This is a genomic window from Streptomyces rectiviolaceus, from assembly GCF_039533825.1.
Taxonomy (GTDB): Bacteria; Actinomycetota; Actinomycetes; order Streptomycetales; family Streptomycetaceae; genus Streptomyces; species Streptomyces rectiviolaceus.
In genome coordinates this window covers 1-57671 of record NZ_BAAAUG010000173.1, presented here as the reverse complement: position 1 = coordinate 57671, position 57671 = coordinate 1, and the positions used below count along the sequence as shown (strand labels likewise).

The window sequence follows — 57671 nt, the reverse complement described above, 5'->3', positions numbered from 1 at the left end:
ACGGTGGTGGAACTCCCAGTCGACGTCCGCTCCGGTGAGCCGGTCAAGGGTGGCGGCGAACTCTTCCTCGCCGCCCGGCAGAAAGCGGCCGTCCACGTAGGCGACGGCCTCCCCGGGGATCACGTTCACCTTGTAACCGGCCTGCAGCATCGTCGGGTTGGCGCTGTTGCGTACCGTCGGCGCGACGAGGTCGGCGGCCGGGCCGAGCTTCTCCAGGAGCGCGTCCACGTCGTAGCCGGGCGCCTCGAGGTCGGTCTGCTCCCCGTACAGCGCGGCCAGTTCGGTCAGGGCGGCCCGGACCGTCGGCGTGAGCCGCACCGGCCAGCGGTACTCCCCGATGCGCGAGATCGCGGCGGCGAGCTTGCCCACGGCGTTGTCGGGGTTCACCTTCGAGCCGTGGCCCGCCTTGCCGCGCGCGGTCAGCTTGAGCCAGCCGGTGCCGCGCTCCCCCGCCGCGATGGCGTAGAGCTGATTGCCGCGCCCGTCGTGGAAGGTGAAGGCGCCGGACTCGCTGATGCCCTCCGTGCATCCTTCGAAGAGGGACGCGTGCTGATCGGCGAGGAACCCGGAACCGTCCTCGGCGCTCGCCTCCTCGTCGGCGGTGAACGCGATCACGATGTCCCGCCGGGGCCGCACTCCCGCGCGCGCCCAGCCGCGCACCACGGACAGGATCATCGCGTCCATGTTCTTCATGTCGATGGCACCGCGCCCCCAGACGACACCGTCGCGGATCTCCCCGGAGAACGGGTCGACGCTCCAGTCCGCGGCCTCGGCCGGGACGACGTCCAGGTGGCCGTGCACGAGCAGCGCGTCCGCGGAGGGGTCCGTGCCCTCGATCCGCGCGACGACGTTCGTACGCCCCGGTGTGCGCTCCAGGAGCGTCGGTTCGAGCCCGGCTCCGGCGAGACGCTCGGCGGCGTACTCGGCGGCGGGCCGCTCCCGGCAGTCGCCGCCGCCCCGGTTGGTGGTGTCGATGCGGATGAGTTCGGAGGTGAACCGGACCACCTCGTCGAGCGCTTGCCCGTCGACGTGTCCGGTGCCCTGATGCCCCGGCTGCTCCTCAGCCATACTGCTCCTCCACCGCCGCCGATGCGATCGTCGTGACCGCCTTGAACGTACGAATGCCCTCGTACATGGTCTCGCTGGTGTACGCGATCTTCCGCTCGCCGGTGCGCCGCACGCCCGGCACCACGGTGGACGCCATGGACAGGTGCTCGGCGTCGAATTCGAGCTCCACGGTGAACGGGCCGCCCCGCACCGGTTCGTGCCGCACGGCGAGCGGCGTCGCCTCCTTCGCCGCGGCCCGGATGTCGGAGGCGGTCCGCCGCGGGGTGCGGCAGACCGCCGCGTACCGCGACACGTGGTCCTTGACGGCCACCTTCAGCGCGCCGGGTGCGTAGCCGAGCGCGTCGTCGCAGGCCAGATCGTCTCCGGTGACCAGGACGACGGGTACTCCGTACTCGGCGACGACATGGGAGTTGAGCAGTCCCTCGCTCGCCCGGACGCCGTTGACCCACACTCCGGTGATCGAGTTGGCGAGGTAGGTGTGCGCGAGCACGCCCTCCATGCCGGCGCCCGCGTGATAGCCGATGAACGCGATGCCGTCCACGTCGTCGTGCTGGACGCCCTCGATCATGGAGAGGGACTTGTGCCGCCCGGTGAGCATCTGGGCCCGCTCGTCGAGGTTCTCGAGAAGCAGGTTGCGCATGGTCCAGTGCGCTTCGTTGATGAGCACCTCGTCGGCGCCCCCGTCGAAGAAGCCGAGCACGGCGGCGTTGACGTCCGACGTGAACATCGAACGGCACCGCTCCCACTGCGGCGTACCGGGCAGCACGTCGGCCGGCCACGTAACACCCGTGGCGCCCTCCATGTCTGCGCTGATCAGGATCTTCATGCGGCCTCACGCTACGCGTTCGCCAACTCCTGGACCAGGTCCGTCGGTGACCGCGTCGCGCGCCACCCCCTTCCCCGTCGGCTGCCACAGGGTGCTGCGCAGGTCCGATCCGCGGACCAGCTGGATCCGCCATGGCTCGATGCGGATGACGTGGTACTCGGGATCCTCCGGGCCGCCGCGCCAGTAGTGGACGGGGTCGTAGCCCACGCCGGGCGGCCCGCCCCGGGTGTAGAGGTCCCAGGCGTGGCGCTTGGCGGCCTCGTCCTCGGCCCAGGCGGAGAGGGCGTCGACGTGGACGGTGTTCTGGCGGGGGTTCCAGTAGGAGTAGGTGGTGTGCGGGTTGCCGGCCAGGTGGGCCGTCTTGACGGGAGTCTTGTACGCGGCGAGCCAGCCGACCGGAAGGCCGTCGACGACCTCCCAGACGGGGAGCAGGACGCGGGCCCGGGGACGGTTCCCGCGGTCGACGGTGATCATCGTGGCGTACTTGATGTCGCGTACGTACGAGAAGAACGTGTCCCGCAGGTCGGAGAAGTCGCTGACTTTGGTGGTGGGCATGTCGGGTACTCCTTGCCGGGTGGGGTGGCGGATCAGCGCGTGGCGGGGATCTCGGGGGCGAGGTCGTCCACCGGTCCGCCGGACGCCGTCACCGTGCCCGGCCGCGAGCGGAGCCCGAAGGCGCTGACCAGCGCGGCGAGCAGGGCCGCCGCGAGCGGGACCCACAGGGCCGCGCGGTAGCCGTCGAGGAGCGCTGCGGGTGAACTCGACGTGGTGGCCCAGACGTTGACCGCGGTGACGGTGGAGAGGCCGAGCGCGGCACCGAACTGGAAGGCGGTGTAGAGCAGCCCGCCGGCCAGGCCCTGCTCCTCCTCCTTGACGCCCTCGGTGGCAACGATGGTGAGCGGTCCGTAGGTGAGGGCGAAGCCGAGGCTCAGGATGATCAGGCTCGGGAACATCGCCAGGTAGGTCCAGTCGGCGCCGACCGGCAGGAACAGGGCGTAGGAGAGTGCGGCGAGCAGCAGACCGCCGAAGATCACCCGGGCGTTGCCGAAGCGCTCGACGAGCTTGGGGGTGACGGTGGGCGAAAGCACCGCGTCGGCGCCGATGACGATCATCGCGAGGCTGGTCTGGAGCGTGGACCAGTCCCGCAGCTCCTGGAGGTAGAGGACGACAAGGAACTGGAACCCGAAGAAGCCGCCCGCGAAGAAGAGCCCCGAGAGGTTGGCGCGGACCAGGGCGCCGCTGCGGAAGATCCCCAGGCGGACGAGCGGGGATGCCGAGCGTCGCTCGACGGCTACGAAGACGGCGAGGAGGGCGAGGCCAGCGGCGAGGGTGCCTGCCGTGGCGGCGGCGCTCGCGTGAGAGGCGCGCTCCACGCCCAGGACGAGCAGCACGATCGCGGCGGTGACCATGACGGCCCCCACCAGGTCGACGCTCTGCCCGGTGCGGTCGGGGCGCGGCGACTTGGGGACGAAGGCGAGCGCGGCGGCCAGGATCAGGGCGGAGAGCACCACGGGCACGAAGAAGACCCAGCGCCAGCCGATCGCGGTGAGCAGACCGCCGACGACCAGGCCGATCGAGAAGCCGCCCGCGGCGGTGCCGGAGTAGAAGAGCAGCGCCTTGTTGCGCCGCGGGCCCTCGTCGAAGCCCGTGGTGATGATGGAGAGGCCCGCGGGGGTCATGAAGGCCGCGGCCACGCCGGTGACGAAGCGGGCGACGATCAGCATCCAGCCCTCGGTGGCGAAGCCGCCGAGCCCGGAGAAGACCAGGAAGACGGAGAGCCAGAGGACGAACATCTGGCGGCGCCCGAAGAGGTCGGCCGCCCGGCCGCCGAGCAGCATGAAGCCGCCGTAGCCGAGGACGTAGGCGCTCATGACCCACTGCAGCGATCCGGTGGACAGGCCCAGGTCGGCTCGGATGGACGGCAGGGCCACGTTCAGCATGGCCACGTCGATGCCTTCGAGGAAGATCGCGCCGCACAGGACGAGCAGGACACCCCACTCGCGCCGCTTGAAGGTGACCGGAGAAGCGCTCGGCGCCCCGGCTGATGACTCTCTGTGCGTACTCATGTCAGATCTCCGCCAACTCATGGATGATGCGGGGGATTTCCCGGCTCGCTCACCATCGGCCGGGGGCGGGGGCGGAACAACGGCGAAGATCGCAACGTTCGTTCAACCAGGCTTACCGATCCGATCTGCCTGGGGGGACGTCGATGGAACGCGATGAACTGGAGTGCTTTCTGCTCCTGGCCGAGGAGCTGCACTTCGGCAGGACGGCCGAGCGCATGCGGCTGTCACGCGCCCGGGTGAGCCAGCTGATCCAGCGCACCGAACGCCGCGTCGGCGCCCCGCTGTTCGTCCGCACGAGCCGCCGCGTCGGGCTCACCGCGCTCGGCCGTCAGCTCCGCGCCGACCTGGAACCGCACCACCGGGCCATCGACGCCGCCGTCGAACGGGCGGCGGCCACCGCGCGCGGCATCGACAGCGTGCTGCACGTCGGCTTCGCCAATCCGCTGGCCGGAGAGATCGTGATGCGGGCGACGGAGGCGCTGCGCGTGAGCCATCCGGGGCTCGCCGTGGAGATCTGCGAGGTGCCGCTCGGCGATCCGTACGGGCAGCTGCGCAAGGGCGAGTTCGACGTGCAGCTCACGGAGTTCCCGGTGCGCGAGGAGGACCTGGGCGGCGGTCCCGCGCTGCTCGCCGAGGAGCGCGTCCTGGCGGTCGCATCGGCGCATCCGCTGTCCGCGCGGGACTCGGTGTCGCTCGAGGACCTGGCCGACGTACCGCTCCTGACGATCGAGGGCGAGGTGCCCGACTACTGGCTGGAGCACCACGTCCCCTCGCGCACCCCGTCCGGCAGGCCGATCGGCCGCGGTCCTGGTGTGACCAACATGCAGGAGGCGCTGATGATGGTCGCGGGCGGCAAGGGCGCGTTCCTCGCCCCCGCGCACACCGGGACGTACTTCACCCGGCCCGGTGTCGCCTACGTCCCCTTCGCCGACGCCGAGCCGGTCGGGTACGGCCTGGTGTGGCGGGCCGGGCACGGCACGGGGGCGATCGAGACGTTCGCGCGGACCGCCCGCGAGGTGGCCCGTGAGGTGGCGCAGGGAGATCCGCGGAGTGTGGTGCCGGGAGCCGTCACCGCTGCGGGGTGAGGCCGGCGGAGGCCTGGGCCCCCGTGCGGTCGCGCGCCGCGCGGAAGGCGCCGGCCGCGACCACGGCCCAGACCGCGAGCGCGGGCCAGATCAGCACCTTCCCGCAGGTCCAGAGCGCCGGTACGGCCGCGGCCGTGGAGGTGGAGAGCGCGGCGACGGCGGTCATGGCGAGGGGGAAGACGGTGGCCCAGCGGCGCACGTCGTAGTGCAGGCGCGGCCACCGCAGTTCACAGACGACGAGCACGGCGTACCAGGCGAAGGCGAGGCCGAGCGCGACGAGGGTGACGATCCGCAGGACGTCGTGCGCGGGGGTCGCCCACCGCAGCGTCCCCTGCGGCACGGCGGCGGCGACCAGCTTCGATCCGGCGAGTGCGGAGATGGCCATGGCACCGGCGATGATCCAGTGGTCGCCCCGGCCGGTGGCGAGTTGGCGGAAGTCGAAGCGGATCAGGACCACGGCGTACAGGACGAGGCCGATGACGAAGAGGACCAGAGCGGGCCACATCAGCCACGCCTGCCGGTCGGCGGTGGCCACGGTGGCGGCGAGGACCACGATGGCCTGGGTGGCCACGCACACCAGATAGGCGGCGCCCGGGACCCTGCTCTGCCAGTGGCGGATGACGTGGGACATCAGCAACGGCCAGAGCAGCACGCTGAGGCAGAGCAGCGCCACGGACACGGCCTGGTGTCCGAGCAGCGAGAGGCGGGTGCCGAGGACCGCCGTCGCGGCGACGGCGGTCAGTGCGGGCGGGGTGTCGATCTCGCGGTGCCAGCGCTCCCGTTCGGTCAGCAGATGCCGGGCGAAGACAGTGGCGAGGAACAGCCAGACCACCAGTGCCACCACGAGCAGTGCCACCGACGCCCACTCCACGCCGAGCAGGTGCAGTCCGACGGAGAGCACGGCGGTGGCCATGACGACGGCGCCCGAGGCGGGCGGCAGACCGTCGGCCCAGTCCGTCCAGCGCGGGCCGCGGCTGCTGGCTGCGTCGCTCGGCACAGGGCGGCTCCCTAGGCGTACGAAGGCACACGAAGGCGTACTAGCCCTACTAGCCCCCCGCCCGCGATCCTGACACGGCCGAGCGGCCCCGGCACGTCAGTCGGCGTGGCGCCGCTGGTAGTGCCCGCGCCAGCGCGGCGTCGCCGCGCCGCCCATCACCGTCATGACGACGTCATGGGCGAGGGAGTCGGTCACGGGGGCGTGGCCGAAGAGCACCCGGTGGTAGGTGGTGGCGGCGAGCACGTCCAGGAGCAGGTCGATGTCCGCGTCGGGGCGGATGTCACCGCGTTCGATGCCGCGGCGCAGGGCCGCCTCGGTGGTGGCCCTTCTGGGGTGGAAGATCGTCTCGGCGAAGGTGCGGTCGAGCTCCGGGTCGTCCGCCAGGTCGGCCACCAGTGCGGGCAGGGTGCGGCGGCCGAGGTTGCCGCCGAAGGCACGGCTGATGGTCTCGATGCCCTCGATCAGGTCACAGTGCGTGCAGCCGGTGTCCGGGGTGGGGGCGGTGCCCATGGTCTCGGCGAGGGCCGCGACGACGAGGCGCTGCCGGGAGGTCCAGCGGCGGCGAATGGCCGGTTTGGTCGTGCCCGCGCGTCGCGCCACCGCCTCCATCGTCAGATGCGCGTAGCCGGACTCCTCCAGGAGCTCCGTCGTCGCGGTGAGGATGGCCCCGTCGAGCCGGGTGTCGCGGGGCCGTCCCGCTGGACGTTCGGTGTGGCCGACGGAATCGAGGGTTGCCATGGGAGGCAGTATAGGTAGCATGTGGTTTCGTTCCGTTCCGGATCGAAATATAAGGGAGGGGGCGACCTTGCCTGAGCAGGAATCGACCACCGACCAGCCGCTCACCACGCCCGAGCCCGTGTACGCCGCCAGGGGCGAGAGCGTGCTCAGCGCGCCCTACACGGCGCTGACCTGGGGCATCGTCCTCTCCGTCGGCCTGGTGGCCTTCGAGTCGATGGGCGTGGCCACCGTGCTGCCTGAGATCGCCGGGAGACTCGGCGGCCTGGGCGCCTACGGCTGGGGCCTTTCCGCCCTGATGCTGGCCAACCTGATCGGCACGGTCGCCGCCGGGCGGGCCGCCGATCTCCGGGGCCCCGCGCGGCCGTTGGCCGCGGGCCTCGCCGTCTTCGCCGTCGGCTGCGCGGTGGCCGGGTCCGCGCCGAACTGGACCGCCTTCCTGGCCGGGCGCTTCCTCCAGGGCCTCGGCGTCGGCGCCGTCATGGCGCTGGCGTACATGGTCATCTCCCTGGCGTATCCACAGCAGTTGAGGGCGCGGATGTTCGCGCTCGTCTCGGGCGCCTGGACCGTGCCCTCCCTCGTCGGGCCGACCGTCGCCGCCGTGATCGCCGAACAGATCTCCTGGCGCGGTGTGTTCGTGCTCCTCCTGCCACTGATCGCCGCTGCCGCCGCACTGGTCCTGCCACGACTGCGCCACCTGGGCAGCGGTGGCGTGGCCCGCCCCAAGGACGGCCGGTGGTGGGCGACTCCGGTGGCGCGCAGCGTCCTGCTCGCCGCGGGCACCGGTGTGCTCCTCGCCGGACTCCAGCTGCACGAACCGGCGTTGCTCGTCCCCCTGGCCCTGCTCGGCGCCGCCGCGGGGATCTTCGCGCTGAGCTCGGTGACCCCGCCCGGCACGCTCACCGTGCGGCCCGGGGTGCCGACCGGCGTGGTGCTGCGCTTCCTGCTCTGCGGTGCGTACTTCGGCAGCGAGGCGTTCCTGCCGCTCGGCCTGGTCCAACTGCGCGACCTCAGCGCCACGGAGGCCGGGCTCGGGCTCTCGGCGGGCGCGATCACCTGGGTGCTCGGGGCGGCCTGGCAGGGCAGGGCCGACGCGCGCTGGGGCGGGCGCTCCCGTGCCGTGCCGATCGCGGCGGGCTTCGCGGTGCTCCTCGTGGGGATCGCGGTGATGGCGCTCGGCATCCTCGTCGACGCGGTGCCCGCGCTGACCGCCGTGGCCGGGTGGGCGATCGGCGGCGCGGGCATGGGCGTGGCCTTCAACGCCGCGACCACGGACGCCATGGAGCAGGCACCGGCCGACCGGCAGGGCGAGGCGAGCGGCGCGATGCAGCTCGCCCAGACCCTGGCGGTCGCGGTGCTCAGCGGCCTGGGCGGCGCCGCGGTCTCCCTGGCCGATGTTCACGGGGCGTCCACGTCCGCCGCCCTGACGGCCACGTTCGCGCTGACGGGCGCGTTGGCGGCCATGGGGGTCGTCGCGGCGCGGCGGATCAGGCCGCGGGTGTCCTGAGGCACGTCCTGACCCTCGCCCGCACCCCGCGGGTCGCGGGACCTTCAGCGGGCCCCGCGTCCAGCCCGCCGCTCACAGCTTGAACACCACTCCCCGCCACACCCACCCCGCGTCGAGCACCGCGTCCCGCAGGGGGTCCTTCATCTCGGCGGGGTCGAAGGTGAACGTCTCCGTCTTGTGCAGCTTGCCGTCGTCCCCGCGCTCGAACGTCCACTGCCGACTCTTCATGGTCACCTGCCCACGGGAGTACTCGCGCGACTGGGCCAGCCTGGGCGTGTCCCCGACCCACTGGACCTTCCACTGCTCGTCGACCGTGCGCACCTCGTGGCTGTCCGGCATCAGACGCATCAGAGTCCTGACGGTCCGGTCCAGCTGGGTCCGGACGAAGAAGGTGCGCCAGGCGGGCTCCAGGATCCGCCACTCCGCCACCAGGTCGGCGCTCTCGGACGGGGTGCCGTTGCGCACGAGGTACGGCACGTCCGGCCCGTTGAGTCCGAGCAGCGCGGCCCGGACTTCCTCGGCGGTACGCGGGGCGACACCACTGCCGGGGTGCCTGGTGCCGGTGAGTTTGTCGAAGAGACCCATCGGACCAACCTAGGGACGGTTGACGCGAACCTGCAAATGCCCGCTGAAGTCACCCCGCCCGCCCCACCACCAGCCACTTCGACGGCAGCTCGATCCGCGTCCCGTCCGGCGTGAACTCGGTCGTGGTGAGCGGAAGTTCACCGTGCGCCAGGACCGTGAGGCCCGCCGCTGCCACGTACTCCGGCACCGCGGCGTCCGCGACCTCGCCCGGCGCGATGCCGTGCGCGAACACCGGCGCCAGCTTCGGTGGCGGGCCGTCGGGGCTCTGGGCAAGGCCCCTCAGGACCGTCCCCGCGGCCTCGGCGAGCTCGACGACGAACGCTCTGCCGCGCTCGCCGAGCAGCGCCGCGATGCCGTCGACCAGCGGCTGGCGGTCGGCAGGGTCGCACTGGTGGAGCACCCCGCGCATATAGACGTTCACATCGCCGAGCTCCGCGTGCAGTTGCTCGGCCTCGGCCTTCTCCGCGGCGTCGACCTGCCGGAACTCGACCTGTTCCGCCGGGTCGGCGCGCCGTGCGTGCCCCAGCGCGGCGGCCGACAGGTCGACGCCCAGGACGCGCGGGTAGCGGTCGGCGAGGAAGCGGGTCTGGGTGCCGTTGCCGCAGCCGAGGTCCACGACGGGGAGGCCGGCTGCCGCCAAGTGCGGTTCGAAGAGAGCGAGATGGATGCCGACGGTGAGCGCGGGTTCGGCGTCCCAGAGGACGGCCCCCTCTTCGTCGGGGGCATCCCGCCAGAACCCCTCCCACGCCTCCCTGTACCGACTCGTGACGCTCATGCCCAGCTCCCCAGGGTGCGACGACGACCGCCGAAGCCGACGGCAAGATCGGTCTACCGCGCCCGGGGTGCGCGGACAAGTCACCGGCGCAATCATTCACGGCGTCTTCGACACTTCCCGCCGAGCGCACGCCTCCGGGCGGCGCTCGGGGCCTCACCTACGGGGCGGCGCCAGCTCGAACCACACGGTCTTGCCGGAGGCCGTACGGCTGGTCCCCCACTCCTTGGCGAGCACGCTGACGATCCGCAGTCCGCGCCCGAACTCGTCGCCGGGGCCCGCGCTCAGCAAGGTGGGCAGGGTGTGGTCGTCGTCCTCGACCTCGCAGATCAGCGTGGCCCCTGAGCGGACCAGGCGGAGTTCGACGTGAGGGCTGCGCGAGTACCGTACGGCGTTGGTGACGAGCTCGCTGACCAGGAGCTCGGCGGTCTCCGACAGGCCGGCGCGGGACCAGGCGCGCAGCTGGTCGCGGACCAGGTCGCGCGCCCTGCTCACCTCGCTCGGGTCGAGCGCGAGCCGCCAGCTCGCGACGTCCTCGTCCGCGACGCCGTTCAGACGCGCCATCAGGAGTGCCACGTCGTCCTTGCGTCCGCCGCGGGTGTTGAGCGCCCTGATGATGGTGTCGCAGGCGTCGTCCATGGAGGCCGCCGGGTGGGCCGCGGACTCGGTGAGCGTGGCGAGGCCGACGCCGATGTCCTCGCCGCGCACCTCGACGAGACCGTCGGTGCACATCAGGAGCCGGTCGCCGGGCGCCACGCGCACGGTGACCGCCTCGAAGGGCACGCCTCCGACACCGATGGGCGCCCCTGTCGGCAGTTCGAGGAGTTCGCTGCGGCCGTCGTCGGCGCGGACCAGGACGGGCGGGATGTGTCCCGCGTTGGCGAGGTGCAGCCGGCCCGCGAGGGGGTCGTAGACCGCGTACAGGCACGTCGCGAGATAGTGCTCGCCGAGCCGCTGCGCCAGGTCGTCGAGGTTGCGCAGGAGCTGTGCGGGCGGCAGGTCGAGGGCGGCCATGGTCTGCACGGCCGTGCGCAACTGGCCCATCATCGCGGCCGAGTTGAGGCCGTGCCCCATGACGTCGCCGACGACGAGCGCGGTACGCGAGCCGGGCAGTTTCACGGAGTCGAACCAGTCGCCGCCGACCCGGCCGAGGAGCGTGCCCGGCAGATAGCGCGTGGCGATGTCGCAGCCCGTCATGCGCGGCTCGATGTGCGGCAGCATGCTGTCCTGGAGGGTGTCGGCGACGCTCTCCTGGTAGGTGTACATGCGGGCGTTGTCGAGCACGAGGCCCGCGCGGGCGGCGAGTTCGGCGCCGGTGACGCGGTCCATGTCGTTGAAGACGGGCCGCTCCCGGTGGCGCAGCAGGATCATGAATCCGAGCACCACATTGCGGGCTTTCAGCGGTACGACGAGCATCGAGCGGTGGTTGATGAGCGGGCGGATGTCGCGCTTCTCGAACTGCGAGGCGATGGCGTTGCCCATCTCCTCGGTGATGCGCGGCACGAGGACCGGATCGCCGGAGGTCATGCACTGGAAGAACGGCGTGTGCGACGGGAACGGCATGGATTCGCCGACAGGCACGACGTCGTCCCAGCGGCCCGGCTCGTCCGTGTGCTCCACGGCCACCCGGTGCCACAGCGTGGTCTCGTCCGGCGGCCCCTCCGGGAAGCCCTCGCCCGCGACGACCTGTTCGCGCAGGTAGGTGCCCGCGACGTCCGTGAACCGTGGCACGACGGCGCGGCTCACCTCGATGATCGTCCGCGAGAGGTCCAGCGAGGAGCCGATGCGCCCGCTGACCTCGTTCAGGAACTCCAGGCGCTCGCGCACCGCCGCGTACTCGAGATCCTCGGCGTCGTCCGGTGTGCCGGGCTCCGGCGCGAGGCCCGCCGCGGCGGCGCGTTGGGTGCGCAGCCTGCGCGCCTTGCGCTCGGCGCGCCGCGGCACGCCCCAGTCAGGGGTGACGGGCACGCGGTCCTGCTTGCTGAACTCCAGGACGGGATAGCCGAGTTCGAGGATCTGCGCCACGATGCGCGAGCTCTCGCCCACGCTCATGCTGGGCAGGATCTCGGGCAGCCGGCGCGCCAGTTCGTCCGCTCCGGGGAAGTCCGTGTGCAGGGCGAACCCCGGCGCTATCCGCTCGACCTGACCCGGCTCACGGCCTTCGTCGTCGGCAAGACGGTCGGCGTCCGCCGCGAGCACGAGCAGCCGCTCGGGTCCGGGGCCGATGAGCGGGTACGCCCACCACAGGACGTCCACGCGGTCCTGTTCACCGCCGGGCACGGAGAGCCGGGCGCGGCCGGCGGCGGGGTACGAGATACGTCCGTCGAGGGAGGTCTCCAGGTCGGGGCCCAGGCCGTCGTACACACCGAAGTTCGCGTGTTCCTCGGGGATCGCGCCGGACACCGGAAGCAGGTCGCCCGCCGGGCTCCCGACGGCGTCCTCCCTGGAGTACCCGAACAGCTTCCGTGCGCCGGTGCTCCAGTGCGAGACGAGACCCCCGCCGTCGATGACGACCACGGCGAGCGGGATCCGGCCGGCCACGGCGTGCTGCGCCACCGGCCCGTCCGGGGTGCCGTATTCCATGGCCAACGCTCCTTCCGGCGCACCGCGAAGGCCTGCGCCGCCCCAACCACCGTACGACCGGCACCGCTTGCCGTGCGGTGCAATGCGGGAATTGGGCCGCGCGGGGGCGCCTCCGGCGGGTATTGGCCCTCTGCCCCCGCTGTTCAGGGCTGGTTCAGGGCTAGGCGGGGCTGGTTCAGGGCTAGGCAGGGCCAGTCAGCGCTAGTCTTCGTGGCCCAGCTGGAGATCCCGCTCCGTACGCCCGCCGCCCGCGACCTGGAGCACGGTGGCCACCGGCGGGTAGCCCGCGGCGATGACCGTGTACTCGCCGGACGACAGATCGATGAACCGGAAGGTGCCGTCCTCCCTGGTCGTCAGGGTGTCCACGACGTTGCCCGCCGCGTCGAGCAGGGTCACACGCGCGTCCTCGACGGGGCGCCCGCCTCCGGCCCGCACGGTCCCGCGCAGGACGGCGCCGCCCGCGAGCTCGACGTCCTGGCGGGTCTCGCGGGATGCCTGCACGGTGACGGGCAGGGCGGCCGGGCGGAAGGCGGGCGCACTGGCCGCGAGGGTGTACTCACCGGCCACCAACTCCGTGATCACATAGCCGCCTTCGCGTCCGCTGCGAGTACTGGCGACGACCTCTCCGCGTACGTCGGTGAGGGTCACCGCGGCGTCCCTGACCGGGGACCCGTCGGCGGTGACGACACTGCCTGCCAGGCGCCCGGCGCCGCCGAGCACCACGTCGAGCTCCACGGGGCGCTCGCCGACGGTGACGGTGACCGCCTGCGGCTGGTGGCCGCCCGCGGCCGCGATCAGGACGAACGATCCCGAGCCCGGCGTGGAGAGCGCGTACCGCCCGTCCTCGCCGCTGGCGCCGCGGCCGATCTGCCGGCCGCCGACATCGATGAGGGTCAGGGCGGCGCGGGGCACCACGGTGCCGTCAGGGTGCTGCACGGTGCCGCAGACGGGCACTCCGGCGGCGTGCGCGGCACGGGCGTGGGGAATGGGCGTGGGCTCGGCCGTGGTGGCGTCCTGGGACGCTGCGCTGGACAACAGGGGTGTCTCCTTGAGGAAGAAGGTGATCAGCATGCCGAGGGCGAGCACCGGCACCAGGTAGAGGAAGATGCGCGGCATCGCGTCGGCGTACGCCTGGATGTAGTCCTCGCGCAGCGGGGCGGGCATCGCGTGGACGAGCTGCGGGGTGATGGCCTCGGGGTCCGGAAGTCCGGCTCCCGCCGGGACGCGGTCGGCGAGCGAGTCCGCGAGCCGGTCGGCGAAGAGCGTGCCGAAGATCGCGGCGCCGACGCTGCCGCCGATCTGCCGGAAGTAGTTGTTGGCGCTGGTGGCCGTGCCGAGGTCGGCGGGGCGTACCGCGTTCTGCACGGCGAGGATGAGCACCGGCATGACGAGGCCGACGCCCGTGCCGAGCACGGCCATCCAGATGCTGTAGTGCAGCCGGGGCGTGTCGACCTCGAGCCGGGAGAGCAGCCACATGCCGATGACGGACAGGACACCGCCGACGACCGGATAGATCTTGTAGCGCCCGGTGTGGCTGATGAGCTGTCCGGAGAGGATCGAGGCGCCGACGATGCCGCCCATCATCGGCAGCATGAGCAGCCCGGACTCGGTGGCGCTCGCGCCGTCGACCATCTGCAGGAAGGTCGGCAGGTAACTGGCCGCTCCGAAGAGGGCGATGCCGACGACCACGCCCACGAGCCCGGTGACGTTGAAGACCGAGTCGCGGAACAGGCGCAGCGGGATGATCGGTTCTGCGGCGAAGTGTTCGACGACGACGAAGAGCACGATCGAGGCGACGGCCCCGGCCGCGAGACCCAGGATGACGCGCGAGCCCCACTCGTACTCGGTGCCGCCCCAACTGGTCAGGAGCACAAGGCAGGTGGAGGCCGAGGCGAGCAACAGCGCGCCGAGCACGTCGAGTCGGGCCTTCGCCGTGCGTTTGGGCAGTTTCAGCCCGAGGCTGACGACGAGGAGGGTGACGAGCCCGAAGGGCACGTTGAAGTAGAAGCACCAGCGCCAGTCGACGTGATCGGTGAAGAACCCTCCGAGCAGCGGCCCCGCGACCGACGCGAGGCCGAACGCGGCGCCGATCAGGCCCATGTAGCGGCCGCGCTCCCGGGGCGGCACGATATCCGCGATGATCGCCTGTACGCCGATCATGAGGCCGCCCGCGCCGATGCCCTGGATGGCGCGGAAGGCGATGAGCTGGTCCATCGTGCGCGACCAACCGGCAAGCGCGGAGCCGATGATGAAGACGAAGATCGCGAACTGGAAGACGCCCTTGCGCCCGAAGAGATCCCCGAGCTTGCCGTAGATGGGCAGCCCGATCGTGGACGTGAGCAGGTAGGCGGTGATCGCCCAGGACATCTTGTCCAGGCCGTGCAGCTCACCGACGATCTTCGGGAGCGCGGTGGCGACGATCATCTGCTCGAGCGCGGCGAGCAGCAGGGCGAGCATGAGGCCGACGAAGACCATCCGGACGCGTCCGGGGCTGAGCGCTTCCGGCGCCGATACGTACTCCTGGGGTGGCGGCGCCTCTCCGCTTCCCGGAGGCACCGCGGCCCCCGCAGCCCCCGCAGCCCCCTCGGTGTGCCCCTGTTCGGCGCCCTTCACCAGCGTCGTGCCGCCCACGTCCTGCTCCCCTCGTCGCGCCTGCGCCGCACATTTCTCGCATTACGCGACAACTGCGAGCAAGCGCGACGAGTCGCCCTGCGTGGGGTCCGGCACACGTATGCGCCGGTGGGAGCCGTACGTCGTACAACTGCCCCGAACAGAAAACCACTCGAAACGGTGAGCGTGACAACAACCCTGAGGGGCTACCGGAGTTGAGGACCGGTCAGGCGCCTGCCTGCCCTCGACCTACTTCTCGACCTCGCCGGCGAGCTTGCCGAGCACCTCGTCGTAGATCCGCCCGAGCCCCTTGGGAGCGAAGGTCTTCTCGAAGAAGCCGCCGATGCCGCCCGCGCCGTTCCACACGGTGGAGACGACCACGCGCGCCTTGCCCTCCCCCGCCGGGGTCACGGTCCAGGTGGTGACCATGGAGGAGTTGCGGTCCTTCTCGACCAGCTCACCGTCGGTCGGCTCGGTGACCTCCAGGAGGCAGTCCCTGATCCGCTTGCTGGTGGCCTGCAGCTTCCAGTGGACGAGCGTCCCCTCACCGTCGCCGCCCTCACGCACCTCGAACTCGCTGAAGTGCTCCGACAGGATCTTCGGACGCGTGCCTTCGTAATCGGCGAGCGCGTCGAAGACGTCCTCCGGCTGCGCCGCGATGATCCGCTCCGTGGTCGCCTCGACCTGCGCCATGGCACTTCCTCCAGCACTCGGTTGTCACTCGGGGGGTTCGCGGAAAGCCAACCACCCTGCGTACCGGCCTCCCAAATCGGGGTCACCTAGGCACGGGGTCGCTGTCGAGTCGCCGGCGAGTCGCTCCCGGGTCGCACGATCAAGGGAACATGTGTTCTATTCTGTGGTCAGTGCTACCGAGGAGGCGTCATGCGCTGGGAGAACCTCGCCGACGGGCCGTCACGGGGTGTCGCGGATGCCGCGCTGTTCGGCGCGGACGCGGTCACCACGAGGACCTTCGACACACCTGAGTTCCGTGGGATCACCTTTCACGAGATCCGGGCCAGAACGATCGTGAACCGGGTGCCGGGGGCGTCGCGCATGCCCTTCGAGTGGACGGTCAATCCGTACCGGGGCTGTTCACACGCGTGCGTCTACTGCTTTGCCCGCAAGACGCACAGCTACTTGGACCTGGACACCGGGCTCGGCTTCGACAGCCAGATCGTGGTCAAGGTCAACGCCCCCGATCTGCTGCGCCGCCGGCTCGCCTCGCCCAGCTGGCACGGCGAGCACATCGCCATGGGCACGAACGTCGACTGCTATCAGCGGGCCGAGGGGCGGTACGGACTCATGCCCGGGATCATCGCCGCCCTGCGCGATCACGCGAACCCCTTCTCCATCCTCACGAAGGGCACGCTGATCCTGCGCGACCTCGATCTGCTGCGGCAGGCCGCCGCCGTCACCGACGTCGGGATCTCCGTGTCCGTCGGCTTCGTCGACCAGGAGCTCTGGCGCACCGTCGAGCCGGGCACGCCCGCTCCGGAGCGACGGCTCGATGCCGTACGGACGCTGACCGAGCACGGCATCGGGTGCGGAGTGCTGATGGCGCCCGTGATCCCCTTCCTCGGGGACCGGCCCGAGCAGCTGCGGGCGACCGTGCGGGCCGTCGCCGCGTCGGGGGCCACCTCCGTGACACCGCTCGTGCTGCATCTGCGGCCCGGAGCGCGCGAGTGGTTCATGGCCTGGCTCGAGCGGCACCATCCGTATCTCGTGCGGCGCTACGAACGGCTGTACGCGGAAGGCGCCTACGCGCCCAAGTGGTACCAGCGCCGGATCACCCGGCAAGTGCACGAGCTGGCCGAGGAATTCGGCATCGGGCCCGCGCGTGCGGGCGCCACGCGCCGGATCCGCGTACCGGAGGAGCCCGCGCCCGAGCCAGAACCCCACGGCACGCAGCTCACGCTCCTCTGATCCGCACACTGCGCCTTTAAGGTCATTCACTCCGCGGCTGAGCAGCAACGCAGCCCTTCCGTGGCCGAGCAACGACCAAGCCCGTCGGGGGCGTTGTCGGACCCATGGGCCAGGATGGGCCCATGAGCCGACTGACCCGCATCGACGCCCCCGACGGCGTCTTCCCCGCCACCGCGTACACGCACGTCGTCATGGGCACCGGCCGCTTCGTCGCGATATCCGGGCAGCTCCCCCTGGACGAGGACGGAGAGCTGGTCGGTGAGGGCGATCCGGCCGCCCAGGCGCGGCAGGTCTTCGACAATCTGCGGCGCTGTCTGCTGGCCGCGGGCGGCGGCTTCGACGACGTCGTGAAGTTGACGTATTTCGTCACGGACATGGCGCACATGCCCGCGATCCGGGCCGCGCGGGACGCCCACATGGACCCGGCGCGGCTCCCGGCGTCCTCCGCCGTGCAGGTGGCCGGTCTTGTCTCTCCGCGGTTCCTGATGGAGATCGAGGCGTACGCCGTCCTTTAGCCCCGATGGCGCGATGGCCCCGATGGCCCCGACCGGCGAAGAATCTAGCCCGGCAGGCGGGCCAGGGCCGCGGACGCGGCGGCAGCGAGCCGCGGATAACCGCATGCCTGCGTCAGGACGGGCCTGGCCCGCGGATCGCCGAGCGCCCCCAGGCCCTCCACGCACGCCAGCGCGATCTTCCCGTACGGATCGTGGGGAGCGAGCCTGCGTCCCAGCGTGGTGATCAGGGCGGGCGCCGACTCGGGCGCGCGCAGTTCGGTGAGCAGACGCACCGGGTGCAGGGCGTAGGCGACGCGCAGCTCATTGGTGGCCAGGGCGGCTGCCGCCCGTGCCGTACGCGGATCACCCAGTCTGGCCAGGGCGTACGCGGCGGCCGCGCACCGCGATGGATCCCGGTGGTTGAGGAGCAGCACCAGGGACTCGAAGGCCCGGCTGTCCCCGGCGGTGCCGAGCCGGACCGCCGCCAGCTCCCGCGCCCACAGTGGCTGACCCGCCGCGGCGAGCACCTCCGCGAGTTCCTCCACGTCGCCGGTCGCGACCAGCCTCTCGTAGGCCTTCGAGACTCCCGCCTCGCGGCGTAAGCGTTCCGTCACCGTCCGCAACTCCACGTCCATGACGGGGAGCCTATCCGCGATGCAGATCACAAACCCTGGGGACTGGCGCGCTCGTTACTCGCCGGTTAATCTCATGTGAGCGGGGCACACTCCCCGTCAGTAGTTCCTTTCCTCGCGGCGGCCTGGTGACGCAGCCGTTGCGAGAGCTTGTCGGTTCGGTGCTTCGAGCACCTCAGCTCCACTCAGTACGACGTGGCTCCGGGACAGAGCCGGTCGACTCCTCACGGGCGTGCGCCCCTCGCCGCCCGATCACGACACGCAGCAGCTCATCTTCCGCACGCCGCGCCGCCGTTGCCGCGCACCGCGTGCGCCCCTCAGTCGTCACTCACTTCCTGGAGTCCACGCATGGACACTCCCTTGAACACTGTCGCCGTGATCGGTCTCGGCACCATGGGCACCGGCATCGCCGAGGTCCTGGCCCGCGCGGGACGCGAGGTCATCGGCATCGACATCAGCGAGGCCGCGGGCGCACAGGCCGTCGCCGCCATCGAGTCGTCGACCGCGCGTGCCGTGCGCCGTGAGCACCTCACCGAGGACGAGCGGCGTGACGCGCTCGCCCGCGTCCGCACCTTCACCGATCTGCAGGCGGCGGCCGACGCCGACCTGGTGATCGAGGTCGCCCCGGAGTCGTACGAGATCAAGCAGCAGATCATCCGTGAGCTCGACGGCGTCGTGCGCCCCGAGACGATCATCGCGACCGGCACGAACGCGCTGTCCGTGACCCGTCTCGCCGCCGAGTCGGCGCGCCCCGAGCGGGTGCTCGGCCTGCACTTCTTCAACCCGGCCCCGGCGATGAAGCTGGTCGAGGTGGTCTCCTCCGTGCTGACCGCCCCCGCGGCCGTCGCCTCCGTCACCGACCTCGCGTACGCACTCGGCAAGGAGCCCGTCGCGGTCGGCGACCGGCCCGGATTCGTCGCCGACGGCCTGCTCTTCGGCTACCTCAACCAGGCAGCGGCGATGTACGAGGCGAAGTACGCGTCCCGCGAGGACATCGACGCCGCCATGAGGCTGGGCTGCGGCCTGCCGATGGGCCCCCTCGCCCTGCTCGACCTGATCGGCGTCGACACGGCCCGCACGGTCCTGGACGCGATGTACTCCGAGTCGCACGACCGGCTGCACGCGCCCGCCCCGATCCTCAAGCAGCTCAGCGAGGCGGGCCTGACCGGCCGTAAGACGGGGCGCGGCTTCTACTCGTACGAGCAGCCGGGCAGTTCGGTCGTCGTGCGGGACGCGCTGACCCCGCCGGAGGACGGCCGGCAGGGCGGTGGGCGCACCATCCGGTCGGTCGGTGTCGCCGGGTCCGGGACTATGGCGTCCGGCATCGCCGAGGTCTTCGCCAAGGCCGGGTACGACGTGGTGCTCGCGGCGCGCAGCGAGGAGAAGGCCGAGAAGGCCAAGTCCCGTATCGGCAAGTCGCTTTCGCGCTCCGTCGACAAGGGACGGATGACGGCGGAGACCGCCGCCAAGACGCTGGACAGGATCACTCCGGCCGGTACGTACGACGCGTTCGCCGATGTCGATCTCGCCCTGGAGGCGGTCGCCGAGGACCTGGAGATCAAGCAGCAGCTGTTCGCGGCGTTCGACAAGGTCTGCAAGCCGGGCGCGATCCTGGCGACCACCACCTCGTCCCTGCCGGTCGTCGCCTGCGCCCGCGCCACCTCGCGTCCCGGCGACGTGATCGGCATGCACTTCTTCAACCCGGCACCGGCGATGAAGCTGGTCGAGGTGGTCCGCACGGTCCTCACGGAGGACGACGTGCACGCGACGGTCCGCCAGGTCTGCTCGACCATCAAGAAGCACCCGGTGGACTGCGGCGACCGCGCGGGCTTCATCGTGAACGCGCTCCTGTTCCCCTACCTCAACAACGCGATCAAGATGGTCCAGGAGCACTACGCGACGCTCGACGACATCGACGCCGCGATGAAGCTCGGCGGCGGCTACCCCATGGGCCCCTTCGAGCTCCTGGACGTCGTCGGCCTGGATGTCTCGCTCGCCATCGAGAAGGTCCTGCACCGCGAGTTCCGCGACCCGGGCCTCGCCCCCGCCCCCCTGCTCGAACACCTGGTGGCCGCGGGCTGCCTCGGCCGCAAGACCGGCCGCGGCTTCCGCGAATATGCCCGACGGTAAGCCGGAAGCGGACGGGAGCGCGCCTGACGGCGATGCGCGCACGGACTGGGGCGGGCTGCTCGAACCGTCGGGCGGCCCCGTCCCGCCGTCGCGCGGCCCCGTCCCGCGGGAGCACTCGGCTGCGCATATGCAGTACGTTCGGGTCATGCCCAAGGCCGCCAAGTCCTCACGTACGCCCGCTACGCCCGACGCTCCGGAGAGCGCGGCCGGCAGCCGCGCCGCCGCCCAACGGCTCAAGATGCGCCGGGAGCTCGCGGCGGCGGCGATGGAGCTCTTCGCGTCCAAGGGGTACGAGGCGACGACGGTCGACGAGATCGCCGCGCAGGCAGGGGTCGCACGCCGGACCTTCTTCCGGCACTTCCGCTCCAAGGAAGAGGCGATCTTCCCGGACCACGACGACACGTTGATCCGGGCGGAGGCGGTCCTGAACGCGGCGCCTCCGCACGAGCACCCGCTGGACACGGTGTGCCGGGGCATCAAGGAAGTCATGAAGATGTACGCGGCGTCGCCCGCCGTGTCCGTCGAGCGGTACCGCCTGACGCGCGAGGTACCCACGCTGCGCGAGCGGGAGATCGCCTCGGTGGCCCGCTACGAACGGCTCTTCACGCGCTACCTCCTGGGCCACTTCGACGAGCAGGCCCACCACGACGGCAACGACGACCCGCTGCTCGCGGAGGTCGCGGCGTCGGCGGTGGTGACCGCGCACAACCACGTGCTTCGCCGGTGGCTGCGTGCGGGCGGCCAGGGCGACGTGGAGACCCAGCTGGACCACGCCTTCGCCATCGTCCGCAGGACCTTCGGTTCGGGCATCGGGGCGGGGCGTGACACCACCACGGCTCCGGCGGCCTCGGTGAGCACCGGCGGCGATGTCCTGGTCACCGTGGCACGGACGGACGCACCGCTCGACGAGATCATGCGGACGATCGAGAAGGCGCTGCGGGAGTCATAGATCCCGTTCTCCACCTTTTTGTCCTGGGCTTTTCAGGGGGCGCTACCCACCGGTAGTGCCCCCTCTGCCGTGCCGCCCACCCCTCTGACCTGCACTGATCGATCATCTATCAAAAATTGATGGCACTCAGTGTCTTGCCGACTGGCACGCGGTGTCATACGTTGATGTTGTCCGGGCGGCCGGCGTGCAGAGAACTTCCGTACGCCGGCTGTCCCCACAAGCCAAGGCTTGTGCGCCCGGACGCCTGCGTCACAGGCAACCTCCCGCGCCACACCAAGCGCTGCCGAGCTACACCCTTCGCCGAACCGACGGCACACCTCCACCACCTGCACCAGCAGCACCCGACGTAACCCTCAAGAGCGTGCTCCCCTCAGAGGGGGACACGAACTTCGCCGGAGGCATCACCGTGAAGGAAATCCTGGACGCGATCCAGTCGCCGGACACGACGTCCGCCGACTTCGCCGCTCTCCCCCTGCCCGACTCGTACCGCGCGATCACCGTGCACAAGGACGAGGCGGAGATGTTCGCCGGGCTCGAGACCCGCGACAAGGACCCCCGCAAGTCGCTGCACCTGGACGACGTGCCGGTGCCCGAACTCGGCCCGGGCGAGGCCCTGGTGGCCGTGATGGCCTCCTCGGTCAACTACAACTCCGTGTGGACCTCGATCTTCGAGCCGGTGTCCACCTTCAGCTTCCTGGAGCGCTACGGCCGCCTGAGCGAGCTCACCAAGCGCCACGACCTGCCGTACCACGTCATCGGCTCCGACCTCGCGGGCGTCGTCCTGCGCACCGGACCCGGCGTGAACTCCTGGAACCCGGGCGACGAGGTCGTCGCGCACTGTCTGAGCGTCGAGCTGGAGTCCTCGGACGGCCACAACGACACGATGCTCGACCCCGAGCAGCGCATCTGGGGCTTCGAGACCAACTTCGGCGGCCTCGCCGAGATCGCCCTGGTCAAGTCCAACCAGCTCATGCCCAAGCCGGACCACCTGAGCTGGGAAGAGGCGGCGGCTCCCGGCCTGGTGAACTCCACCGCGTACCGCCAGCTCGTCTCGCGCAACGGCGCCGGCATGAAGCAGGGCGACAACGTCCTGATCTGGGGCGCCAGCGGCGGCCTCGGCTCCTACGCCACCCAGTTCGCCCTGGCCGGCGGCGCCAACCCCATCTGTGTCGTCTCCAGCGAGCAGAAGGCGGACATCTGCCGCGCGATGGGCGCCGAGGCGATCATCGACCGCAGCGCCGAGGGCTACAAGTTCTGGAAGGACGAGCACACCCAGGACCCCAAGGAGTGGAAGCGCTTCGGCAAGCGCATCCGTGAGCTGACCGGCGGCGAGGACGTGGACATCGTCTTCGAACACCCCGGCCGCGAGACCTTCGGCGCCTCGGTCTACGTCACACGCAAGGGCGGCACGATCGTCACCTGCGCCTCGACCTCGGGCTACACCCACGAGTACGACAACCGCTACCTGTGGATGTCCCTCAAGAAGATCGTGGGCTCGCACTTCGCCAACTACCGCGAGTCCTGGGAGGCCAACCGCCTCATCGCCAAGGGCAAGATCCACCCCACCCTCTCCCGCGTCTACTCCCTGGAGGAGACCGGCCAGGCCGCCTACGACGTGCACCGCAACCTCCACCAGGGCAAGGTCGGCGTCCTCGCCCTCGCCCCCCAGGAGGGTCTGGGCGTGCGCGACCCGGAGATGCGGGCCAAGCACATCGACGCGATCAACCGCTTCCGGAACGTCTGAGGGCTGAGGGTTCGCACATGACAGAGCGTCAGAAGGACCGGCCGTGGCTCATGCGGACCTATGCCGGTCACTCCACGGCCGAGGCGTCCAACGAGCTGTACCGGCGCAACCTCGCCAAGGGTCAGACGGGCCTCTCGGTCGCGTTCGACCTGCCCACGCAGACCGGCTACGACCCGGACCACATCCTCGCCCGAGGTGAGGTCGGCCGGGTCGGGGTTCCCGTCTCGCACGTCGGCGACATGCGGCGCCTGTTCCAGGACATCCCCCTGGACCAGATGAACACCTCGATGACGATCAACGCCACGGCCATGTGGCTCCTGGCGCTCTATCAGGTGGTGGCGGAGGAGCAGGGCGTGGACATCACGCAGCTCCAGGGGACGACGCAGAACGACATCGTCAAGGAGTACCTCTCGCGCGGGACGCACGTCTTCCCGCCGGTGCCCTCCCTCCGCCTCACCACCGACATGATCACGTACACGGTGGCGCACATCCCCAAGTGGAACCCGATCAACATCTGCAGCTACCACCTGCAGGAGGCCGGGGCCACTCCGGTGCAGGAGATCGCGTACGCGATGTCCACCGCCGTCGCCGTCCTGGACGCCGTGCGCGACTCCGGGCAGGTGCCGGAAGAGAAGTTCGGTGACGTCGTCGCCCGCATCTCCTTCTTCGTGAACGCGGGCGTCCGCTTCGTCGAGGAGATGTGCAAGATGCGGGCGTTCGGCCGCATCTGGGACCGGATAACGCGCGAGCGGTACGGCATCACCGACCCCAAGCAGCGCCGGTTCCGCTACGGCGTGCAGGTCAACTCGCTCGGCCTGACCGAGGCGCAGCCGGAGAACAACGTCCAGCGCATCGTCCTGGAGATGCTGGCCGTCACGCTCTCCAAGGACGCACGCGCGCGTGCCGTGCAGCTTCCCGCCTGGAACGAGGCGCTCGGCCTGCCCCGGCCGTGGGACCAGCAGTGGTCGCTGCGCATCCAGCAGGTGCTCGCCCTGGAGAGCGATCTCCTGGAGTACGAGGACATCTTCGAGGGCTCGCACGTCATCGAGGCCAAGGTGGAGTCCCTCGTCGAGGAGTCGCTCGCCGAGATGGACCGCATCGAGCAGATGGGCGGCGCGATGGCCGCCGTCGAGTCCGGTTACCTGAAGTCGCAGCTGGTCTCCTCGCACGCCGAGCGAAGGGCGCGCATCGAGTCGGGCGAGGAGAAGATAGTCGGCGTCAACGCCTACGAGTCGACCGAGCCGAACCCGCTCACCGCGGACCTGGACACCGCGATCATGACGGTCGACCCGGCGGTCGAGAACCGCGTCGTGAACGCCCTGAAGCACTGGCGCGACACCCGCTACCAGCCGCCGTTCAACCACCCGCGCCCCTGCAAGGCCCTGGAGAAGCTCAAGGAGGTCGCCGCAGGCACCGGCAACCTCATGGAGGCCACTCTGGAGTGCGCACGCGCCGGTGTGACGACCGGGGAGTGGTCAGGCGCCCTGCGGGAGGTCTTCGGCGAGTTCCGGGCGCCCACGGGCGTCTCCAGCGCTCCGGTGACCGTCACCGCGGAGGCGGGCACGCCGCTCGCCCTCGTCCGCGACAAGGTCGCCAAGACCGCCGCCGACCTCGGCACCGGCAAGCTCCGCTTCCTGGTCGGCAAGCCGGGCCTCGACGGGCACTCCAACGGGGCCGAGCAGATCGCGGTGCGTGCGCGTGACGCCGGCTTCGAGGTGGTCTACCAGGGCATCAGGCTCACGCCCGAGGAGATCGTCGCCGCCGCGCTCGCCGAGGACGTACATGCCGTGGGCCTTTCGATCCTCTCCGGCTCGCACGCGCAGCTCGTGCCGGACGTGCTCGTGCGCCTGCGCGATGCGGGCGCGCCCGACATCCCCGTCATCGCGGGCGGCATCATCCCCAACAGCGACGCCGAGGACCTGAAGGCGGCCGGTGTGGCCGCCGTCTTCACCCCCAAGGACTTCGGCATCACCGAGATCATCGGCCGTATCGTCGACGAGATCCGGAAAGCGAACAAGCTCGACCCTCTGGAGGTCCCCGCATGACCGCGCCCATCAACCGTCTCCGCCCCCGCCGTTCATGTCTGGCGGTCCCCGGTTCGAACCCGCGCTTCCTGGAGAAGGCCCAGGGCCTCCCCGCCGACCAGGTCTTCCTCGACCTGGAGGACGCCTGCGCGCCGCTCGCCAAGCCGGAGGCCCGGCACACCATCGTCAAGTTCCTCAACGAGGGCGACTGGACGGGCAAGACGCGGGTCGTGCGCGTCAACGACTGGACGACCGAGTGGACGTACCGCGACGTCGTCACGGTCGTCGAGGGCGCGGGCCAGAACCTCGACTGCATCATGCTGCCGAAGGTGCAGACGGCGGACCAGGTCGTCGCGCTCGACTTCCTGCTCACGCAGATCGAGAAGACGATGGGCTTCGAGGTCGGCAAGATCGGCATCGAGGCGCAGATCGAGAACGCGCAGGGCCTCAACAACGTCAACGCGATCGCGCAGGCATCGCCGCGCGTCGAGACGATCATCTTCGGCCCGGCCGACTTCATGGCGTCGATCAACATGAAGTCCCTGGTCGTCGGCGAGCAGCCGCCCGGCTACCCGGCGGACGCCTACCACTTCATCCTGATGAAGATCCTGATGGCCGCCCGCGCCAACAACCTCCAGGCGATCGACGGTCCTTACCTCCAGATCAAGAACGTCGACGGCTACCGCGAGGTCGCGAACCGCGCCGCCGCGCTCGGCTTCGACGGCAAGTGGGTCCTGCACCCCGGCCAGGTCGACGCCGCCAACGAGGTCTTCTCGCCCTCCCAGGAGGACTACGACCACGCCGAGCTGATCCTGGACGCCTACGACTACTGCACCTCCGAGGCAGGCGGCAAGAAGGGCTCGGCGATGCTCGGCGACGAGATGATCGACGAGGCCAGCCGCAAGATGGCCCTCGTCATCTCCGGCAAGGGGCGCGCCGCGGGCATGACGCGCACCTCCAAGTTCGAGATCCCGGAGGCCTGACATGCAGTTCGGCCGCACCTACGAAGAGTTCACCGTCGGGGACGTCTACAAGCACTGGCCCGGAAAGACGGTCACGGAGTACGACGACCACCTCTTCTGCCTCCTGACGATGAACCACCACCCCCTCCACATGGACAGCAACTATGCGGAGAAGACGACGGACTTCGGGAAGAACGTCGTCGTGGGCAACTACATCTACTCGCTGCTTCTGGGCATGTCCGTGCCGGACGTCTCGGGCAAGGCGATCGCCAACCTGGAGGTCGAGTCGCTCAAGCACGTGGCGCCGACCTTCCACGGCGACACGATCTACGGCGAGACCACGGTCCTGGACAAGACCCCGTCGAAGTCCAAGTCGGACCGCGGGATCGTCTACGTGGAGACCAAGGGCTACAAGCAGGACGGCACGGTGGTCTGCGTGTTCCGCCGCAAGGTGATGGTCCCCACCGAGACGTACATCAAGGAGCGCGGCGGCGAGCAGCCCGGCCGCCCGGAGCCGCGGGACACCGCGAAGAAGACGCAGGAGAAGTAGCCATGAGCCGACTCGCGCAGACCGCAGGTCTCACCGACATCCAGCGGGAGATCCTGTCCACCGTCCGGGACTTCGTCGACAAGGAGATCATTCCGGTCGCCACGGAGCTCGAGCACCGTGACGAGTACCCGCAGCAGATCGTGGACGGTCTCAAGGAGTTGGGCCTCTTCGGGCTCATGATCCCGGAGGAGTACGGCGGTCTGGGCGAGTCGCTGCTCACGTACGCACTGTGCGTCGAGGAGATAGCGCGTGGCTGGATGTCGGTCTCCGGCATCATCAACACCCACTTCATCGTCGCCTACATGCTCAAGCAGCACGGGACGCAGGAGCAGAAGGACACCTTCCTGCCGCGCATGGCGGCCGGCGAGGTGCGCGGGGCGTTCTCCATGTCGGAGCCCGCGCTCGGCTCCGACGTGTCGGCGATCACGTCCAAGGGCGTCAAGGACGGCGACGAGTACGTCCTCAACGGTCAGAAGATGTGGCTGACCAACGGCGGTACGTCCACGCTGGTGGCCGTTCTGTGCCGAAGTGACGAAGGACACCCCGAGGGCACGGCGCCCCACAAGTCGATGACGACCTTCCTCGTCGAGAAGGAGCCCGGCTTCGGAGAGGTCCGCCCCGGCCTCACCATCCCCGGCAAGATCGACAAGATGGGTTACAAGGGCGTCGACACGACTGAACTCATCATGGACGGACTGCGAATTCCGGCCAATCGCGTGCTCGGCGGGACCACCGGCCGCGGTTTTTACCAAATGATGGACGGCGTCGAAGTCGGGCGCGTGAATGTCGCCGCCCGTGGCTGCGGGGTCGCTCAGCGTGCATTTGAGCTCGGTGTCTCGTATGCCCAGCAGCGTCACACTTTCGGCAAGGCCATCGCTCAGCACCAGGCCATCCAGTTCAAGCTGGCCGAGATGGCTACCAAGGTCGAGGCCGCTCATGCGATGATGGTGAATGCAGCACGCAAAAAGGACTCCGGGGAGCGAAACGACCTCGAAGCAGGGATGGCGAAGTACCTCGCATCCGAATACTGCAAAGAAGTCGTAGAGGACGCGTTCCGGATTCATGGCGGTTACGGCTTCTCGAAGGAGTACGAGATCGAGCGCCTGTACCGTGAGGCCCCGATGCTGCTGATCGGCGAAGGTACCGCCGAGATCCAGAAAATGATCATTGGGCGCCGACTGCTCGAAGAGTATCGACTCCAGGGCTAGATGCCCGCTTTGGGGTGTTTTCATCGAGAAGAAGGTCACACCCTGTCAACACTCTTCGGCCGTCGACTCCGCTTCCTGGCTTGCCCAGTTGTGGCTCGCAACCGATACCATCCGGAAAAAGCCGCCGTCCCCCGTTAACCGCGCGGCATCATCCGCTACGAAGGTCATCCATGCCCCACAGCCAAACCTCTGCACCACGCGACAGCCTCGCTGGCGTACGCCTTGCGCGCGGAGCATCGCCGTGGCTCCTGCCGACCGTCGCCACCGCGGCGCTCAGCCTCGTGCGTGCGCGTCGTTCCAAGGGCGCCGCGGCCATCGCCGTGCCTGCCACCGCCCTGGCGGCGGGCATGCTGTGGTTCTTCCGCGACCCCGAGCGCGACATCGCCCAGGGCCGGGTCATCTCCCCGGCCGACGGCGTGGTGCAGAGCATCATGCCGTGGAAGGACGGGCGTACCCGCGTCGCGATCTTCATGAGCCCGTTGAACGTCCACGTCAACCGCGCGCCCCTGGCGGGCACGGTGACGTCCGTGGAGCACATCCCCGGCGGGTTCGTCCCGGCGTTCAACAAGGAGAGCGAGAACAACGAACGCGTTGTCTGGCACTTCGACACCGAGCTCGGTGACATCGAGATGATCCAGATCGCGGGCGCGGTCGCGCGGCGCATCGTTCCTTACGTGCCGCAGGGCACGAAGGTGGAGCAAGGCGAACGGATCGGCCTGATCCGCTTCGGCTCCCGTGTCGACATCTACCTCCCCGAGGGTGTCGACGTGGACGTCGAGGTCGGTCAGAAGACCGTGGCTGGGGTGACTCGCATTGACCGTGGTTGATCCTGAGACACAAGCGGGCTGGGTTCCCGAGGCGGCCGAGGACGAGGCGGACGAGGAGATGCCTCTCTCACTCCGCCTCTCAATAGCGGACACCCTCACGCTCGGTAACGCCACGTGCGGGTTCATGGCGGTGTACTTCACCACCACCGGCATCCTCATCCCGCACCTGCAGGGCAGCAATGAGAGCGGCATGGCGCGGCACTCCGCCGCGACCGCCGTGATCCTGATGCTCTGCGCGGCCGTCTTCGACCTCTTCGACGGGCTCGTGGCGCGCAAGCTGCGGTCCTCTCCGATGGGCGCGGAGCTCGACAACCTGTCGGACCTGATCAGCTTCGGTCTGGCCCCCGCGTACTTCGTGCTCGTCTACGGCATGGTCGCCGACGACGCGCACCAGAGAGTCGCCGCGGTCGGGGCGATCGTCGTGCTGCTGGCGGTGGTGCTGCGGCTTGCGCGGTTCAGTTGCGTGACCGTGAAGGACGGCACCTTCCAGGGCATGCCATCGCCCTTCGGCGCCCTCACGGTCGTCTCGATCGTGCTCCTGGAGCTGCCCTTCTGGGCGACGCTCATGGCGATCATCGGTACGGCGTGGCTCATGGTGAGCCGGGTCGAGTACCCCAAGCCGCGGGGTCCGCTCGCGGTGGCGATGCTCGCGTGGATCGTCGCGGCCATGGGGCTGCTCGCGGCCTGGGCGTTCGACGCTCCGGGCGGCCTGCTGCTCCTGCAGACCGGCTGCGCGCTCCAGGTGGTCCTCGGCGCGGTGATCCCGCTGTTCGCCACGGCCCGCCGGGTGAACAACTTCCGGGACAACCGGCGTGAGGCACGGGCGGCTCAGCTGCCGTAGCGGCGCTTGAACTCCGAAGGGGGGCCTGAACCGAATGGTTCAGGCCCCCCTTCGCGTGCCCCGTCGCCCTTCGGGCTCGTCCTCAAACGCCGGACGGGCTGAAAACCTCAGCCTCCCGTCGTGTAACTCTGTGCCGCCTCTGCCGCCTCCGGCTCCCTGGCGACCTTCATGCCGCCCGTCACGCTCTTGTCGGGGCGCAGGATCACGCTCTCCTTCGATGAGGGCGCCTTGGGGTCGCTGAAGTCCTGGGTGACGCCGAAGCCCGTGTCGTAGGAGTTGATCGTCAGGAGGGCCTTGTCGAGGCCCTCGCGGGTGAGGTCCTTGCTCTTGCAGGCCTTCTTCAGGGCCTCGCCGAAGACGGACGCCGCGGTCCAGCCGGCCTGCACGCCGTTGTCCAGGGCGTCCTTGGGGTACGCCGCCTTGTAGTCGGCGACCAGCTTCTTCGCCACGGGGGTGTCCGCGCCGATCGGGAGGGTCGGTGAGGCCACGTAGTAGTTCTTCGCGAGGGCCGGGCCCGCCTGCGTGCCCAGGAGCTGGGGCGCGAACGCGGAGTTGTTGCCGATGATCGGGACGTCGAACTTGCCCGCCGCCGCGACACCCACCAGCGAGGCCGCCTGCCGCGGGCCCGCGCTGATCACCACGCCCTTCACCCCGGCCTTCTTCAGGGCCGCGACCTGCGCCGTCATGTCGTTGTCGGTCGCCTTGATCTTCTGCTCGACGACGGTGAGGCCCGACTTCTTCGCCATGTACTTCGAGCCCTTCAGCGCGTTCTCGCCGTAGTCGCCCTCGAAGTAGACATGGCCGAGATTGTCGCCCTTCTTGAGGCCCTTCTCCTTCATCAGGTAGTCGATCGCGTTGATCGTCTCCAGGTCGTACGTCGAGCCGACGACCCGGACGTACGGGCTGCCGAGGAGATTCGCCGACCAGGCCTGCGGCAGCACGAGCCCCTTGTTGGAGTCGACCCGCTGCTTGACGGCTGCGACGAACGGGGAGCCGATGAACTGGGCGAAGCCGAGGACGTCCGGCTCCAGCTCGGTGTACCCGGCGACCGCCTTCTGGGGGTCGTAGCCGTGGTCGCGGACGGTCAGCTTCAGCTTGCGGCCGCAGATGCCGCCGTCGGCGTTGGTCTGCTTGACGTAGAGCTGCTGGGCCTGGGTGACGCTCTTGCCGAGCGTCGCGTAGACCCCGGTCATGTCGGTGAGCACGCCGAGCGTGATCGTGTCGGCGGAGACGCCGACACCGGTCTTGACCCCGCCCTTGCCCTCCTTGTCGCCCTTGTCGTCCTCTGCCTTGGAGCTGCAACCCGCCACCGCGAGAAGCGCGGCGAGCGCCGTCGCCGTCGCGGTGGCCCTCTTCAATGTGCGTGAACTCATCGTTCCTCCCCTGATTCCCCTGAAGTTGGGCCGGACGTCGGCCTGGAGCGCCGGGCGGCGATGCTGGCAAGGCCGCCGGGCAGGAACAGCACCACCGCCACGACGGCGGCGCCGTACAGATACCGGGACGCCTCGCCCGGTGTGATCCCGCCGGTACCGGGGGCCGAGACCAGGGGCAGCGCGTCGCTGTACCGGGTCAGGAGCTGCGGCAGCAAGGACACGACGGCGGCCCCGGCCACCGCGCCCGCCACCGAGCCGAGGCCGCCGATGACGATCATGGCGAGGTATTCGAGGGACAGCGTCATGCCGAAGTAGTCAGGCACGGTGCGCTGGAAGACGAGGGCGAGCAGGACGCCTGCGAGGCCCGCGTACATCGACGACAGGACGAAGACGCCCGCGCGGTAGCGGGCGACGGGCACCCCGATGACGCCGGCTGCGATGCGGTGGTCACGGATGGCGTTCATGGCGCGGCCAGGGCGCCCGCGCAGCACACCGCGGGCGAAGAGCCCGCAGCCGAGGAGGAGGACGAGGCCCGCGTACCAGAGCTTCTCCGACGCCCCGAACGGCACGGCGGCGACGACGAGCTCACTGTCGTCGAAGGTGATGCCGAAGACGCTCAGGGGTGGCACGTCGCGTCCGTTGGAGCCGCCGGTCAGGTCATGGGCGTTGAAGAGCACGTGCTGCCCGATGAAGATGAGGGCGAGGGTCGCGATGCCGAGGTACGCGCCGCGCAGGCGTCCCGCGATGGGGCTGAAGAGCCCGCCCGCGATGCCCGCGACGCCGACGGCCAGGGCGGCGGCGATCCAGGTGGGCAGGCCGAGGCCGGTCAGACCGTCGTCGCCCCCCTCCCCCGCGAAGACGCAGTATCCGTACGCGCCGATCGCGAGGAAGAAGGCGTGCCCCATCGAGAGCTGACCGGTCGCGCCGGTGAGGAGGTTGATGCCGATCGCGCCGATGGCCGCCGCCATGGCGAAGAGGCCCGCCTGGAGCCAGAACCGGTCGAGGTAGAAGGGCAGGGCGAGCAGGAGCACGGCCCCCGCGATCCAGACGTACGTCCGGGGGCGCGTCATCCGCGTGCGGCCTCGGGAGCGCAGCTCCCTGCCACGGGCCAGGACTTCAGACACGGGCGAGCTCCTTCGTGCCGAAGAGTCCGGCGGGCCTGATGAGGAGGATGACGGTCATCACGAGGTAGGGCGCGAGGTCGCCCAACCCCCGGCCCAGGAACGTGAGTTCGCTCTGGTATCCGGTGGCGAGCGACTCGGTGACCCCGACCACGAGCCCTCCGACGAGCGCACCCGTGGTGGAGTCGAGGCCGCCGAGGATCGCGGCGGGGAAGGCCTTCAACGCGGCCAGGGAAGTGGCCCGTTCGAGCCCCGGGGTCGGGAAGACGGTGAGGAAGAGCGCGGCCACGGCGGCCAGGCCCCCCGCCACCGCCCACGCGCCGAGCGAGACCCGGCCGAGGCGTACGCCCATCAGGGCGGCGGTCTCCGGGCTCTCGGCCGCGGCGCGCATCGCCACGCCCCAGGAGGTGTAGCGGAAGGCGAGCAGGAAGACGGTGATCAGGAGCGCGGCGGCGACGAAAGCGGCGATCCTCGTGTGCGCGATGGAGACCGACCCGATGGTGAGCACGGAGTCGCCCCAGGGGTCGCCCAGGGAGAGCACGTCGGTGCCCAGGCGGCGGGTGAGTTCGGTGGTGAGCAGGATGTCGACGCCGATGGTGACGATGGCGAGGACGCTGTGGTCCGAGCCACGGTAGCGCCGCATGACCAGGAACTCGATGGCGGCGCCGACGACGGCGGCGCCCGCGATGCCGACGAGCAGCGCCGCCCAGAAGCCGATGTCGTCGTGGAGGGACGCGGTGACGTAGCCGCCGGCCAGGAGCAGCGAGGCGTGCGCGAAGTTCACGACCTCGGTGGCCCGGAAGATGACGACGAAGCCGAGTGCGATGAGGGCGTAGACGGAGCCCATCGAGAGCCCGTTGAGAAGAAGCTCGACGAAGGTGTTCACGAGGTGGCCCCCTCTCCCAGGTAGGCCCGCACGACCGCCGGGTCGTTCTGCACGGCCGACGGGACGCCGTCCGCTATGCGCCGGCCGAAGTCCAGTACGGTCACCGCGTCCGCGAGCCGCATCACCACCCCCATGTCGTGTTCCACCAGGACGATCGAGATTCCGAGGCTGTCGCGCACGCCCGCGATGACGGCGGCCGTGCGTTGCCGTTCGTCCGCGGTCATGCCCGCGACGGGCTCGTCGAGCAGGAGCAGCCGGGGCTCCATGCACAAGGCGCGGGCGAGTTCCGCGAGTTTCTGCTGCCCGTACGGCAAAGAGCCCGCCGGGGCCTGGAGTTGGTGCTCTATGCCGACGAACGCCGCTATCTCCCGCACCCGTTCGCGATGGCTGCGCTCCTCGCGCGCCGCCGAAGGGAGACGGAGTCCCGCGGCGAGGAATCCCGTGCGGGTCAGCCGGTGGCGGCCGAGCATCAGGCTGTCGGCGACCGTCGCGCGCGGCGGCAGGGCGAGGTTCTGGAAGATCCGCGCGACGCCGAGTCCTGCGATGCGGTGCGGAGGCATCGCCGTCAGCTCGTGCTCGCCGAAGCGGACACTGCCTGCGGTGGCGCGGTACACGCCGGACAGGACGTTGAAGCAGGTGGACTTCCCCGCGCCGTTGGGCCCGATGACGGCGTGCACGGTGCCGGGCCTGACGGTGAAACTGACGGCGTCGAGCGCGGTGAGGCCCGCGAAGCGCACGGTCAACTCCCGTACCTCCAGGGCGGGTACGTCATCTTCTCGTGCCGGTGCGTCGGCCCTCGGGTGCTCCTCGGTCATCGTCGGCCCGCCCATCGCCGCAGCACCGGCAGCGCGCTGACGCCGCGCGAGGCGTCGGCCGCGGCGGTCTCGTCGACCACGCCGAGGTAGCGGCGGCGTACCTCGTCGGAGGCGGACAGCTCGTCCGCCGGCCCCGCGAGTGCCACTTCGCCCACGTCAAGGACGTACGCACGCGATGCGAGGCGCAGCGCGAGGGCAGCGTTCTGTTCGACGAGGAGGACCGATGTGCCCTGAGTGTTGATCTCCTGGATGGTGTCGGCGATGCGTGCCGCCATCAACGGGGCAAGCCCCAGGGAGGGTTCGTCCAGGAGCAGCAGCTTCGGTGAGGCCATCAGCGCCCTGGCGACCGCCAGCATCTGCTGCTCGCCGCCGGAGAGGAGCCCGGCCCGCTGGCCGGCGCGCTCGGCGAGCACGGGGAAGAGTTCATGGACGCGGTCCAGGGCCCTGGCCTTCGCGGACCGGCTTCCCGCGGAGCCGAGCGCGCCCGCCCGCAGGTTGTCGGCGACGGTCATTCGAGCGAACACCCTTCTTCCTTCCGGCACTTGGGAGACTCCGGCGGCGACCACCCGGTCCGCGTGCAGTCCGTCGATGCGCCGCCCGCCGAAGTGGATGGAGCCGGTGGTGAGCGCCCCCCGGTGAAAGGCGAGGGTGCGTGAAATGGCGCGCAGGAGCGTCGACTTGCCCGCGCCGTTGCCGCCGAGCACGGCGACGACGGCGCCGTCCGGCACTTCGAGCGACACCTGGCGCAGTGCGCGCACCGGCCCGTATCCGACCGACGCGTCCTGTACGACCAGTCCGGAACCACCCACCTGGGACCCCCTGTCCTCCGCCTGCCCTGCCCGTGGCGCTCGGCCGCCGGTGTGCGGCACGCCCCGCCGCGTGGCGCTCAGCCCAGCACCGCCGCGCCCGCTCGTCCACGGCCTGTGTCCGAATCGCTGCGGGTGACCAGCGGGACCGGCCACCGGTTGTGCACGGGCACAACACCCCGTGTCAGGGGCCTGCCAGGGGTGGCCGAGCGGTGGCATCCTCCGCAGCACAGAGCACGGCGGGCGGCGGCGACGGGGGGATCCATGAGCGGGCGCAGGCCACGGACGGGCCACGACTGGAAGGTGCTCGAGGAGGCGTGCTTGGCCCTCAAGCCTCGCATTCCCGAGCTGGTGGACGAACATCTGCGGCAGCTCTTCGAACACTCGCCGGTGTACGCGCGGGTCCTGCCGTACGACCAGCAGTGGCAGGAGGCGCAGGACGCGATGCGGATCGGCATCGAGACCATCTCCGCGCCACGCGCGTCGCCGCGCCGCGATCTGGAGTACGCGGAGGAGGCGGGGCGGCGCCGGGCCCAGCAGGGCCTTCCGCTCGACCTGGTGGTGCACTCGTACCGCAACGCGGGCTATCTCGTCTGGGACTCGCTGCTCGAAGGGACCGTGGGGCAGGACCCGGAGAAGCTGGTGGTCCTGATGCGGTCGGCGACGAGGGTGTGGTCGGCGGTCGACGCGCAGGCGGCGGCCGCGTCCGACGCGTACCGGGCGACGGAGATGGAGCTGCGGCGCCGCACCGACGAGCAGCTGCAGGCGCTGCTCGACGCGCTCCTGGAGGGCCAGTCGGCTCCCGGGCTCGCCTCGCAGGTGGCCGCGGGGCTCGATCTGCCGGAGCGCGGGCCGTACGCGGTGGTGGTGCTGCGCGCCGAGCGGCGGGACGGGCGCGCCGCGTTCCACCGGCAGATCCAGCGGGCCGGGTTCCGCTTCGTCTGGCGGATGCGGACGGACCGCGAGGTGGGGGTGGTGGCGCTCGGCGAGGAGGAAGGCCTCGACGAGCTGGCCGCCGCGCTGGAGGGGCGGTGCCCCGGGCCCGGCGGCATCAGCCCCGTGGTGGCGGGACTCTCCGAACTGGGCCACGCGCGGCGCCTCGCCGAACTGGCGCTGCGTACATGCCCGCCGGACGCGACCGGCATCGTACGGCTCGACCAGCGGATGCCGACGGCTCTGGTGGTGAGCCAGCCGGAGCTGGCGGGGCGCCTGGTATCGGACGTCTTCGGAGAGCTGCTCGCCCTTGAACCGGCAGACCGGGCGGTGCTCCTGGAAACGCTGGACGCCTGGCTGCTGTGCGAGGGCTCGGCGGGGCGGGCCGCCGGGCGCCTGTACTGCCACCGGAACACGGTGTTCAACCGCCTCCGACGCCTGGAACAACTGACGTCACGATCACTGGCGCGCCCACGGGACCTGATGGAGATGACGCTGGCCCTGGACGCGTACCGGCTGGCGCCGGGCTAGAGCGGCGTGCCTCGCCCCGCGGCCGGGGGCACCGTGAATCACCGCCTCCGCCGAGTTCGTCCTCAAACGCCGGACGGGCTGAAATTCCAGCCCGTCCGGCGCTAAGCAGGGGGGCGCGCCCCGTAAGGGGCGCGGGGAACGGCGCGACCAACCCCCACCGGCCCAAAGTGATACCAACCCAGCCCGACCAGCATCCGGCCCCGTAGGGGGCGCGGGGAACTGCGCGCCAAGCCCCCACCGGCGCCAGGTGTAGACCGCACGCCCAGCCCAGCACAACCCAGCCCGCCCAGCCCAGCGCAGCGCCTAGCTCAGGAAGTCCCTCGCGATGCCCTCCGCCACCGTCTCCAGGATCGGCCCCGCCTCGGCGATGCAACGCGCCACGTCCGGCTCCACCTCAGTGAGTGCGTACGCGCGCCTGATGCCCGCCTTGCCCAGGGCCTCCGCCGGAAGGGCCAGGCGTCCGCAGACCGCCACCACCTCGACGCCCGCCGCGCGGCCCGCCGCCGCGACGCCCGCGGGAGCCTTGCCGTGAAGGGTCTGCTCGTCGAGCGAGCCCTCCCCCGTGATCACAAGCGACGCCCGCGCGAGCGCGGGGGCGAAGCCGAGGACGTCCAGCATGACCTCGATCCCGGGACGGAAACTCGCGCCGAGCCCGACGAGGGCTCCGTAGCCGATGCCGCCCGCCGCTCCGGCTCCCGGTGACTCCGCGTACTCCAGGGCGGCGGAGCCCACCGACTCGGAGAGCACCTGCGCGAAGTGCGCGAGGGCCGCGTCAAGCTCGGCGACGTCCTCGGGGGTCGCCCCCTTCTGCGGCCCGTACACCGCCGGAGCGCCCTTCGGCCCTGTCAGCGGGTTGTCCACGTCGCTGGCCAGGACCAGGTCCACCGAGGCGAAACGCTCGTCGAGCCCGGACAGGTCCGCCGTGGCCAGCGAGGCCAGCGGACCGCCTCCGGGCGCCACCGGCGCCCCTGCCGCGTCCAGGAACACCGCTCCAAGCGCGGCCAGCATGCCGGCCCCGCCGTCCGTCGTCGCACTGCCGCCGACGCCGAAGACGATCGTCCGCGCGCCCGCGTCGAGCGCGGCGCGCAGGAGTTCCCCGGAGCCGTACGTCGTGGACGTGAGCGGGGCGAAGACACCCTCGGGCAGCAGCTGGAGGCCGGACGCCTCCGCCATCTCGACCACCGCGGTCCCGTCCCGCAGCGCGTACGCCGCGGTGACCTGGTCGCCGAGGGGTCCCGTCACCCGCACCTCACGGCGCTCGAAGCCGGCCGCGACCGCCGCGGCGACCGTGCCGTCGCCGCCGTCGGCCACCGGCAGGGCCTCGACCTCCACGTGCGGGGCGACACGGCGAAGCCCGGCCGTCACCCGCTCCGCGACCTGCACGGCCGTGAGTGAGCCCTTGAACTTGTCCGCGGCGATGAGCACATGCCCCGCCGTCCCAGCAGCGTCCGCCACCTTGCATCCCCTTGCTTTCCGGGCCTTGCTCGCGTCAAGGCAGTCGCGCCGCTGCGACCATAACCGCAGGAGGGGCCGCCTGCCCATGGCTGCCCGCATTTCGGAGCCTCGATCCCCTCCCTTAAATCGCTCTAAATAGGGCTATAGAGGCGCGCTGAGATCTCGAAAATGATCGATCAGTGGCCGCCAAGGCGCGCGGGAGAATGCAGGAGGACCGCAGGAGGACCACTGGAGGACCGCTGGAGGACCGCAGTCCGATCGAAAACCAGACAAACGTCCCATGCTCCGCGCCGAACCAGTCACGTTGACCGCGCACAAGCGCCCCGAATTCGGTAAACCGGACGCATGACCCCAGTGCATACGGAACTCGCCGACCGCGTCCTCGGCGGCTGGATCGGGCGGATCTCGGGGAACATGCTCGGCAAACCCATCGAGCGGGGCGACTACTGGACGCGGGAGCGCATCGAGCGCTATCTGCGCCAGGCCGACGCGCTGCCGCTCACCGACTATCTGCCCGACCCTCCTTCCTGGGTCGAGGAGTTCCAGCTGCGGCCGGAGTGGCAGCAGTGCGTGCGCGGCGGGGTGCACGGCAGCTGCCGTGACGACGACATCGACTACGCGATCCTGGGACTGCATCTCCTGGAGACGCACGGTTTCGAGTTCAGCACCGACCAGGTCGGCGAACTGTGGCTGCTGCGCCTGCCCTATCTGCAGACCTTCACCGCGGAGCGCGCCGCGTACCGGAATCTCGTCAACGGCCTCAAGCCGCCGCTCACCGCCACGTACGAGAACTCCTGCCAGGAGTGGATCGGCGCCCTCATCCGCGCCGACATCTTCGGCTGGACGAACCCCGGCGCCCCGCGCCGCGCCGCCGCCCTCGCCCGCCGCGACGCCGTGCTCTCGCACACCGGAAACGGCGTCTACGGGGCGATGTGGGCGGCGGCGCTCGTCGCGGCGGCGTTCACCGCGGGCACACCGCGCGCCGCGCTGGACACGGCGTTCGGCGTGATCCCGTCGAGCTGCCGGCTCGCCCGTACGGTGCGCCGGGTCGTCACGCTCCACGAGGCCGGACTCGGCTGGGAGGAGACGCTGGCCACCGCCGAGGCGGAGACCGCCGGGCTCGGCTGGATCCATACGGTGCCCAATTCGGCCGTCCTGACCGCCGGACTCCTGTACGGCGAAGGCGACTTCACCCGCACCATCGCCCTGACGGTGCGCGGCGGCCTCGACACCGACTCGAACGGCGCGACCGCGGGGTCCGTCGCGGGCGTGCTGTGCGGGGCCAAGGCGATCCCCTCGCAGTGGCGGGACCCGCTCGAAGACCGGGTGCGCAGTGCGGTGTTCGGTTTCGACGGGGCACGGATCAGCGAACTCGCGGCTCGGACCCTGGAGTTGTCTACCCTTTCCAAATGACCTTCCAGGACTACGCCACGTACATCGCAGGCCTCCCCCGCGTCATCGCAGGAGCCGCCGCGCTCTTCCGCGACTCCGAGGGGCGGGTGCTGCTCGTCGAGCCCAACTACCGCGAGGGGTGGGCCCTGCCCGGCGGCACCGTCGAGTCGGACGAAGGGGAGACACCGCGGCAGGGGGCGCGCCGCGAGACCGCCGAGGAGATCGGTCTGGACGTCGAGCTGGGGGCGCTGCTCGCGGTGGACTGGGTGCCGGGTGCCGCGCGGCCGCCGCTGGTCGCCTATCTGTACGACGGCGGGGTGCTCGGCGACGACCAGCTGAAGTCGGTCAAGCTCCAGGAGGACGAGCTGCTCTCCTGGCGCCTGGTGGCCCGCGAGGACCTTCCGGAGTTTCTGCCGGGTGAGCTGGGGCGGCGGGTGCGGGCCGGGCTCGATGCGCTTGATGCGGGGACGGGGGCGGTGGAGCTGGAGAACGGGGTGCGGGTCGGCTGAGCGTGCTGAGCGTTCAGGGTCGGCTGAACGTGCTGAGCGTTCAGAAGAGGGCGTTCTCGCTCATCGGGGTCGCGCCCTCGAAGGCCAGCAGCCGCTGCTTGCGGTCGAGTCCGCCGCCGTAGCCGGTCAGGGAACCGCCCGCGCCGATCACCCGGTGGCACGGCACGATGACCCCGATCGGGTTCTTGCCGTTGGCCAGGCCGACGGCGCGCGAGGCGTTGGGCTTGCCCAGTGCGTCCGCGAGTTGGCCGTACGTACGGGTCTCGCCGTACGGGATCAGCTGGAGCTGCTGCCAGACGGTGCGCTGGAACGGCGTGCCGTCGAGGCGCATCGGCAGGTCGAACTCCGTCAACTCGCCCGCGAAGTACGCCTCCAGCTGGCTGATCGTCTCGCCGAACGGCCCCGCGTCACGGTCGCCGAAGGTCTCCTCGGGCGGGCGGTGGCGCTGCTCCGTCATGTAGAGGCCGCTGAGGGTGCCGTCGGTGGCTACGAGGGTCAGGGGGCCGTAGGGGCTGTCGATGAGGGTGTGTTGGCGGTGCGTGGTGTGCTGACGGTGCGTGGTGTGTTGGCGGTGCATGGTGGCTGTCCCTCTTTTTCGCTTGTCGGACTATGCCGGGATGCTGTTGATGGGGTGGACGTCGGTCGCCCACAGGTACTGGACCGCGTACGCCCGCCAGGGGCGCCAGTCGGCTGACCGCGCGGTCAGCGCGGCGGGGGTGTGCGGGAGGCCTAGTTCCTGTGCCGCGCGCCGGATCCCGAGGTCAGTGGGGAGGAAGGCGTCGGGGTCGCCGAGCGCCCGCATCGCGATGACCTCGACCGTCCAGGGGCCGAAGCCGGGGAGTTCGGTGAGCCGGGCGCGGGCCTCCTCCCAGCCGCTCTCCACGCCGAGCCGGAGTGATCCGTCGGCGAGGTGGCGTACGAGCGTGGTCAGGGTGGTGCGGCGGCTGCGCGGCAGGGCGAGCGCCTCCGGGTCGAGCGCGGCGAGGGCTTCCGGTGCGGGGAAGAGGTGGGTGAGGCCGCCCTCGGGGTCGTCGATCGGCTCACCGTGCGCGCCGACCAGGCGTGCGGCGTGGGTGCGGGCGGCGGCCGTGGACACCTGCTGGCCGAGCACCGCGCGTACGGCGAACTCCGCCTCGTCGACCGTGCGCGGCACGCGACGGCCCGGCGCCTTGGCCACGAGGGGCGCGAGCAGCGGGTCGGCGCTCAGCTGGGCGTCCACCGCGACCGGGTCCGCGTCCAGGTCGAGCATGCGGCGGCAGCGGCTGATGGCGATCGTGAGGTCGCGCATGTCGGTGAGGCTGAGGCGGCAGGCGATGTGGTCCGGGGTGGGGGTGAGGGCGACGACTCCGTGGCCGTAGGGGAGGCGGAGCGTGCGGCGGTACGCGCCGTCGCGCCACTCCTCGACGCCGGGTACGGCGGTGGCGATGAGGTGGCCGAAGAGGTTGTCGGGGTTGAGGGGGGCTCGGAAGGGGAGGCGGAGCGAGAGTGCGCCGGGGGCGGGCACCTTCTGGGCTGCCTTCGGAGCGCGGTCCCGTAGTTCGCCGGGGGCCAGGGCGAAGACTTCGCGGACGGTGTCGTTGAAGGTGCGGATCGAGGAGAAGCCCGCGGCGAAGGCGATCTCCGCCATGGGCAGGGGGGTCGTCTCGATGAGCAGGCGGGCGGTCTGGGCGCGCTGGGCCCTGGCCAGGGCGAGGGGGCCCGCGCCGAGTTCCGCCAGGAGCTGGCGTTCCACCTGGCGGGTGCTGTAGCCGAGGCGGGTGGCGAGGCCGGGGACTCCGTCGCGGTCCACGACTCCGTCCGCGATGAGGCGCATGGCTCGGGCCACGAGGTCGGCGCGCTGGTTCCACTCGGGCGAGCCCGGGCTGCTGTCGGGCCGGCATCGCTTGCAGGCCCGGAACCCTGCCTGCTGGCAGGCTGCCGCGCTCGGGTAGAAGCTCATGTTCTCGGGCTTCGGGGGGACCACGGGGCAGCTGGGGCGGCAGTAGATCCGGGTGGTCAGAACGGCGGTGTAGAACCAGCCGTCGAACCGGGCGTCCTTCGACTGCACGGCACGTACGCAGCGCTCGGCGTCGGTGTGCATTGGCCTGGGCGGCGGGGCGGTGATGGTGGTGGCGGTGACCGCGGCGTGCGGGGCGGTGGGCATGGCTCAAGGATCGGGCATGGCGGGTGGGTGTGGCTGGCGAGAATCCGACATGGACCTTGGGGCGGGACGTGCGGTCCGTCTTGGGGGCGGGGCGCGGCGGTGCGGGGCGGTGCGATGCGGGGCGGGGCGATGCGGGACTGCTGAGTCCGGCGAACCGTCGCTGCCGACTGCGGGGCCGCGTCGTGCAGCGGCGCGGCCCGCCTGTGGATACGGTGCCGCGCCGGTATGTCCGTCCTCGCTATCGTCCGGTGACCGCCTGGGTACTTCGGCACCGGAGCGCCGCGAACCGTGCTCCGGGCAGACATACCGGCACGTCCCCTCGCGTCTCGATGCCGACTGCGGGTGCGGGAGTCCCAGGCATCCGTCTGCGGTACGTCGCACCTGCCGACGCCCCACTAACCCCAACCCGCACGCCCCACCCCGGCCTGCACGCCCCGCCCCACCCCGGCCTGCATGTTTCCCGCCCCACCCGGGCCCGTACTTGCCCGCCCACCCGGGCCTGTCCGTTTCCCGCCCACTCCGGGCCCGTACATTTCCCGCCCAACCCCACCCCGGCGGGTTCCTTCCCCGTCCACCCCGGCCTGTACGTTCCCCACCCCACCTGGGCCCGTACTTGCCCGCCCACCCGGGCCTGTCCGTTTCCCGCCCACTCCGGGCCCGTACGTTTCCCGCCCAACCCCACCTCGGCGGGTCCCTTCCCCACCCCACCCCAGCCGGTTCCATCCCCACCCACCCCACACCTGTACGTCGCCCGCCCACCCCAGCCGGTACCTTCCCCACCCACCCCACACCTGTACGGTTCCCCACCCACCCCCAGCAGTTCCCACCCCACCCCCACCCGCGCGGACAACCCACCCACCCCCTGGCACCGCGGGGCAATCGGGCGGGTGGGCGGGAAAGGTCTGTTCGGGCAGGACGGGATGCGGGGTGAACGGGTAGGTGGGCGGGAAAGGCTTGTTCGGCCAGGGTTGGATGCGGGGTGAACGGGCGGGTGGGTGGGGAGGGCATGTTCGTGCAGGGGGGCTGTGGGGGGCCGGTGTGATCCGCCCCCCGCAGCCGCCCCAGGCCCCTTACGCCACGCGAAGCCTGCGCCAGACCGCCTTGGCGGCGTTGTGGCCCGACATGCCGTGCACGCCGGGGCCCGGCGGCGTCGCGGACGAGCAGATGAACACCGCCGGGTGCGCGGTGCCGTACGGGAAGAGGGAGAGCTTGGGGCGGAGCAGGAGTTGGAGGCCGCTCGCGGCGCCGCAGGCGATGTCACCGCCCACGTAATTGGCGTTGCGCGCGGCCATCGCGGGCGGACCTGCGGTGGCGCGGGCGAGGACGCGGTCACGGAAGCCGGGCGCGAAGCGCTCGAGCTGGCGCTCGATCGCGTCGGTGAGATCGCCGTCCCAGCCGTTCGGCACATGGCCGTACGCCCAGAAGACCTGCTTGCCCGCGGGCGCGCGGGACGGGTCGACGAGACTGGGCTGCACAGTGATCAGGAACGGCGGATCAGGCGCGCGGTTCTCGCGCGACGCCGCGTTCAGCGCGGCGCCGATCTCGGCACTGCTGCCCCCGACCTGCACGGTGCCCGCCTCGCGGGCCTCTTTGGCCGTCCACGGAACGGGCCCGTCGAGGGCGTAGTCGATCTTGAAGACGCTCGCGCCGTAGCGATAGCCCTCATAGCTCCGTCCCAGGCCCGCGATCCGGGCGAGCGCGGTGGGCGACGTGTCGAAGATGTACGCGCGCGCCGGCGGGAGATCGTCGAGCCGCTTGACCTCGTAATCCGTGTGGACCGCGCCGCCGAGGTCCTTCAGGTACGCGGTGAGCGCGTCCGAGATCGACTGTGAGCCGCCCCGGGCCACCGGCCAGCCACGCGCGTGCGCGGCCAGCGCGAAGACCATGCCGACGGCTCCGGTGGCGAGTCCGCCGAGCGGCGCGATGACGTGGGCGACGAGCCCGGAAAACAGGGCACGGGCACGGTCGTCGCGGAAGCGCCGCATCAGCCATGTGGAGGGCACTAGCCCCGCGAGGCCGAAGCGGGCGAGGGTCACGGGGGCGCGCGGCAGGGCGGTCGACGGCAGCGCCATGAAGTCCTGCAAGAGGGTGTCCCACTTGCTGACGAAGGGCTCGATGAGGCGTCGGTACGCCCCCGCGTCGCGCGGCCCGAACGAGGCGGCGGTCTCGGCCACGGACCGGGACAGCACGGCGGCGCTTCCGTCCGCGAAGGGGTGCGCCATGGGCAGCTGCGGCTGGAGCCACTCGAGGCCGTACCGATCGAGGGGCATGGTCCGGAACACCGGTGAGTTGATGCCCAGCGGGTGTGCGGCGGAACAGGGGTCGTGCCGGAACCCGGGGAGGGTCAGTTCCTCGGTCCTCGCCCCACCACCGACGGTGTCCTTGGCCTCGAACACGGCCACCGAGAAGCCGCGGCGGGCCAGCTCGACGGCAGCGGTCAGACCGTTCGGTCCCGCCCCCACGATGACGGCATCAAGCATCGACGGCACCTTCGGACTCCTTTGTCAGCCGATGGCCTCTGCCGCCCAGGATAGGCCGGGCCACCGACAGCGCCGTGGGCGCGGGTAGCCTCTGACGGGTGACGTACTGGTTCCGCCGCGCTGACGCGGGCTCCGAGGAGTGGTTCGAGGCGGGGGACGACGCGATCGCCGTACGGCAGGCGTCATTTCACAGCCCGGAAGGACCGGCTTCCGTGGCGGCATCGCGTGCCGAACTGAGCTGGGTCCTCGACGAGTTCGAGATCCTGGGGGCGCAGCTCTACGAAGCCAGGTACGGCACGCTCCTGAACGGTCCCGCGGACGGCGGGGAACCGGTGTCCGAGGCGGAGTTCGATGCCGCGTGGCAGCGCGCCCGCCACAGCCGGAACAACACGGCGCCGGAAACGGTGGGCCCGCTCCCCCAAGGGACCCGCCTCAGCGGCACGGTCAGCGTCCTGCCGTGGGGCCCGGGGCGGACCGGGCTCTTCGTCGACCTGGGGCTGCCGATCGTCGGCTTCGTGGATCTGGGACATCTCCCGCTCGCCCCTGAGGACTGGCCGGACGTCGGGGTCGTGACGGAGTTCGAGGTCACCACCGTGCGGTTCCACTTCGAGCCGCGCGGTGACCCGCAGATCAGACTGCGGCCGACAGCAACTCCACCACCCGGTCGACCGTGGCGGCATCCCGTCCTGCCGTGAACGGCAGTGCGTTGCCGCCCTCTATCCGGAAGGGCTCCCCGGCGAGGGTCAGGTTGTGGCCCCCGGCCTCGGCGACGAGCAGCAGCCCCGCCGCGTGGTCCCAGGCGAGCTCCCAGGAGAACGCGACCGCGTCCAACTCTCCCCTGGCGACGGCCAGATACTCGAGCCCCGCCGAGCCGCAGGGCCGCGGCGCGACGCCCTCCACCCGCAGCCCGAGCAGCGCGCGCTTCTGCTCGGGGGTGGTGAAGTCCGGGTGCGAGGTCGCCACCTCGAGCACCTCCCCCGGCGCACCGGCCACGAGCCGCTCACCGTCGAGCCAGGCGCCCTTGCCGCGTACCGCGACAGCCATCTCGTCGAGCGCCGGGGCGTACGTCCAGGAAGCGAGCACCTCTCCGCGCCACGCCAGCGCGACCAGCATGCAGAATCCGGGGTCGCCGTGCACGAACTGCCGCGTGCCGTCGACCGGGTCGACGATCCACACCATCGCGTCGGTGCGTATCGCCTCATACATCGAGGGGTCCGCGTGCACCGCTTCTTCCCCCACGACGACGGAGCCCGGGAGCAGTGTGGTCAGTGCCGCCGTCAGCTGCTCCTCGGCGAGCCGGTCGGCCACCGTCACGAGGTCGTGCGGCCCGCTCTTCTGGACGACGTCGCCCTCGGCGAGCTGTCGGAACCGCGGCATGACCTCGGCCGCGGCGGCCTTGCGGAGGGCCTCTTCGACGTCGGAGACGCCACGTACAAGAAAGTCTTCGATCACTTCGATCATGCATCCATGAGAGCACGCCGGACTGACAATCCGTACGGGTCAGCGGTACGGGGAGTGGATTCGAGATGAATCCCACGTAACCCCGGCTCCGGGTCACGTGGCCCGCACCCCGCGCCCCACGACGTACGGCTCAGTAAGGCGCCTCCCTCTCCTCCATGTGCCGCCGCAGCCGCTCCGTGTCGTCCCCCGTCCACCCCTCCCGGGGCACGATCGCCGCCCATCCGTCCACCGGGCCCGTCCCGTACCGGTGGCCGTGCGGTGCCTCGACGCCGTACGACACCGCCATGTCGACCGAGGTCTGCCAGAAGGTGACGACGGGGAACCAGCGGATCGCCGGGGTGATGTCCGGGCCGAGCGGGTCGTCGAGCCACTGCGGGCGGTGCAGGAACAGGTCGGACGACCACCAGACGACCGGGTCGGACGCGTTCTGCAGATAGACGACCCGCGAACGGTCCCAGGCCGCGTCCGGACTCGGCCGTCTCAGGTCCCGCTCGGGGAACTGCGCGAACCGCACGTTCCTGCCCCCGTCGTACAGCGGTCGCCAGACCGGGCTTCCGGCGTCCCGGTGATCGCGGATCTCCCGTGACATCGGAGCGAAGTTGGGCGTGCCGACGATGAGTGCCCCGTCCGTCCGCGCCAGGAGATCGTCCACACCGTCGAACGACGACTCGATCGCGAACCCACCCAGGCTCTCCCCCGTGACGACGAGCTTGGGCCGGTCGGCCTCGGGCAGGGCGGACCACTTCGCGAGGACCGCATCGACGAGGCGGCTCGTGGCCTGCGCGGCGCGCTCCTTGTCGACGAGGAAGGAGACCCAGCTGGGCAGGTAGGAGTACTGGACGGCGACGATGGCCGTGTTTCCGTCGTGCATGTACTCGAGGGGTTCGCTGATGTCGGCGTTGACCCAGCCGGTCCCCGTGGTCCCGGCGATGGCGAGGACGTCCCGGTCGAAGGCGCCGGTCCGCTCCAGCTCCCGCACGGCGAGGCGGGCCTTGGCCTCGAACGGGTCCCGGCTGCTGAAGACCTCCGGCGCGGACGCGCTGACGTAGACACGCACGGGGTCCTTCGCGGGTCTGCCCGTGTACTTCGTGATCTGCTCCTTCGTCGGCGTGGACCCCGCGAAGTTGCGGCCCTGGAATCCCAGGTCCTGCCAGCGCATGAGCGAGCCGGGACCGCCGGAGACCAGCGGGGATACCGGCTTGTGGATGCCCTCCCTCGTGCCGCCGTTCGTCGCGTACGCGATGCGGTCGGCGAGGTCGATGACGCCGCGCTGGAAGACGACGTCGCGCAGCCCGATCGTGACGATCAGCGCGCTGAGCGCCAGGCCGAGGCCGATGGCGACGGGCAGCGGCACGAACCGGTGCAGGGCGCGGATCAGCCTGCGTGCCCCGAGCCGGATGCCACGGGCCACGAGCAGGAACAGGGCCCAGAGCAGGACGGCGATCAGCATGATGACCGGCGTGTGCCAGGCCATCGACGGCGGCAGCCCCTGGAGCTCGCGCAGGCGGCGCTGCGCGTGGTCGCTCTCGGTGATCAGCCAGACGGTGAGGACGAGACCGAGGACCCAGTACGCCTGCCAGAGACGCGCACGCGCCTTCTCGCCCGGCCGCCACCGGAACAGCGCGCGGCACACGGTGCTGACGGCCGAGCCGAGTCCGTAGCCGATGGCCGCCGTGATCCCTCCGACGACGCCCTGCAGCAGCCAGGGCCGGGGCACGAGGGACGGTGTGAGGGAGAGCCAGAAGAAGACGGTGCCGAAGCAGACAGCCGTGAGGTCCGGCCAGCGTCTGACGAGGTAGGTGGGGTCGGGCCGTTCCCAGTACGGCTTTGCGGCGATCGCACCGGCGCGCCGCGCGCCGCCCCGCCCGATCCGCACGATCCGCCGCCAGGCGCCCTCCGGGCCGGGCTCCTCCCCGTCCGCTCGCCCGGGAATGCTCTTCGCCAACCGCCTCAGCTCCGAGGTCCGGCGCGGCCGTCCGGTGACGGCTGTCGCCGGGCGGGGGCGCGCGGGGGCACCGCCACCTCATGCTCACCCAGCACCCCATACCTCGCAAACCCGGCGTATGCGACCCGTCCGCCCCCAGCGCCAACGCTCGCGGCGACTCGGCCTTCCGGTCGCCTCGTACCCTTCCGGTCGCCTCGTGCGCGGGGCGCCCGGAAGATGGACTCGTGCACGCCCGACGCCCCTCCCCGCGGCGCCCGCAGCTCTTGCGGCGCCCGCGGCTCTTGCGGCGTCCGGTCACGACGGCCGCCGCGGTCACCGCCACCATCGCCGTCCTCGTGCTCAGCAACCTCGCGAACAACCGGTGGGCACAGAGCTGGAGCCTCCCTCTCTCCCTGCTTGCCACGGCGGTGCTGCTCGCGATCGTGTACTGGTCCGGCGGACGGTGGGCCGACGTGGGCCTCGCGCGCGGCACCCTCGCGCGCGGTGCGTGGTGGGCGCTTGCCCTGATCGGCATCGTCGCCGCGGGGTACGCCCTCGCGGCCGCGCTGCCGGTCACCCGGGGCCTGTTCGAGGATCAGCGGCAGAGCGGGCTCAGCGGCGGCGAGGTCGCCCTGCGTGTGCTGGTGACGGTTCCGTTCGGCACGGTCCTCCTTGAGGAAGTGGCTTTCCGGGGCGTCCTGTTCGGGCTGCTCCTGCGCTCACGCGGGCCCCTCACCGCGACCCTGGTCTCGTCGGGGCTCTTCGGCCTCTGGCACATCCTGCCGTCGCTCGGCCTGGCCGACGCCAAGCCCGCGCTCGGCGGCGCCTTCGGGCACTCGGTCCTCGGAGTGATCGTCGTCGACGCCGGAGCCGTCCTCTTCACCGCCCTGGCGGGATGTCTCTTGTGCGAACTGCGCCGCCGCAGCACAAGCCTGCTCGCACCCATGGGACTGCACTGGGCCACCAATGCCCTCGGGTACGTCTTCGGCTTCCTGCTGAGGTGAGCCGCCCCTCGCCCCGGAGAAATGCCACGCCCATGGAACCGTCATATGGTGCATTTCATGGCGTAACGCCCTCCCGGAGGGCTCCTCATCCGCGACCCCGCCCCGAAAGGGTCACTCCATGCACCCCTCCCTCAACCCGGCCACACTGGCCGGGCTGCGTCAGCCGCGCCCCTACCCCGCCGTCACGGTCCTGCTGCCGACCCACCGCAGGGAGCCGGACAACGCCCAGGATCCCGTGCGGCTGCGCAACCTCGTCGCCGAGGCCAAGGAGCGCCTGAAGTCCGATCCGGCCGTTGCCAGGGAGCAGCGGATCGAGGTGGCCGCGCAGCTCGACCAGGCGGTGGCGGAGATCGACCTCGTGCACGCCGAGGACGGGCTCGCCCTCTTCGCCGCCCCTGGGGAGCACCAGGTGTGGTCGCTCGCCAGGACGGTGCCGTCGCGCGTGGTGCTCTCGGACACCTTCCTGACGCGCAACGTCGTCGCGGCCCAGGCCGCCGAGCGCCCGTACTGGGTCCTCGCCGTATCGGCCGACCGCGTCTCGCTGTGGAGCGGCACCGCGGAGCGGGTCACCGAACACAAGGCGGACGGATTCCCGCTGACCCGGAGCCTGGAGGACCCGGACGCCGAGCGCAAGGAGCGGATCGGCGACCTGCCGAGCACCTTCCGCGACGAGCAGACCCGCAAGTTCCTGCGCGAGGCGGACCTGGCCACGGCCAGTGTGATCCACGCCCACCCGCGCCCCCTGTTCGTCGCGGGGGAGGCCGCGGCGCTGTCCCTCCTCGACGGCGCGGGCACGGTCATCAAGGAGGCAAGGCGGGTGCCGCACGGCGGTCTCACGCACGGCCCGCCGGACGCGGTGTGGCAAGCGGTACGCCCTTTCCTCGCCGCCCAGGAAAGGGCCGAACTGGACTCCGTACTCCATGAGTTGGACGCGGCGCAGGGCCGGCGCCAGTACGCCGCCGGTCTCGACGAGGTCTGGCAGAACGTGACGACGGACCGGGCCCGCCTCCTCGCCGTCGAGGACACCTACCAGGCGACCATGCGCGACGACGGCGGACATCTGGTACCGGCCGAGTCCGACGATCTCGACGCGGTGGACGACATCGTGGACGACATCGTCGAGCGGGCCCTGGACACCGGCGCACAGGTCCGCTTCGTACCCGAAGGGGCGCTCGCCGACCGGGGCCGGATCGCCTGCGCCCTGCGGTACTGAAAACGCCCGGAAGCGACCAGCAGCGAGAACCACCAGCAGCAGGGAAAGGACCGCACCGAATGAACCCCATGCCGCCCCGCGGGAAGCGGAGCCCCGCACGCCGCGGGCCCGCGGCGTGCGGGGTCCTCACGCTCGCCGCCACGGTGACGGCTGCCGCCGCCCTCGTCTCGTGCGGCACCGACAGCGACGCACCGTCGTCCGAGGGCAGCCGGACGGTCAGCGAACGGCCGACGGCTCCGGACTCGTCGGCGTTCTCGGAGAAGACCGCTTCCCCGCTGAAGTCCCAGGCCTCGGAGGCCGCCGAGTCCGCCCGCGCCTCGGCCTCCGAGGCACAGGCCTCCGCCTCGGAGCGCGCGGACGAGTTCGAGGCGTCCGTGTCGGCCGACACGGAGCGGGCCAACCAGGCCGCCGAGAACGCGCTGAAGGACGTCGACGGGAAGGGCAACGCGATGTCCGATGTCTCCATGACGGGCAGGCCGCGCTCCGAGACCGGTGGTGTGCTCGCATCCGTGGTGACCTTCACCAACAGGACCGACAAGACGGCGGACTTCGCCGTACGGGTCGATTTCCTGGACTCCTCGGGCAAGACCGTGGAGACCCGCTACGTCGGCACGGAGAACCTCGAACCGGGCAAGCGGGCCCAGCGGTACGCCATCAGCCACGCGCCCCCGGAGCCGAAGCTCTCCGCGAAGCTGGTCAAGGCCCAGCGGTACTGAGCCCCCGTACGGGCGGGGGCTCAGAAGTCCACGGGGCTCAGAAGTCCACGGCGTCGCGGACGAGCGGGCACGTCATGCAGTGCCCGCCGCCGCGACCGCGCCCGAGTTCGGCGCCGACGATGGTGATGACCTCGACGCCCGCCTTGCGCAGCAGGGTGTTGGTCTGGGTGTTGCGGTCGTAGGTGAAGACCACGCCCGGCTCCAGGGCGACGGCGTTGTTGCCGCTGTCCCACTGCTGCCGCTCGGAGGCGTAGACGTCCCCGCCCGTCTCGATCACGCGCAGCTCGGGCAGGCGCAGAGACTTGGCGACCACGTCGACGAACGCACGCGATCCCTCGTCCGTGATCTCGACGCCCGAGGCCTTGTCGCCGGGGCGCAGCGTGAAGGTGTGCACGGCGTCCATGATCTTCGGGTAGAGCGTGACGATGTCGCGGTCGGCGAAGGTGAAGACGGTGTCGAGGTGCATGGCGGCCCGCAGCTTGGGCATGCCGGCGACGATGACCTGCTCGGCCGCGCCGTTCTTGAACAGCGCGGACGCGACCTGCGTGATGGCTTGGCGCGAGGTGCGCTCGCTCATGCCCATCAGGACGACGCCGTTGCCGACGGGCATGATGTCGCCGCCCTCGAACGTCGCCTGGCCCCAGTCGAGTTCGGGGTCGCCCCACCACACCGTGGCGCCGGTGAAGTCGGGGTGGAACCGGTAGACGGCCTTCATCAGGAGCGTCTCGTCGTGCCGGGCAGGCCAGTACAGCGGGTTGAGCGTGACGCCCCCGTACAGCCAGCACGTCGTGTCGCGGGTGTAGAGCGTGTTCGGCAGGGGCGGCATCAAGTATTCGCGTACGCCGGTGGATTCGCGCACGAGCGCGACATAGCCGGAGCGGAACTCGTCCGGCAGATCCGCGGTGGCCAGGCCCCCGATGAGGTACTCGGCGAGCTGCCGGGGCTCCAGCGTCTCCAGGAAGGCGCGGGTGTCGTCGATGAGCCCGAGGCCGACCTCGTTCGCGGTGATCTTCCGGTCGAGGAGCCAGGTCCTTGCCTCGGGGATCGCCATGGTCTGGGCGAGCAGGTCGTGCAGCTCTACGACCTCGACACCGCGCTGCTGCAGCTTGATGACGAAGTCGGCGTGGTCGCGCTGGGCGTTCTCCACCCACATGACGTCGTCGAAGAGCAGGTCGTCCGCGTTGGTGGGGGTCAGCCTGCGGTGCGCGAGTCCGGGCGCGCAGACCAGTACCTTGCGCAGCCTGCCGACCTCGGAGTGGACACCGAACGTCGGTGCGGCGGGGGTGTCGTGGCTGGTCACGGTGCGCCTTTCGGTCGGTGGCAACAAGAGTCGGTGGCAACAAGAGGGGCAGAGGCCGGTCGGGGAAGCTGGTCGGGGAGGCCGGTCAGAGCTCGATCCAGCCGACCGCGAGAGCGATCACGCCCACGACGGCGCCCGCGATCGAGACGGCGCAGATCACGGCCTCGCGAGGGGAGAACAGGCGCCGGTGCTGTTCCCGCCGGGCCTTGATGAAGAGGAGCGTCGCGGGCGCGTAGATGATGAAGGAGACCAGGACGAACTTGAGTCCGGCCGCGAACAGCAGGAACGCCATGTACAGCGTGGCGATCACCGCGATCACGAGTTCCTTGCGGGTGCTCTGCCCGGCGACGTCCTCGCTGCCGGGCCCGGTGGCGATCTTGACGGCGAAGCCGGCCGCGAGCAGGAACGGGATGAGGCTCAGCGCGCTGGTCAGGTCGAGCGCGAAGTTGAACGCGTCGTCGGAGAACATCGTGACGACCAGGACGACCTGGCTCAGCGCGGTCGTCATCAGGAGCGCGGGGACCGGCACGTCCTCCGATGTGGCCTTGCGCAGGAAGCGGGGCATGTCGTCGTCCTTCGCGGCGACGAAGAGCACTTCCGCCGCCATCAGCGTCCAGGCGAGGTAGGCGCCGAGCACGGAGACGATGAGTCCGACGCTGACGAAGACCTTGCCCCAGGTGCCGACCGCCTCCTCCAGGACCCCCGCCATGGAGGGCTGGCGCAGCTCGGCGATCTCGGCCATCGGCATGATCCCGTACGACACGATGGTGACGGAGGCGAAGACGGCGAAGACGCTGAGGAAGCCCAGGATCGTGGCCCGGCCGACGTCCTCGCGGCGCTTGGCGTGCCGGGAGTAGACGCTCGCGCCCTCGACACCGAGGAAGACGAAGACGGTGGCCAGCATGGTGCCGCGCACCTGGTTGAAGAGCGATCCCGCGTAGTCCGCGCCGCCGAAGTTGTCCGCGAACACGGACGCCTTGAAGAAGAAGAGCGCCAGGATCACGAAGACGAGGATGGGCACGATCTTGGCGACGGTGACGATCCTGTTGATCGCCGCCGCCTCCTTGACCCCGCGGCGGATCAGCAGGAAGAACGCCCACAGGCCGAACGAGGAGAGGACGACGGCGAGCAGGGTGTCGCCGTCGCCGAGGCTCGGCCAGATGGCGCCGATGGTCGACATGATGAGGACCCAGTAGGTGACGTTGCCGACGCACGCGCTGGCCCAGTACCCGAAGGCGGAGAAGAAGCCGAGGTACTCGCCGAACCCGGCCTTCGCGTAGGCGTAGACACCGGCGTCCAGATCCGGTCTGCGGACGGCGAGGGCCTGGAAGACGAAGGCGAGCATCAGCATGCCCGCACCGGCGATGGCCCAGGCGATCAACGCGCCCGCGACACCGGTCTCCTGGGCGAACCGACTGGGCAGCGAGAACACGCCCGCGCCGACCATGGAGCCGACGACCATCATGGTCAGCGTCGCGAGCGTCAGCTTGACGGCAGGCGATGCTCCGGCGGTGGTTCCGTCACTCGTCTCAGCGTGGCTCATGGGCTCCTCGTCAGCTCCCGTCAGGGCCGGCGCCGAGGGACGACTGACCACCCTGTGCGGGAATCTATCCCTAGTGGGTCGAGTTGTCCTGATATGAAATCGCAGGCTGACGGTGTTCGCGATTCGACAAGTTCGTGAATCGGCATGTTCGTGATGCGGCATGTTCGTGATGCGGCAAGGCCCGGAGGAAGCACAGTGCACGGTGAGTACAAGGTCCCGGGCGGCAAGCTCGTCGTCGTGGACCTGGAGGTCGAGGACGGCGTGCTGCGGCACGTGCGGGTGGCGGGGGACTTCTTCCTCGAACCTGACGAGGCGTTCGACGCCTTGAGCCACGCTCTCGAGGGCGCCCCCGTAGACACCGACGCGGCGGGCCTCGCCGCCCGCATCGACGCGGCACTCCCCGCGGGCACGGTGATGTACGGCCTGACGTCGGACGGCGTGGGCGTCGCGGTGCGCCGCGCCCTCGCGCACGCCACCGACTGGACCGACTACGACTGGCAGCTGATCCACGAGGCCCCGCAGTCCCCCGCCCTGCTCATGGCCCTGGACGAGGTGCTCACCGAGGAGGTCGCCGCGGGGCGCCGCCCGCCGACACTGCGCGTGTGGGAGTGGGAGTCCCCGGCGGTCGTCATCGGCAGCTTCCAGTCGCTGCGCAACGAAGTGGACCAGGAGGGCGCCGAGCGGCACGGCGTCCAGGTGGTGCGCCGGATCAGTGGCGGCGGCGCCATGTTCTGCGAGCCCGGCAACGCCATCACGTACTCGCTCTCGGTCCCGGACTCCCTCGTGCAGGGCCTCTCCTTCGCCGACAGTTACGCCTATCTGGACGACTGGGTGCTCGACGCCCTGGGCGACATGGGCATCAAGGCCTGGTACCAACCGCTCAACGACATCGCCACCGACGCCGGCAAGGTCGCGGGCGCCGCCCAGAAGCGGGTCGCCGGCGGGCACGGCGCCGTGCTGCACCACGTGACGATGTCGTACGACATCGACGCGGAGAAGATGGTCGATGTGCTCCGCATCGGCCGCGAGAAGCTCTCGGACAAGGGCACGAAGAGCGCGAAGAAGCGCGTCGACCCGCTGCGCCGCCAGACGGGCCTCCCGCGCGAGGCCGTGATCGAGCGGATGCTCGACTCCTTCCGCACGCGGTACGGCCTGACGCTGGGCAAGGCCACGGACGAGGAGATGGCCAGGGCGCGGGAACTGGCCCGCACGAAGTTCAGCTCGCCGGAGTGGACGGCGCGGGTGCCGTAGGCCTGGATGGGTTCGCCTCGTCCGCCGGCTCACGCTGCCAGGCGGTCGTGCCGATGCGGCCGGTGTTGCCGAGGTCGATCCGGCCCTCCGGGGTCACCGTCCCTGGGCGGGTGCCCGGCGCCGGGGTGACCTTCAGATAGGTGCCGCTGACGGCGGTCGTGGTCGTGTCGGTGACGGTGTTGCGCCAGACGAGGACGGTGTAGGCCGCCTCGCCCTGCTTGAGCGGGACGGGGTGCGGCCCGGGGTCGTCCATCTGTGTGACGGGCTCGGGCCCTTCGAGGATCTGTACGTCGAGGGGTTCGCGGTGCTCGTCGAGGACCCGCAGCTTCGGATAGCCGTTCAGGCGGTAGGTGCGTTTGCCGCAGTTGGTCAGGGTCACGCTCATCGCGCGCAGGCCCATGGCGGAGTCGACCATGCCCGCCTCGATACGGACGCCGGACGCGGGGCAGGAGGGCGAGGGCGCGTCGGACACCTCCGGCGGCCCCGTCTCGACGGGAATCCCCGTCGGCGAGTCAGGACCGGGCGATGCGGACACACTGTCCGGCCAACCGTCCCCCGCAGCGGACCGACCCCCCTCAGCAGACGCCGTACGCCCGGGGTCCGTCTCCCGCTCCAACTCCTCCGAGAGTCCGCAGCCGGTGGCGAGCAGGGCTACGGCCGAGAGGACGGCGACGTGTCTGAACCGGGCGAGGGGCCTGAACCGGGCGAGGGGCCTGAACGGTATGACGGTCACGCGGAGATCATGCCATGGCCAGAGTTTCCCCCTATCTGACGCTATGTGATCCCTGTCGCGCACTCCAGGGCCGTACGGTCACCGCCGGCGACGGCGGTGCGCCCGGTCTAGGCCTCGGAGCCCGCGCGCCTGCCCACCGCCATCAGCCCCACGTAGACGACCAGTGCCGAAGCGAGGCCGATCGCCCACCCGTAGTCCGCGAGCGGCCTCAGTGCAGGGATCAGCCCGTCCTCGGGGAACGGCCCCTTGCCCGGCGCCGAGTGCGACCCGCCCACGGCGAGCACACCCCCGACCGCGAAGGCCGCGACGGCCCTCAGATTCCACCCGCCGGTGTACCAGTAGCGTCCTTCGGGGCGGTACAGATCCGCGAGGTCGAGGGCCGTCCGCCGCACCACCCAGTAGTCGGCGATCAGGATGCCCGCGACCGTGCCGAGCAGTCCGCCCACGACGCCCAGCCAGACGAAGATGTAGAGCTCGGGCGTCTCGATCAGCTTCCACGGGAAGATGACCACGCCCACGACACCGGTGATCAGCGCGCCTGTACGGAAGTTGATGAGCTTCGGGGCGAGGTTCGCGAGGTCGTACGCGGGTGAGACCACGTTCGCCGCGATGTTCACCGAGACCGTGGCGACCAGGACGGTCACCAGCGCGTAGAGGAGCCCGAAGACGTTGTCGGCCTTGGCGGCCAGGTCGACGGGCTCCCAGATCGGCTCCCCGTACACCGCTTGTGAACCGGAGGTGACCAGCACGGACAGGAGCGCGAAGGCGGTCATGGTGGTCGGAAGGCCGAGCGTCTGCCCCCACACCTGCGCCCGCTGGCCCTTCCCGAACCGGGTGAAGTCGGGGATGTTCAGGGACAGCGTGGACCAGAAGCCGATCATGCCCATAAGGGCGGGGAAGAACACCGGCCAGAAGTCGGCGCCCCAGCCCAGCGTGGACGGCTGGTCGAGCAGCGGGCCGAAGCCGCCCGCCTTGTCGGCGATCCACACGAGCAGCACGACGGCGCCCACGAGCACGAAGGGCGCCGCCCAGTTCTCGAAGCGCCGCAGCGCCTCCATCCCCCGGTGGATGATGGCCAGTTGGAGGGCCCAGAAGAGCACGAAACAGAGCCACAGCGGCCACGGATGGCCGCCGATCTGCGACTCGTCGCTCCACGCTCCGGCGAACGCCTTGTTGAGCAGGACGTAGATCCCCTGGCCGCCGATCCAGGTCTGGATGCCGAACCAGCCGCAGGCCACGGCCGCCCGGATCAGTGCGGGCAGGTTCGCGCCGCGCAGGCCGAAGGAGGCGCGGGCCAGGACGGGGAACGGGATGCCGTACTTCGGGCCCGCGTGCCCCGTCAGGAGCATCGGGATGAGCACGATCACATTGGCCGCCGCGATGGTGAAGACGGCTTGGCGCCAGTCCATGCCGAGCGCGACCAGGCCCGAAGCGAGCGTCCAGGAGGGGATGTTGTGGGCCATGCCGACCCACAGGGCGGCGAAGTTGTAGGTGCTCCAGTGGCGTTCGGCGAGGGGGATCGGCCTGAGGTCGTCGTTGGCGAAGCGGCTGTGCTCCGGAAAGGCGCCGGGGAGCAGTTCGACGCGGCCGTCGGCGGCGACGCGCTGGGATGTCGCGCCGGGCTCAGCACCGGGCTCGGCGGCAGGCGGCCCCGTGGGGACGGTGCCGGTCATGAGACGGGCAAATCAGTCCGCGGCATCTGCGGCGCACGTCCGAAATCCATTCCCAGGCTCCTTACTCGGGACAACGCGGGTCAACGCGGGTCAACTCAGCTCAGGTGCTGGTGTTGGTGTTGGTGCTGGTACCGGTAGGTGCTGGAGAGCATTCAGATCTGGCTTCTTCGCCAGTTTCCCCGACCGGCGACGCCGACAATCCTGCTCCCGGCCGGCCGGATCGCGCCAGCGGCGTACCCCAACTACCTTGGTCCGCATGATCAATCGCGGTTCGCCGCGGCCATCGGGCGTTGGCATTGGCATCGGCGTCGGCGTCGGCGTTGGCATTGGTGTCGGAGTTGGGGAGGAAGATTCGTGAGCCACGGGAGCCCGCAGCCCGTTCGCCGCCATCCGGACAACGACGACGGGGCCTCGCTTCCTCGCCAGGCGCAGCAACCACCGCAGAGCGGCCAGAGCGGCCAGAACGGCCAGAGCGGCCCCATGGTCGTGTGCGGTGACGACGCGCTCGCCGAGCGTCTCGCCGCCGAGCTGCGCTCGGTATACCGCGAGCGGGTGACGGTCGTCGTCCCCTCCGCGCTGTCGGTCGACGGTCCGCGGTCCGGGTCGGCCGGACGGGCGCGGGCCGTCGCCCTCCTGGGCCGGATGCAGGCCGTCATGGCACGCGCGGCCGGTGCGCCCGCGGGCGGCGGGGACAGCGGGGACGGGGACGGCGTGACACTGCCCGAGGCCCCTCGGGTCCTCGAGGCACCGGAGCCCGACGAGGCGGCCCTCATCGAGGCGGGCGTCCAAGAGGCTGCCGCACTGGCGCTGGTGTACGACGACGATGAGACCAACATCCACGCCGCGCTCGTCGCCCGCCGCCTCAACCCCCGGCTGCGGATCGTGATCCGGCTCTACAACCGCAAGCTGGGCCAGCACTTGGAGGAGCTCCTCGACCAGGCCGCCGCGGTCGCATCCCCCGGCCTTGATCCGGCAGAGGTGAACGCCTCCACCACCGTCCTCTCCGACGCCGACACCGCTGCCCCCGCTCTGGCGGCCACCGCCGTCGCCGGCACCAGCAAGGTCGTCCAGGCCGACGGACTGCTCCTGCGCGCCGTGGAGCGGGACCCGCCGCGCCGCGGAGGGGTCGCCGACCCCGGCCTGTGCACACTCGCCCTGCTCTCGTCGACCACCAACGACCCGGCGGGCACGGAGGGTTCGGACGACGGCGGCCAGGACGGACCCCTGCTGCTGCCCGACGACGGCACCGTCGCCTCCGCCACCGGCAGGGGCACCGTGGTCCTCAAGGCCG

49 protein-coding genes (1 of these 49 running past the window's edge) are annotated in these 57671 nt (G+C 70.8%); 22 read left to right on the top strand and 27 right to left on the bottom strand.

Annotation, left to right across the window (positions count from 1 at the left end):
- The 4 genes in view from ABD378_RS37655 to ABD378_RS37640 are tightly spaced (at most 32 nt apart) and all read right to left on the bottom strand, a layout consistent with a single transcriptional unit that may run on beyond the window.
- On the bottom strand, positions 1–1068 hold the 5' portion of the coding sequence (locus ABD378_RS37655) for a M20/M25/M40 family metallo-hydrolase (RefSeq protein ID WP_344528744.1). The gene continues 285 nt to the left of window position 1, outside the view; 1068 of the gene's 1353 nt are visible here — the first part of the coding sequence; the start codon lies at positions 1066–1068; the stop codon falls past the left edge of the window.
- Entirely contained in the window at positions 1061–1894 is an 834-nt protein-coding gene (locus ABD378_RS37650; protein ID WP_344528742.1) for a M55 family metallopeptidase, read from the bottom strand. Before ABD378_RS37650 ends, ABD378_RS37655 begins: the two co-directional genes overlap by 8 nt.
- Positions 1895–1900: 6 nt before the next feature.
- Positions 1901–2449 carry a pyridoxamine 5'-phosphate oxidase family protein gene (locus ABD378_RS37645; RefSeq protein WP_344528740.1) on the bottom strand — a complete coding sequence of 183 codons (549 nt, stop codon included), beginning with the start codon at positions 2447–2449 and terminating at the stop codon, positions 1901–1903.
- A 32-nt stretch (positions 2450–2481) separates the two neighbouring features.
- Positions 2482–3960, bottom strand: coding sequence for an MFS transporter (locus ABD378_RS37640; RefSeq protein WP_344528738.1), 1479 nt, complete (start codon positions 3958–3960; stop codon positions 2482–2484).
- A 143-nt stretch (positions 3961–4103) separates the two neighbouring features.
- On the opposite strand from ABD378_RS37640, the gene ABD378_RS37635 reads away from it, so the two are divergent.
- Positions 4104–5045, top strand: a complete 942-nt coding sequence (locus tag ABD378_RS37635) for a LysR family transcriptional regulator (RefSeq protein WP_344528736.1) — start codon at positions 4104–4106, stop codon at positions 5043–5045.
- On the opposite strand, the gene ABD378_RS37630 is transcribed toward ABD378_RS37635, so the two are convergent.
- Complete coding sequence (locus ABD378_RS37630) at positions 5029–6042, bottom strand: tellurite resistance/C4-dicarboxylate transporter family protein (protein WP_344528734.1); 1014 nt, start codon at positions 6040–6042, stop codon at positions 5029–5031. The genes ABD378_RS37635 and ABD378_RS37630 overlap by 17 nt on opposite strands.
- Before the next feature lie 96 nt (positions 6043–6138).
- A complete protein-coding gene (locus ABD378_RS37625; protein WP_344528732.1) occupies positions 6139–6780 on the bottom strand; it encodes a TetR/AcrR family transcriptional regulator in 642 nt (213 codons plus the stop codon).
- Between the two features lie 118 nt (positions 6781–6898).
- Here ABD378_RS37625 and ABD378_RS37620 point away from each other — a divergent pair, with 118 nt between their 5' ends.
- The gene (locus ABD378_RS37620) at positions 6899–8284 is read left to right on the top strand and encodes an MFS transporter (protein WP_425583950.1); all 1386 of its coding nucleotides are present in this window, start codon (positions 6899–6901) and stop codon (positions 8282–8284) included.
- 72 nt (positions 8285–8356) lie between these two features.
- On the opposite strand, the gene ABD378_RS37615 is transcribed toward ABD378_RS37620, so the two are convergent.
- From ABD378_RS37615 to ABD378_RS37595, 5 genes are all read right to left on the bottom strand, one after another.
- A complete protein-coding gene (locus ABD378_RS37615; protein ID WP_344528728.1) occupies positions 8357–8869 on the bottom strand; it encodes a hypothetical protein in 513 nt (170 codons plus the stop codon).
- A gap of 49 nt (positions 8870–8918) precedes the next feature.
- Positions 8919–9644, bottom strand: coding sequence for a class I SAM-dependent methyltransferase (locus ABD378_RS37610; protein WP_344528726.1), 726 nt, complete (start codon positions 9642–9644; stop codon positions 8919–8921).
- Positions 9645–9797: 153 nt separating this feature from the next.
- The gene (locus ABD378_RS37605; RefSeq protein ID WP_344528724.1) at positions 9798–12224 is read right to left on the bottom strand and encodes an ATP-binding SpoIIE family protein phosphatase; all 2427 of its coding nucleotides are present in this window, start codon (positions 12222–12224) and stop codon (positions 9798–9800) included.
- Between the two features lie 201 nt (positions 12225–12425).
- Entirely contained in the window at positions 12426–14855 is a 2430-nt protein-coding gene (locus ABD378_RS37600; protein WP_386543317.1) for an MFS transporter, read from the bottom strand.
- 228 nt (positions 14856–15083) lie between these two features.
- Entirely contained in the window at positions 15084–15527 is a 444-nt protein-coding gene (locus tag ABD378_RS37595; RefSeq protein WP_344528722.1) for an SRPBCC family protein, read from the bottom strand.
- 189 nt (positions 15528–15716) lie between these two features.
- Here ABD378_RS37595 and ABD378_RS37590 point away from each other — a divergent pair, with 189 nt between their 5' ends.
- Both ABD378_RS37590 and ABD378_RS37585 read left to right on the top strand, forming a co-directional pair.
- The gene (locus tag ABD378_RS37590; protein ID WP_344528720.1) at positions 15717–16757 is read left to right on the top strand and encodes an Rv2578c family radical SAM protein; all 1041 of its coding nucleotides are present in this window, start codon (positions 15717–15719) and stop codon (positions 16755–16757) included.
- Between the two features lie 122 nt (positions 16758–16879).
- Positions 16880–17272, top strand: a complete 393-nt coding sequence (locus tag ABD378_RS37585) for a RidA family protein (RefSeq protein WP_344528718.1) — start codon at positions 16880–16882, stop codon at positions 17270–17272.
- A gap of 44 nt (positions 17273–17316) precedes the next feature.
- Here the strand turns inward: ABD378_RS37585 and ABD378_RS37580 are convergent, their stop codons facing one another.
- Entirely contained in the window at positions 17317–17886 is a 570-nt protein-coding gene (locus tag ABD378_RS37580; protein ID WP_344528716.1) for an adenylosuccinate lyase, read from the bottom strand.
- A 345-nt stretch (positions 17887–18231) separates the two neighbouring features.
- Here ABD378_RS37580 and ABD378_RS37575 point away from each other — a divergent pair, with 345 nt between their 5' ends.
- From ABD378_RS37575 to pssA, 9 genes are all read left to right on the top strand, one after another.
- On the top strand, positions 18232–20013 hold the full coding sequence (locus tag ABD378_RS37575) for a 3-hydroxyacyl-CoA dehydrogenase family protein (protein ID WP_344528714.1): 1782 nt from the start codon (positions 18232–18234) through the stop codon (positions 20011–20013).
- Between the two features lie 145 nt (positions 20014–20158).
- Entirely contained in the window at positions 20159–20962 is an 804-nt protein-coding gene (locus tag ABD378_RS37570; RefSeq protein ID WP_237330317.1) for a TetR family transcriptional regulator, read from the top strand.
- 400 nt (positions 20963–21362) lie between these two features.
- Positions 21363–22706, top strand: coding sequence for a crotonyl-CoA carboxylase/reductase (ccrA, locus tag ABD378_RS37565; protein ID WP_344528790.1), 1344 nt, complete (start codon positions 21363–21365; stop codon positions 22704–22706).
- Positions 22707–22723: 17 nt separating this feature from the next.
- The gene (locus ABD378_RS37560) at positions 22724–24751 is read left to right on the top strand and encodes a protein meaA (RefSeq protein ID WP_344528710.1); all 2028 of its coding nucleotides are present in this window, start codon (positions 22724–22726) and stop codon (positions 24749–24751) included.
- Positions 24748–25713, top strand: a complete 966-nt coding sequence (locus ABD378_RS37555) for an HpcH/HpaI aldolase/citrate lyase family protein (RefSeq protein WP_344528708.1) — start codon at positions 24748–24750, stop codon at positions 25711–25713. Before ABD378_RS37560 ends, ABD378_RS37555 begins: the two co-directional genes overlap by 4 nt.
- 1 nt (position 25714) lies before the next feature.
- The gene (locus ABD378_RS37550) at positions 25715–26242 is read left to right on the top strand and encodes a MaoC family dehydratase (RefSeq protein ID WP_344528706.1); all 528 of its coding nucleotides are present in this window, start codon (positions 25715–25717) and stop codon (positions 26240–26242) included.
- 2 nt (positions 26243–26244) lie between these two features.
- Positions 26245–27450 (top strand): acyl-CoA dehydrogenase family protein, encoded by a 1206-nt coding sequence (locus ABD378_RS37545; RefSeq protein ID WP_344528704.1) that lies wholly within the window; start codon positions 26245–26247, stop codon positions 27448–27450.
- Between the two features lie 170 nt (positions 27451–27620).
- Positions 27621–28277 carry a phosphatidylserine decarboxylase gene (locus ABD378_RS37540; protein WP_344528702.1) on the top strand — a complete coding sequence of 219 codons (657 nt, stop codon included), beginning with the start codon at positions 27621–27623 and terminating at the stop codon, positions 28275–28277.
- Positions 28264–29118, top strand: coding sequence for a CDP-diacylglycerol--serine O-phosphatidyltransferase (pssA, locus tag ABD378_RS37535; RefSeq protein ID WP_344528700.1), 855 nt, complete (start codon positions 28264–28266; stop codon positions 29116–29118). The genes ABD378_RS37540 and pssA overlap by 14 nt, the downstream gene beginning before the upstream one ends.
- 107 nt (positions 29119–29225) lie before the next feature.
- Here the strand turns inward: pssA and ABD378_RS37530 are convergent, their stop codons facing one another.
- The 5 genes from ABD378_RS37530 to ABD378_RS37510 are packed head-to-tail and all read right to left on the bottom strand — an operon-like array spanning position 29226 to position 34122.
- Positions 29226–30491, bottom strand: a complete 1266-nt coding sequence (locus ABD378_RS37530; protein ID WP_344528698.1) for an ABC transporter substrate-binding protein — start codon at positions 30489–30491, stop codon at positions 29226–29228.
- The gene (locus tag ABD378_RS37525) at positions 30488–31561 is read right to left on the bottom strand and encodes a branched-chain amino acid ABC transporter permease (protein WP_344528788.1); all 1074 of its coding nucleotides are present in this window, start codon (positions 31559–31561) and stop codon (positions 30488–30490) included. The genes ABD378_RS37530 and ABD378_RS37525 overlap by 4 nt, the downstream gene beginning before the upstream one ends.
- A 46-nt stretch (positions 31562–31607) precedes the next feature.
- Positions 31608–32498: a branched-chain amino acid ABC transporter permease gene (locus tag ABD378_RS37520; protein ID WP_344528696.1), complete on the bottom strand. Its 891-nt coding sequence runs from the start codon at positions 32496–32498 to the stop codon at positions 31608–31610.
- Positions 32495–33313 carry an ABC transporter ATP-binding protein gene (locus tag ABD378_RS37515; protein ID WP_344528694.1) on the bottom strand — a complete coding sequence of 273 codons (819 nt, stop codon included), beginning with the start codon at positions 33311–33313 and terminating at the stop codon, positions 32495–32497. The genes ABD378_RS37520 and ABD378_RS37515 overlap by 4 nt, the downstream gene beginning before the upstream one ends.
- Positions 33310–34122, bottom strand: coding sequence for an ABC transporter ATP-binding protein (locus ABD378_RS37510; protein WP_344528692.1), 813 nt, complete (start codon positions 34120–34122; stop codon positions 33310–33312). Before ABD378_RS37510 ends, ABD378_RS37515 begins: the two co-directional genes overlap by 4 nt.
- Before the next feature lie 261 nt (positions 34123–34383).
- Between ABD378_RS37510 and ABD378_RS37505 the strand changes: the two genes are divergently transcribed.
- A complete protein-coding gene (locus ABD378_RS37505; RefSeq protein WP_344528690.1) occupies positions 34384–35583 on the top strand; it encodes a PucR family transcriptional regulator in 1200 nt (399 codons plus the stop codon).
- A 303-nt stretch (positions 35584–35886) separates the two neighbouring features.
- Here ABD378_RS37505 and ABD378_RS37500 read toward each other — a convergent pair whose 3' ends face one another.
- Entirely contained in the window at positions 35887–37008 is a 1122-nt protein-coding gene (locus tag ABD378_RS37500) for a glycerate kinase (RefSeq protein ID WP_344528786.1), read from the bottom strand.
- A gap of 375 nt (positions 37009–37383) precedes the next feature.
- On the opposite strand from ABD378_RS37500, the gene ABD378_RS37495 reads away from it, so the two are divergent.
- Both ABD378_RS37495 and ABD378_RS37490 read left to right on the top strand, forming a co-directional pair.
- On the top strand, positions 37384–38451 hold the full coding sequence (locus ABD378_RS37495) for an ADP-ribosylglycohydrolase family protein (RefSeq protein WP_344528688.1): 1068 nt from the start codon (positions 37384–37386) through the stop codon (positions 38449–38451).
- Positions 38448–38939 (top strand): NUDIX domain-containing protein, encoded by a 492-nt coding sequence (locus ABD378_RS37490; protein WP_344528686.1) that lies wholly within the window; start codon positions 38448–38450, stop codon positions 38937–38939. Before ABD378_RS37495 ends, ABD378_RS37490 begins: the two co-directional genes overlap by 4 nt.
- A gap of 40 nt (positions 38940–38979) precedes the next feature.
- On the opposite strand, the gene ABD378_RS37485 is transcribed toward ABD378_RS37490, so the two are convergent.
- The 3 genes from ABD378_RS37485 to ABD378_RS37475 all read right to left on the bottom strand — a co-directional run bounded on the left by ABD378_RS37485 (position 38980) and on the right by ABD378_RS37475 (position 43562).
- Entirely contained in the window at positions 38980–39516 is a 537-nt protein-coding gene (locus tag ABD378_RS37485) for a methylated-DNA--[protein]-cysteine S-methyltransferase (protein WP_344528684.1), read from the bottom strand.
- A gap of 30 nt (positions 39517–39546) precedes the next feature.
- Entirely contained in the window at positions 39547–41019 is a 1473-nt protein-coding gene (locus tag ABD378_RS37480) for an AlkA N-terminal domain-containing protein (protein WP_344528784.1), read from the bottom strand.
- A gap of 1133 nt (positions 41020–42152) precedes the next feature.
- Positions 42153–43562, bottom strand: coding sequence for a phytoene desaturase family protein (locus ABD378_RS37475; protein ID WP_344528682.1), 1410 nt, complete (start codon positions 43560–43562; stop codon positions 42153–42155).
- A 98-nt stretch (positions 43563–43660) separates the two neighbouring features.
- Between ABD378_RS37475 and ABD378_RS37470 the strand changes: the two genes are divergently transcribed.
- Positions 43661–44257, top strand: a complete 597-nt coding sequence (locus ABD378_RS37470) for a hypothetical protein (RefSeq protein ID WP_344528680.1) — start codon at positions 43661–43663, stop codon at positions 44255–44257.
- Here the strand turns inward: ABD378_RS37470 and ABD378_RS37465 are convergent.
- Both ABD378_RS37465 and ABD378_RS37460 read right to left on the bottom strand, forming a co-directional pair.
- The gene (locus ABD378_RS37465) at positions 44193–45023 is read right to left on the bottom strand and encodes an inositol monophosphatase family protein (RefSeq protein WP_344528678.1); all 831 of its coding nucleotides are present in this window, start codon (positions 45021–45023) and stop codon (positions 44193–44195) included. The genes ABD378_RS37470 and ABD378_RS37465 overlap by 65 nt on opposite strands.
- Positions 45024–45153: 130 nt before the next feature.
- Positions 45154–46902, bottom strand: coding sequence for an alpha/beta hydrolase (locus ABD378_RS37460; RefSeq protein WP_386546620.1), 1749 nt, complete (start codon positions 46900–46902; stop codon positions 45154–45156).
- A 290-nt stretch (positions 46903–47192) separates the two neighbouring features.
- Between ABD378_RS37460 and ABD378_RS37455 the strand changes: the two genes are divergently transcribed.
- From ABD378_RS37455 to ABD378_RS37445, 3 genes are all read left to right on the top strand, one after another.
- Entirely contained in the window at positions 47193–47951 is a 759-nt protein-coding gene (locus ABD378_RS37455) for a CPBP family intramembrane glutamic endopeptidase (RefSeq protein ID WP_344528676.1), read from the top strand.
- 118 nt (positions 47952–48069) lie between these two features.
- Entirely contained in the window at positions 48070–49164 is a 1095-nt protein-coding gene (locus ABD378_RS37450; protein ID WP_344528674.1) for a baeRF3 domain-containing protein, read from the top strand.
- A gap of 59 nt (positions 49165–49223) precedes the next feature.
- Positions 49224–49880, top strand: a complete 657-nt coding sequence (locus ABD378_RS37445; RefSeq protein WP_344528672.1) for a hypothetical protein — start codon at positions 49224–49226, stop codon at positions 49878–49880.
- Positions 49881–49917: 37 nt separating this feature from the next.
- Here ABD378_RS37445 and ABD378_RS37440 read toward each other — a convergent pair whose 3' ends face one another.
- Both ABD378_RS37440 and ABD378_RS37435 read right to left on the bottom strand, forming a co-directional pair.
- Complete coding sequence (locus ABD378_RS37440; RefSeq protein ID WP_344528670.1) at positions 49918–51180, bottom strand: arginine deiminase; 1263 nt, start codon at positions 51178–51180, stop codon at positions 49918–49920.
- A gap of 85 nt (positions 51181–51265) precedes the next feature.
- A complete protein-coding gene (locus ABD378_RS37435; RefSeq protein ID WP_344528668.1) occupies positions 51266–52723 on the bottom strand; it encodes a basic amino acid/polyamine antiporter in 1458 nt (485 codons plus the stop codon).
- A gap of 195 nt (positions 52724–52918) precedes the next feature.
- Between ABD378_RS37435 and lplAB the strand changes: the two genes are divergently transcribed.
- Positions 52919–53974, top strand: coding sequence for a lipoate-protein ligase LplAB (gene lplAB / locus ABD378_RS37430; protein ID WP_344528666.1), 1056 nt, complete (start codon positions 52919–52921; stop codon positions 53972–53974).
- On the opposite strand, the gene ABD378_RS37425 is transcribed toward lplAB, so the two are convergent.
- Positions 53940–54707 (bottom strand): DUF4232 domain-containing protein, encoded by a 768-nt coding sequence (locus tag ABD378_RS37425; protein ID WP_344528664.1) that lies wholly within the window; start codon positions 54705–54707, stop codon positions 53940–53942. The genes lplAB and ABD378_RS37425 overlap by 35 nt on opposite strands.
- A gap of 107 nt (positions 54708–54814) precedes the next feature.
- On the bottom strand, positions 54815–56380 hold the full coding sequence (locus ABD378_RS37420; RefSeq protein WP_344528662.1) for an NCS1 family nucleobase:cation symporter-1: 1566 nt from the start codon (positions 56378–56380) through the stop codon (positions 54815–54817).
- Between the two features lie 480 nt (positions 56381–56860).
- On the opposite strand from ABD378_RS37420, the gene ABD378_RS37415 reads away from it, so the two are divergent.
- The coding region (locus ABD378_RS37415) for an NAD-binding protein (protein WP_344528780.1) at positions 56861–57671 on the top strand (811 nt) is incomplete at its 3' end.

Coding starts and splice junctions, on each gene's coding strand:
- ABD378_RS37490 (WP_344528686.1), top strand. CDS start 38,448: ATGACCTTCCAGGACTACGCCACGTACATCGCAGGCCTCCCCCGCGTC.
- ABD378_RS37465 (WP_344528678.1), bottom strand. CDS start 45,023: ATGATCGAAGTGATCGAAGACTTTCTTGTACGTGGCGTCTCCGACGTC.
- ABD378_RS37570 (WP_237330317.1), top strand. CDS start 20,159: ATGCCCAAGGCCGCCAAGTCCTCACGTACGCCCGCTACGCCCGACGCT.
- ABD378_RS37625 (WP_344528732.1), bottom strand. CDS start 6,780: ATGGCAACCCTCGATTCCGTCGGCCACACCGAACGTCCAGCGGGACGG.
- ABD378_RS37555 (WP_344528708.1), top strand. CDS start 24,748: ATGACCGCGCCCATCAACCGTCTCCGCCCCCGCCGTTCATGTCTGGCG.
- ABD378_RS37530 (WP_344528698.1), bottom strand. CDS start 30,491: ATGAGTTCACGCACATTGAAGAGGGCCACCGCGACGGCGACGGCGCTC.
- ABD378_RS37450 (WP_344528674.1), top strand. CDS start 48,070: ATGCACCCCTCCCTCAACCCGGCCACACTGGCCGGGCTGCGTCAGCCG.
- ABD378_RS37505 (WP_344528690.1), top strand. CDS start 34,384: ATGAGCGGGCGCAGGCCACGGACGGGCCACGACTGGAAGGTGCTCGAG.
- ABD378_RS37435 (WP_344528668.1), bottom strand. CDS start 52,723: ATGAGCCACGCTGAGACGAGTGACGGAACCACCGCCGGAGCATCGCCT.
- ABD378_RS37610 (WP_344528726.1), bottom strand. CDS start 9,644: ATGAGCGTCACGAGTCGGTACAGGGAGGCGTGGGAGGGGTTCTGGCGG.
- ABD378_RS37550 (WP_344528706.1), top strand. CDS start 25,715: ATGCAGTTCGGCCGCACCTACGAAGAGTTCACCGTCGGGGACGTCTAC.
- ABD378_RS37560 (WP_344528710.1), top strand. CDS start 22,724: ATGACAGAGCGTCAGAAGGACCGGCCGTGGCTCATGCGGACCTATGCC.
- ABD378_RS37495 (WP_344528688.1), top strand. CDS start 37,384: ATGACCCCAGTGCATACGGAACTCGCCGACCGCGTCCTCGGCGGCTGG.
- ABD378_RS37640 (WP_344528738.1), bottom strand. CDS start 3,960: ATGAGTACGCACAGAGAGTCATCAGCCGGGGCGCCGAGCGCTTCTCCG.
- ABD378_RS37615 (WP_344528728.1), bottom strand. CDS start 8,869: ATGGGTCTCTTCGACAAACTCACCGGCACCAGGCACCCCGGCAGTGGT.
- ABD378_RS37445 (WP_344528672.1), top strand. CDS start 49,224: ATGAACCCCATGCCGCCCCGCGGGAAGCGGAGCCCCGCACGCCGCGGG.
- ABD378_RS37650 (WP_344528742.1), bottom strand. CDS start 1,894: ATGAAGATCCTGATCAGCGCAGACATGGAGGGCGCCACGGGTGTTACG.
- ABD378_RS37525 (WP_344528788.1), bottom strand. CDS start 31,561: ATGACGCGCCCCCGGACGTACGTCTGGATCGCGGGGGCCGTGCTCCTG.
- ABD378_RS37515 (WP_344528694.1), bottom strand. CDS start 33,313: ATGACCGAGGAGCACCCGAGGGCCGACGCACCGGCACGAGAAGATGAC.
- ABD378_RS37475 (WP_344528682.1), bottom strand. CDS start 43,562: ATGCTTGATGCCGTCATCGTGGGGGCGGGACCGAACGGTCTGACCGCT.
- ABD378_RS37585 (WP_344528718.1), top strand. CDS start 16,880: ATGAGCCGACTGACCCGCATCGACGCCCCCGACGGCGTCTTCCCCGCC.
- ABD378_RS37590 (WP_344528720.1), top strand. CDS start 15,717: ATGCGCTGGGAGAACCTCGCCGACGGGCCGTCACGGGGTGTCGCGGAT.
- ABD378_RS37480 (WP_344528784.1), bottom strand. CDS start 41,019: ATGCACACCGACGCCGAGCGCTGCGTACGTGCCGTGCAGTCGAAGGAC.
- ABD378_RS37595 (WP_344528722.1), bottom strand. CDS start 15,527: ATGGCGCAGGTCGAGGCGACCACGGAGCGGATCATCGCGGCGCAGCCG.
- ABD378_RS37645 (WP_344528740.1), bottom strand. CDS start 2,449: ATGCCCACCACCAAAGTCAGCGACTTCTCCGACCTGCGGGACACGTTC.
- ABD378_RS37580 (WP_344528716.1), bottom strand. CDS start 17,886: ATGGACGTGGAGTTGCGGACGGTGACGGAACGCTTACGCCGCGAGGCG.
- ABD378_RS37485 (WP_344528684.1), bottom strand. CDS start 39,516: ATGCACCGCCAACACACCACGCACCGTCAGCACACCACGCACCGCCAA.
- ABD378_RS37605 (WP_344528724.1), bottom strand. CDS start 12,224: ATGGAATACGGCACCCCGGACGGGCCGGTGGCGCAGCACGCCGTGGCC.
- ABD378_RS37420 (WP_344528662.1), bottom strand. CDS start 56,380: ATGACCGGCACCGTCCCCACGGGGCCGCCTGCCGCCGAGCCCGGTGCT.
- ABD378_RS37540 (WP_344528702.1), top strand. CDS start 27,621: ATGCCCCACAGCCAAACCTCTGCACCACGCGACAGCCTCGCTGGCGTA.
- ABD378_RS37545 (WP_344528704.1), top strand. CDS start 26,245: ATGAGCCGACTCGCGCAGACCGCAGGTCTCACCGACATCCAGCGGGAG.
- ABD378_RS37635 (WP_344528736.1), top strand. CDS start 4,104: ATGGAACGCGATGAACTGGAGTGCTTTCTGCTCCTGGCCGAGGAGCTG.
- ABD378_RS37575 (WP_344528714.1), top strand. CDS start 18,232: ATGGACACTCCCTTGAACACTGTCGCCGTGATCGGTCTCGGCACCATG.